Annotated in this window: 41 protein-coding genes and 3 pseudogenes; 23 read left to right on the top strand and 21 right to left on the bottom strand. The window is 68.3% G+C overall.

Annotated elements, in window-relative coordinates:
• Together WS91_RS16630 and queF are read left to right on the top strand one after the other, a co-directional pair.
• Positions 1-444: pseudogene (locus tag WS91_RS16630) on the top strand (threonine ammonia-lyase, biosynthetic); the annotation flags it as partial.
• Between the two features lie 19 nt (positions 445-463).
• Positions 464-1288 carry an NADPH-dependent 7-cyano-7-deazaguanine reductase QueF gene (gene queF, locus WS91_RS16625; RefSeq protein WP_038744705.1) on the top strand — a complete coding sequence of 275 codons (825 nt, stop codon included), beginning with the start codon at positions 464-466 and terminating at the stop codon, positions 1286-1288.
• A gap of 245 nt (positions 1289-1533) precedes the next feature.
• On the opposite strand, the gene WS91_RS16620 is transcribed toward queF, so the two are convergent.
• The 3 genes from WS91_RS16620 to WS91_RS16610 form a co-directional block, all read right to left on the bottom strand.
• Positions 1534-1920 (bottom strand): RidA family protein, encoded by a 387-nt coding sequence (locus WS91_RS16620; RefSeq protein WP_004189219.1) that lies wholly within the window; start codon positions 1918-1920, stop codon positions 1534-1536.
• Positions 1921-2118: 198 nt separating this feature from the next.
• Positions 2119-3600, bottom strand: a complete 1482-nt coding sequence (locus WS91_RS16615) for an N-acyl-D-amino-acid deacylase family protein (protein WP_038744362.1) — start codon at positions 3598-3600, stop codon at positions 2119-2121.
• Between the two features lies 1 nt (position 3601).
• Positions 3602-4495: a MurR/RpiR family transcriptional regulator gene (locus WS91_RS16610; RefSeq protein ID WP_038744364.1), complete on the bottom strand. Its 894-nt coding sequence runs from the start codon at positions 4493-4495 to the stop codon at positions 3602-3604.
• Positions 4496-4632: 137 nt separating this feature from the next.
• Between WS91_RS16610 and WS91_RS16605 the strand changes: the two genes are divergently transcribed.
• On the top strand, positions 4633-5913 hold the full coding sequence (locus tag WS91_RS16605) for an amino acid deaminase (protein WP_059644042.1): 1281 nt from the start codon (positions 4633-4635) through the stop codon (positions 5911-5913).
• Between the two features lie 711 nt (positions 5914-6624).
• A complete protein-coding gene (locus WS91_RS16600) occupies positions 6625-7206 on the top strand; it encodes a DJ-1/PfpI family protein (protein WP_059670626.1) in 582 nt (193 codons plus the stop codon).
• Positions 7207-7248: 42 nt separating this feature from the next.
• Here the strand turns inward: WS91_RS16600 and WS91_RS16595 are convergent, their stop codons facing one another.
• Together WS91_RS16595 and WS91_RS16590 are read right to left on the bottom strand one after the other, a co-directional pair.
• Positions 7249-7707, bottom strand: a complete 459-nt coding sequence (locus tag WS91_RS16595; RefSeq protein ID WP_059644044.1) for a MarR family winged helix-turn-helix transcriptional regulator — start codon at positions 7705-7707, stop codon at positions 7249-7251.
• Positions 7708-7764: 57 nt separating this feature from the next.
• A complete protein-coding gene (locus tag WS91_RS16590) occupies positions 7765-9360 on the bottom strand; it encodes an MDR family MFS transporter (RefSeq protein WP_059670625.1) in 1596 nt (531 codons plus the stop codon).
• A gap of 105 nt (positions 9361-9465) precedes the next feature.
• Between WS91_RS16590 and WS91_RS16585 the strand changes: the two genes are divergently transcribed.
• Positions 9466-10371 carry an EcsC family protein gene (locus WS91_RS16585; RefSeq protein WP_059575879.1) on the top strand — a complete coding sequence of 302 codons (906 nt, stop codon included), beginning with the start codon at positions 9466-9468 and terminating at the stop codon, positions 10369-10371.
• Here WS91_RS16585 and WS91_RS16580 read toward each other — a convergent pair.
• On the bottom strand, positions 10341-11306 hold the full coding sequence (locus WS91_RS16580) for an alpha/beta hydrolase (protein WP_038744377.1): 966 nt from the start codon (positions 11304-11306) through the stop codon (positions 10341-10343). The two genes, WS91_RS16585 and WS91_RS16580, sit on opposite strands and share 31 nt — an antisense overlap.
• Positions 11307-11397: 91 nt before the next feature.
• Positions 11398-11832 (bottom strand): CHRD domain-containing protein, encoded by a 435-nt coding sequence (locus WS91_RS16575; protein ID WP_038744379.1) that lies wholly within the window; start codon positions 11830-11832, stop codon positions 11398-11400.
• A gap of 591 nt (positions 11833-12423) precedes the next feature.
• On the opposite strand from WS91_RS16575, the pseudogene WS91_RS33440 reads away from it, so the two are divergent.
• Positions 12424-13110 (top strand): annotated as a pseudogene (locus WS91_RS33440) (hypothetical protein); the annotation flags it as partial.
• A 30-nt stretch (positions 13111-13140) separates the two neighbouring features.
• On the opposite strand, the gene WS91_RS16570 reads toward WS91_RS33440, so the two are convergent.
• From WS91_RS16570 to WS91_RS16555, 4 genes are all read right to left on the bottom strand, one after another.
• The gene (locus tag WS91_RS16570; protein WP_038744381.1) at positions 13141-14385 is read right to left on the bottom strand and encodes a glycosyltransferase family 4 protein; all 1245 of its coding nucleotides are present in this window, start codon (positions 14383-14385) and stop codon (positions 13141-13143) included.
• Between the two features lie 194 nt (positions 14386-14579).
• The gene (locus tag WS91_RS16565; protein ID WP_038744383.1) at positions 14580-15869 is read right to left on the bottom strand and encodes a polysaccharide biosynthesis/export family protein; all 1290 of its coding nucleotides are present in this window, start codon (positions 15867-15869) and stop codon (positions 14580-14582) included.
• A 79-nt stretch (positions 15870-15948) separates the two neighbouring features.
• The gene (locus WS91_RS16560) at positions 15949-17331 is read right to left on the bottom strand and encodes an undecaprenyl-phosphate glucose phosphotransferase (RefSeq protein ID WP_038744385.1); all 1383 of its coding nucleotides are present in this window, start codon (positions 17329-17331) and stop codon (positions 15949-15951) included.
• A 32-nt stretch (positions 17332-17363) separates the two neighbouring features.
• The gene (locus WS91_RS16555; RefSeq protein ID WP_059670624.1) at positions 17364-18173 is read right to left on the bottom strand and encodes a Crp/Fnr family transcriptional regulator; all 810 of its coding nucleotides are present in this window, start codon (positions 18171-18173) and stop codon (positions 17364-17366) included.
• Positions 18174-19097: 924 nt separating this feature from the next.
• Here WS91_RS16555 and WS91_RS16550 point away from each other — a divergent pair.
• The 7 genes from WS91_RS16550 to WS91_RS16520 all read left to right on the top strand — a co-directional run bounded on the left by WS91_RS16550 (position 19098) and on the right by WS91_RS16520 (position 28121).
• Complete coding sequence (locus tag WS91_RS16550; protein ID WP_038744389.1) at positions 19098-19892, top strand: Crp/Fnr family transcriptional regulator; 795 nt, start codon at positions 19098-19100, stop codon at positions 19890-19892.
• 236 nt (positions 19893-20128) lie between these two features.
• Entirely contained in the window at positions 20129-20380 is a 252-nt protein-coding gene (locus WS91_RS16545) for an acyl carrier protein (protein ID WP_038744391.1), read from the top strand.
• A complete protein-coding gene (locus WS91_RS16540; RefSeq protein WP_059644052.1) occupies positions 20377-21600 on the top strand; it encodes an acyl-CoA dehydrogenase family protein in 1224 nt (407 codons plus the stop codon). Before WS91_RS16545 ends, WS91_RS16540 begins: the two co-directional genes overlap by 4 nt.
• Complete coding sequence (locus WS91_RS16535; protein WP_082745053.1) at positions 21597-22571, top strand: amino acid--[acyl-carrier-protein] ligase; 975 nt, start codon at positions 21597-21599, stop codon at positions 22569-22571. The genes WS91_RS16540 and WS91_RS16535 overlap by 4 nt, the downstream gene beginning before the upstream one ends.
• Positions 22568-23656 carry a DUF1839 family protein gene (locus tag WS91_RS16530; RefSeq protein WP_059670623.1) on the top strand — a complete coding sequence of 363 codons (1089 nt, stop codon included), beginning with the start codon at positions 22568-22570 and terminating at the stop codon, positions 23654-23656. The genes WS91_RS16535 and WS91_RS16530 overlap by 4 nt, the downstream gene beginning before the upstream one ends.
• Positions 23653-26172: a glycoside hydrolase family 2 protein gene (locus WS91_RS16525; protein WP_059670622.1), complete on the top strand. Its 2520-nt coding sequence runs from the start codon at positions 23653-23655 to the stop codon at positions 26170-26172. Before WS91_RS16530 ends, WS91_RS16525 begins: the two co-directional genes overlap by 4 nt.
• Positions 26169-28121 carry an alpha/beta hydrolase gene (locus WS91_RS16520; RefSeq protein ID WP_059670621.1) on the top strand — a complete coding sequence of 651 codons (1953 nt, stop codon included), beginning with the start codon at positions 26169-26171 and terminating at the stop codon, positions 28119-28121. The genes WS91_RS16525 and WS91_RS16520 overlap by 4 nt, the downstream gene beginning before the upstream one ends.
• 49 nt (positions 28122-28170) lie before the next feature.
• Here WS91_RS16520 and WS91_RS16515 read toward each other — a convergent pair whose 3' ends face one another.
• From WS91_RS16515 to WS91_RS16505, 3 genes are all read right to left on the bottom strand, one after another.
• Positions 28171-29559, bottom strand: a complete 1389-nt coding sequence (locus WS91_RS16515; RefSeq protein WP_038744401.1) for a sigma-54 dependent transcriptional regulator — start codon at positions 29557-29559, stop codon at positions 28171-28173.
• Positions 29560-30306: 747 nt separating this feature from the next.
• Positions 30307-30996 carry a phosphatase PAP2 family protein gene (locus tag WS91_RS16510; RefSeq protein WP_038744404.1) on the bottom strand — a complete coding sequence of 230 codons (690 nt, stop codon included), beginning with the start codon at positions 30994-30996 and terminating at the stop codon, positions 30307-30309.
• 27 nt (positions 30997-31023) lie between these two features.
• Positions 31024-32313, bottom strand: coding sequence for a glycosyltransferase family 4 protein (locus tag WS91_RS16505; protein WP_038744406.1), 1290 nt, complete (start codon positions 32311-32313; stop codon positions 31024-31026).
• An 18-nt stretch (positions 32314-32331) separates the two neighbouring features.
• Here WS91_RS16505 and WS91_RS37380 point away from each other — a divergent pair.
• The 5 genes and pseudogenes from WS91_RS37380 (at position 32332) to WS91_RS16485 (ending at position 37478) form a co-directional block, all read left to right on the top strand.
• Positions 32332-32671 (top strand): annotated as a pseudogene (locus WS91_RS37380) (hypothetical protein).
• Between the two features lie 17 nt (positions 32672-32688).
• Positions 32689-33315, top strand: a complete 627-nt coding sequence (locus WS91_RS16500; RefSeq protein ID WP_038744408.1) for a GNAT family N-acetyltransferase — start codon at positions 32689-32691, stop codon at positions 33313-33315.
• Positions 33312-34904 carry a mannose-1-phosphate guanylyltransferase/mannose-6-phosphate isomerase gene (locus WS91_RS16495; RefSeq protein ID WP_059670620.1) on the top strand — a complete coding sequence of 531 codons (1593 nt, stop codon included), beginning with the start codon at positions 33312-33314 and terminating at the stop codon, positions 34902-34904. Before WS91_RS16500 ends, WS91_RS16495 begins: the two co-directional genes overlap by 4 nt.
• A gap of 32 nt (positions 34905-34936) precedes the next feature.
• Positions 34937-36133 carry a glycosyltransferase family 4 protein gene (locus tag WS91_RS16490; RefSeq protein ID WP_059670619.1) on the top strand — a complete coding sequence of 399 codons (1197 nt, stop codon included), beginning with the start codon at positions 34937-34939 and terminating at the stop codon, positions 36131-36133.
• Positions 36134-36209: 76 nt separating this feature from the next.
• Positions 36210-37478, top strand: coding sequence for an oligosaccharide flippase family protein (locus WS91_RS16485; RefSeq protein WP_038744412.1), 1269 nt, complete (start codon positions 36210-36212; stop codon positions 37476-37478).
• A 184-nt stretch (positions 37479-37662) separates the two neighbouring features.
• Here WS91_RS16485 and WS91_RS16480 read toward each other — a convergent pair whose 3' ends face one another.
• Positions 37663-40002: a putative bifunctional diguanylate cyclase/phosphodiesterase gene (locus WS91_RS16480; protein ID WP_059670628.1), complete on the bottom strand. Its 2340-nt coding sequence runs from the start codon at positions 40000-40002 to the stop codon at positions 37663-37665.
• Between WS91_RS16480 and WS91_RS37375 the strand changes: the two genes are divergently transcribed.
• On the top strand, positions 39923-40150 hold the full coding sequence (locus WS91_RS37375) for a hypothetical protein (protein ID WP_231752035.1): 228 nt from the start codon (positions 39923-39925) through the stop codon (positions 40148-40150). The two genes, WS91_RS16480 and WS91_RS37375, sit on opposite strands and share 80 nt — an antisense overlap.
• Before the next feature lie 371 nt (positions 40151-40521).
• Here the strand turns inward: WS91_RS37375 and WS91_RS16475 are convergent, their stop codons facing one another.
• The 6 genes from WS91_RS16475 to WS91_RS16450 all read right to left on the bottom strand — a co-directional run bounded on the left by WS91_RS16475 (position 40522) and on the right by WS91_RS16450 (position 49620).
• A complete protein-coding gene (locus WS91_RS16475; RefSeq protein ID WP_059670618.1) occupies positions 40522-41295 on the bottom strand; it encodes a class II aldolase/adducin family protein in 774 nt (257 codons plus the stop codon).
• 101 nt (positions 41296-41396) lie between these two features.
• Entirely contained in the window at positions 41397-43697 is a 2301-nt protein-coding gene (locus tag WS91_RS16470; RefSeq protein WP_059670617.1) for a TOMM precursor leader peptide-binding protein, read from the bottom strand.
• 93 nt (positions 43698-43790) lie between these two features.
• The gene (locus tag WS91_RS16465; protein ID WP_038744415.1) at positions 43791-44150 is read right to left on the bottom strand and encodes a BMA_0021/BMA_0022 family TOMM bacteriocin; all 360 of its coding nucleotides are present in this window, start codon (positions 44148-44150) and stop codon (positions 43791-43793) included.
• Position 44151: 1 nt separating this feature from the next.
• On the bottom strand, positions 44152-44514 hold the full coding sequence (locus WS91_RS16460) for a BMA_0021/BMA_0022 family TOMM bacteriocin (protein ID WP_038744416.1): 363 nt from the start codon (positions 44512-44514) through the stop codon (positions 44152-44154).
• Entirely contained in the window at positions 44511-48611 is a 4101-nt protein-coding gene (locus tag WS91_RS16455) for a TOMM system kinase/cyclase fusion protein (RefSeq protein ID WP_059670616.1), read from the bottom strand. Before WS91_RS16455 ends, WS91_RS16460 begins: the two co-directional genes overlap by 4 nt.
• 10 nt (positions 48612-48621) lie before the next feature.
• Positions 48622-49620, bottom strand: coding sequence for an FHA domain-containing protein (locus WS91_RS16450; protein WP_059670615.1), 999 nt, complete (start codon positions 49618-49620; stop codon positions 48622-48624).
• 268 nt (positions 49621-49888) lie between these two features.
• On the opposite strand from WS91_RS16450, the gene WS91_RS16445 reads away from it, so the two are divergent.
• The 4 genes from WS91_RS16445 (at position 49889) to WS91_RS16435 (ending at position 51819) form a co-directional block, all read left to right on the top strand.
• Entirely contained in the window at positions 49889-50242 is a 354-nt protein-coding gene (locus WS91_RS16445) for a hypothetical protein (RefSeq protein ID WP_059670614.1), read from the top strand.
• The gene (locus WS91_RS37960; protein WP_082717533.1) at positions 50239-50418 is read left to right on the top strand and encodes a hypothetical protein; all 180 of its coding nucleotides are present in this window, start codon (positions 50239-50241) and stop codon (positions 50416-50418) included. Before WS91_RS16445 ends, WS91_RS37960 begins: the two co-directional genes overlap by 4 nt.
• A 623-nt stretch (positions 50419-51041) precedes the next feature.
• Positions 51042-51419, top strand: coding sequence for a hypothetical protein (locus WS91_RS16440; RefSeq protein ID WP_038744477.1), 378 nt, complete (start codon positions 51042-51044; stop codon positions 51417-51419).
• Between the two features lie 58 nt (positions 51420-51477).
• Positions 51478-51819, top strand: coding sequence for a hypothetical protein (locus WS91_RS16435; RefSeq protein WP_059670613.1), 342 nt, complete (start codon positions 51478-51480; stop codon positions 51817-51819).
• The last annotated feature ends 331 nt before the right edge of the window (positions 51820-52150 follow it).

The raw sequence follows: 52150 nt of genomic DNA, 5'->3' as shown, positions 1-52150 counted from the left end.
TTCAACTACCGGATCGCCGACGCGCAATCGGCGCACATCTTCGTCGGCGTGCAGATCAAGCGGCGCGACGAATCGGATGAGATCGCGCGCAACTTCGCCGTGCACGGCTTCGACACTGTCGATCTGTCGGGCGACGAGCTGTCGAAGCAGCACGTCCGCTACATGGTCGGCGGCCGCTCGCCGCTCGCGCACGACGAGCGGCTGTTCCGCTTCGAATTCCCCGAGCGGCCGGGCGCGCTGATGAAGTTCCTGTCGTCGATGGCGCCCGACTGGAACATCAGCCTGTTCCACTACCGGAACCAGGGCGCCGACTACAGCTCGATCCTCGTCGGCCTGCAAGTGCCGCAGGCCGACCACGCGGAGTTCGAGCGCTTCCTCGCGGCGCTCGGCTATCCGTTCTGGGAAGAGAGCGGCAATCCCGCGTATCGCCTCTTCCTGTCCTGATCCGCAATCCCCATACGATATGAACCCCGAACACTCCCCGCTCGGCAAGACGACCGTCTACTCGGGCGCCTACGATGCGTCGCTGCTGTTTCCGATCCCGCGCGCGGGCGCGCGCGAGCAGATCGGCATCGGCGCGCAGCTGCCGTTCTTCGGCACCGACATCTGGAACGCGTACGAGCTGTCGTGGCTCAACGCGCGCGGCAAGCCGCAAGTCGCGATCGCGACGTTCTACGTGCCGGCCGAATCGCCGAACATCGTCGAATCGAAGTCGTTCAAGCTGTATCTCGGCTCGTTCGCGCAGACCGCGTTCGAATCGATCGACGCGGTGCGCGACACGCTCAAGCGCGACGTGTCGGCCGCATGCGGCGCGAACGTGACGGTGCGCCTTGCGCCGCCCGCCGAATTCCGCAAGCTGCAGATGGACGAGCTCGACGGGCTGTCGCTCGACCGCCTCGATCTCGAAGCCGACGTCTACGAGCCCGATCCGTCGTTCCTCACCGCATCGCACGACGAGGCGCCCGTCGAGGAGACGCTCGTCACCGATCTGCTGAAATCGAACTGCCCGGTGACGGGCCAGCCAGACTGGGGCAGCGTGCAGATCCACTACATCGGCGCGCCGATCGATCATGCCGGCCTGCTGCGCTACATCATTTCGTTTCGCAATCACACGGGCTTTCACGAGCAGTGCGTCGAGCGGATCTTCGTCGACATCCTGCGCGCGTGCAAGCCGGTGAAGCTCGCCGTCTACGCGCGTTACACGCGCCGCGGCGGGCTCGACATCAATCCGTTCCGCACCAATTACAACCAGCCGATGCCGGACAACGCGCGCACCGCGCGGCAGTGACGCGCGGGCGGTGACGCTCGCGGCGCGAGCGTCGCGCGCCGCCATCGGCCGTCACCGAGCGCCGCCTGCGTGCGAATGCTCGGCTTGCCGCGAGATGGCGAGAGATGGCGCGGGATGGTGCGAGGCGATCGATCAGCCGCGCCCCGCCCGCGAGCGCCGATCCGGTTCGCCCATGAAAAAACGGGGCCCGCTCGGGGCCCCGTTTTTCGTTTACCGCCGACGTGCCGCGCGCGGCGCGCGCCGCGTCACTTCGCCGGCGCCTTGTACGCGATACAGTCGACTTCGACCTTGCAGTCGATCACCATGCTCGACTGCACGCACGCGCGCGCGGGCGGATGCTCGCCGAAATACGAGATGAAGACCTTGTTGAACGACGCGAAATCGCGCGCGTCGTCGAGCCACACGCCGCAGCGCACGACGTGCTCGAGGCCGTAGCCCGCTTCCTTCAGGATCGCGATCACGTTCTCGATCGCCTGCTTCGACTGCGTGACGATCCCGCCCTCGACGACCTCGCCGTTCACCATCGGCGTCTGGCCGGACACGTAGAGCCACCCGTCCGCCTCGACCGCACGCGCGAACGGCATCACCTGACCGCCCGTGCCCTTCGCTTCGCCCACGCCATATCGCTTCATCGTTTCACTCCTTCGTTTCGTTTGCCAACGCGCGCCGCCCGCGCAAGGCGCGCGGCGCGCGACGTTCCATTGCCGACGTTCCATTGCCGACGTTCCATTGCCGACGTTCCATTGCCGACGTTCCATTGCCGACGTTCGATTACCGCCACGCGCCTCGACCGGATCGGGAGCCGCTTCCATCACGGCAATCAGGCACGTTCAGAACGCGTCGTCCGCCGTCGCCGCGGCGCGCGCGCCGCGCGCGACGAAGCGGCCGGCGCGCTCGCCCGTCGGCGCGCCGCCGCAATACGACAGCACGCCGTTCACCCACACCGCCTCGATCCCGTGCGCCGGCTGCTGCGGCTGCTCGAACGTCGCCGCGTCGCGCACGCGATCCGCGTCGAACAGCACGAGGTCCGCGTGATGGCCGACCCGCACTTCGCCGCGCTGCGCGAGCCCGAAGCGCCGCGCCGACAGCGACGTCATCTTGCGCACCGCCTCCTCGAGCGGGATCAGCCGTTCGTCGCGCGCGTAGTGGCCGAGCACGCGCGGAAACGCGCCCCAGAGGCGCGGATGCGGCAGCGGATCGTTCGGCAGGCCGTCGGAGCCGACCATCGTCGCCGGATGCGACAGAATCCGGCGCACGTCGTCCTCCGACATGTTGTGATACACGGCGCCCGCGGGCTGCAATCGGCGCGCCGCGTCCTGCTCGGGCACGCCCCATTCGCGTGCGATCGCCTTCAGCAGCTTGCCCGCCATCTCCGGATGCGGCCGCGACCACGTGATCGTGATGTCGATGTCGCCCGTCGCCTGCTTGATGTCGAGCGTCGACGAGCTGCGGCTGTACGGATAGCAGTCGCAGCCGACGGGCTGGATGCGCCGCGCGCCCTCGAGCGACGCGAGCACTTCGCCGCTGCGCCCCCAGTTCGACGGCCCCGCGCACTTCAGATGCGAGATCACGACGGGCACGCGCGCATGCCGGCCGACGCGGTACGCCTCGTCCATCGCGTCGAGGATCGCGTCGAATTCGGTGCGCATGTGCGTCGTGTAGACGGCGCCCGCGTTCGCGAGCGGCTCGGCGAGCGCCATCACCTCTTCGGTCGGCGCGGCGAACGCGGAGCCGTACGCGAGCCCCGAGCTCAGGCCGAGCGCGCCGTGCGCGAGCGCCTCCTCGAGCTGCGCGCGCATCGCGGCGATTTCGGATTCGGTTGCCGCGCGGTCGAGCCGGTCCATCTGGTTGTTGCGCAGCGCGGTATGGCCGACGAGCGCCGCGACGTTCACGGCCGGCCGCGCCGCGCCCACCGCGTCGACGTACGCGGCGAAGGTCGGATAGCGAAACGCCTCGCGCGCGCCGAGCAGGTTCATCGGATCGGGCGGATCGCCGCTCAGCGCGACGGGCGACGCGCTGATCCCGCAATTGCCGACGATCACCGTCGTCACGCCCTGCGAAATCTTCGGCAGCATCTGCGGCGCGTCGATCACGTGCGTATCGTCGTGCGTGTGCACGTCGACGAAGCCGGGCGCGAGCGCGCGGCCGTTCGCCTCGACCACCTGCTCGGCGAGCCAGTTCGACAGGTTGCCGATCGCGGCGATCCGGTCGCCGCGAATCGCGACGTCGCGCTCGACGGGAGGCGCGCCCGTGCCGTCGTACAACTGCGCGCCGACGATCAGCGTATCGGCCGCTTCGGGATGCGAGTGCATGTCAGTCTCCTAACGGTTGGCGGTCGCCGCCGCCTCGGTGCAGGTCGAGCGCGTGCTTCATCCGGCGCAACAGCTCGCGGCAGTCGTCGCCGAGCCGCAGCGCGACTTCGGTGACGAGCACGTCGAGCGCCATCAGCATCGCATAGCGCGATGTCGACGGCTTGAAGATGAAATCGGTTTCGAACGCGACGACGGGAATCAGGTGATCGGCGAGCTGCGCGAGCGGCGACGCGGGCGCGGTGATCGCGACGAGCGTCGCGCCGTAGCGCTTCGCGAGCGCGCAGCTCTCGATCTGCTCGGGAACGCGCCCCGACACCGACAACGCGACGACGACGCAGCCGGGCGCCGCCGTGCTCGCGACCATCCGCTGCAACAGCGCGTCCTGGTAGCTCGCGACCGGCCGGCCGAAGCGCACGAGGCGAAAGCGCAGCTCGTCGGCGAGCGCGGTCGAGCCGCCGCCCTGGCCGTACACGTAGATCATGTTCGCGGCGGCGAGGGCCGTGGCCGGCCCGTCGAACGGCGTCTGGCGCAGCAGCCGGTGGTTGTGCTCGAGCGCGATCTGCACGTCCTCGTACACGCGCGCGACGGGCGTTGCGTCGCGCTCCGAGTCGGCCTCGGCCGGGGTCAGAAAGCGCTGGCCGACCGCCGCCGCCTGCGCGAGCCGCAGCTTCAGCTCGCGCACGTCGCGGCAGCCGACCGCCTTCGCGAAACGCGTGACGGTCGCGACACTCACGTCCGCCTGCGCGGCGAGCGCGCCGATGCTCGCGTGCGCGGCCTGGGCCAAATCGCCGAGGATCAGCGCCGCGACCTTGCGCTCGGCGTCGCGCAGCTCGGGCGCGCACTCGGTGATCCGGGCGACGATGTCGAAGGCGGGCTGCTCGATGGACGAGATCATGGGGACGCGGCGTACTTGCAGGGGCAGCCGGTGCGAACCGGCTTGTTAATAAATAACATCACCGCAGCGATGCTACTTTCTGTACTATCGCGAAGTCAACTTCGCATCGATATATATGGACGATGGAGCGAGATGAGATGAAAGTTACAAACTATCAGGAAGCGACGATCGATCCGTTCGGCAAGGGCCTCGGCAACGTGCCGAGCGCGAGCGTGCCGCTCGCCGACGCGGGCCGCCTCGAATGGAATCTGCTCGCCGAGGACGTGAGCCTGCCCGCCGCCGTGCTGTATGCGCAGCGGATCGAGCACAACCTGAAGTGGATGCAGGCGTTCGTCGCCGAATACGGCGTGAAGCTCGCGCCGCACGGCAAGACGACGATGGCGCCGCAGTTGTTCCGCCGCCAGCTCGAAACGGGCGCATGGGGCATCACGCTCGCGACCGCGCATCAGGTGCGCGCCGCGTACCACGGCGGCGTGCGGCGCGTGCTGCTCGCGAACCAGCTCGTCGGCAAGCACAACATGGCGATGATCGCCGAGCTGCTGACCGACCCCGATTTCGAATTCTTCTGCCTCGTCGACTCGGTCGACGGCGTCGAGCAACTCGGCCGCTTCTTCGGCGCGGCGGGCAAGCCGCTCAACGTGCTGCTCGAGCTCGGCGTGCCGGGCGGGCGCACCGGCGTGCGCGACGACGCGCAACGCGACGCGGTGCTCGCCGCGATCGCGCGCCACGCGGGCGTGCTGAAGCTCGCGGGCATCGAGCTGTACGAAGGCGTGTTGAAGGAGGAAGGCGAGATCCGCGCGTTCCTCAGGCGCGCGGTCGGGCTCGTGCACGAGCTCGCGTCGGCGGGCCGCTTCGCGCGCGCGCCGGCGCTGCTGTCGGGCGCGGGCTCCGCATGGTACGACGTGGTCGCCGAGGAGTTCGCGCAGGCGTCCGACGCCGGCGTGATCGACGTCGTGCTGCGCCCCGGCTGCTATCTGACGCACGACGTCGGCATCTACAAGAAGGCGCAGACCGACATCTTCGCGCGCAACCCGATCGCGCGGAAGATGGGCGAAGGCCTGCTGCCGGCGCTGCAACTGTGGGCGTACGTGCAATCGATTCCGGAGCCGGAGCGCGCGATCGTCGCGCTCGGCAAGCGCGACTCGGCGTTCGACGCGGGCCTGCCGGAGCCGGCGCGCCACTTCCGCCCGAGCGCGGGCGGGCTGCCGCGCGAGATCGCGCCGGGCGAAGGCTGGGAGGTGACCGGGCTGATGGATCAGCACGCGTACTTGAAGATTCCGGCAGGCGCGGACCTGAAGGTCGGCGACATGGTGGCGTTCGACATCTCGCACCCGTGCCTCACGTTCGACAAATGGCGGCAGTTGCTCGTCGTCGATCCGCAGTACCGCGTGACCGAAGTGATCGAGACGTACTTCTGACGTCGACTCGCGTTTCGCGCAAGCGGCCGGCGGCGCGAGCGGCGGCCGCTCGCGAGGGGCGACCGAGTGCGGCAACGCACGGCGCGGCATGACGACGCGCGTGCCGCGTCGCACCCGAGCGGCGGCCGCCGCTCTTCGTCGCTTCGTCGCTTCGTCGCTTCGTCGCTACTTCGCTACTTCGTCATCGATTCGCGCCGTCACGTGACCGAGGCGATCCACGCGCACTTGCGGCGTCGACGCACGTTTGGCGGGCCGCGGTAGCGATCTGGCGCACGGGCAGCCGGCGTTCGCGCGAAGCAGTCGCGCACGAGCGCGCGCTAGCGCCACGCGCGTCGTGCATGCCGCGCGTGCCGTGCATGCCGAGTCGCCGCTCGATTCGCCGTTCCCGCGCCCGTTCGTTTCGCGATCGGCGGCGCACGCTCGCGCAACGCCCGCACGCCGCACGCTTCGCCCATCCGCGCCGCGCTCCGCGCATCATTTCATTCCGTCCGGCGCCACCTTCTCCGCGCCGCCGAGAGGGCAGCCGCCTCGCCAAGCATCCTGACGCCGACGGCCCCATCATCCGTGCGCGCCGCGCCGGTGCGGCGGCCGCGCACCCGATCGCCCCTTGCGTCACGCGCGCTTCACGCGCGCGTCATCTGCATCGCGGCGGGCCGGAGTACACTGCCCGTTCGTCCTGGATCATCCGACGTCGTTCAACAGGAGAAGGCCATGGCAGCAAAGAAGATTCTGTTTCTGACGGGCGATTTCGCCGAAGACTACGAGACGATGGTGCCGTTCCAGGCGCTGCTCGCGATCGGCCATCACGTCGACGCCGTCTGCCCCGGCAAGCGCGCGGGCGACAAGGTGAAGACGGCGATTCACGATTTCGAAGGCGATCAGACGTACACGGAAAAGCCCGGCCACCAGTTCACGCTCAACGCGACGTTAGACGACGTCGACGCGACGGGCTACGACGCGCTCGCGATCGCCGGCGGCCGCGCGCCGGAGTATCTGCGTCTCGACCCGAAAGTGATCGCGCTCGTGCGCGCGTTCGCCGAAGCGAAGAAGCCGATTGCGGCGATTTGTCACGCGGCGCAATTGCTCGCGGCGGCCGACGTGATCCGCGGCAAGCGGATTTCGGCCTACCCGGCGTGCGCGCCGGAAGTGCGGCTCGCGGGCGGCGAATATGCGGATATCCCGGTCGACGCCGCCGTCACCGACGCGCCGTTCGTCACCGCGCCCGCGTGGCCCGCGCATCCCGCGTGGCTGTCGCAATTCCTCGCGCTGCTCGGCACGCGCATCGAACTCTGAGCCGGCGCGCGCGGCGGCGCGCACCGCATGCACGCCGCGCGCTCAGCGCGTCGCGGCCTTCGCCTGCGGCGCGCCGCCCACTTCGGCGACGCGCGCCTCCAGCATCGCCAATGCGCCGGACAGCGCATTGAGCGCATCGTCCGGCAGCGACGCCATCGTGTCGTGCAGGAACGCATTGCGGCGCGGCAGGCACGCCTCGAACGCCGCGCGCCCGGCGCTCGTCAGCTTCACGTTCGTCACGCGGTTGTCGCGCGGATCGGCTTCGCGGTCGATCCAGCCGAGCGTCTCGAGCGTCTTCAACTGGCGCGTGAGCGCGCCCGGATCGACGCGCAACAGCTCGACGAGCCGCTTCTGCGACGACGCCCCGCCTTGCTGCTCGAGCGCGACCATGATGCGCCAGCGCGGCAGCGGCTGCCCGACGTGCGTCTCGAACGCGGCCATGAACGCGCGGTACGTGCGTCCGAACTGCTGCAAGATCGCGATGCGGTCCTGTTCTTCCATGCGCTGACTTCGGCTCCGATAAGCAAACTGATAGGGATGGCGCGAGCAAGCGCCCGCTCACTCGGCGACGACGGTCGGCTCGAGCTTGCGGCGCAGCGCGACGGGCGGCACGCGGCGGCTTTGCCACACCGCGACGAGCGCGACGAGCGCGCCGAGCGCGATGCCGATATGAATCGCGCCGACGAGCGACTCGCGCGCCGCTTCGAGCAAACGCGCGCCATGATGCCCGGCGCGCGCGAGTTCGTCCACCAGGCGCGCCTGCGCGGCGCGGTCGATCAGCACCTGCGGATCGGCGAGGCTCGCCTGCCACCGCAGCGCGCCGTCGGCGGCGAGCGCGTCGCGCACGCCGCTCGCGTAGAGCTGGTTGACGAGCGTGCCCGTGAGCGCCGTGCCGACCATCCCGCCCACCATCCGCAGCGATTGCAGCAGCGCGGTCGCGATCCCGAGATGCTCGCGGCCCGCCGTCTGCTGCGCGAACACGGTCAGGTTCGGCAGCACGAAGCCGAGGCCCACGCCGCCCGCGACCATCAGCGCCATCAGCGCCCAGCCGGGCGTCGCGTGCGTCGACGCGACGACGCCCCCGCACGCGATCGCGAACAGCAGGAAACCGACGTACAGCATCGCATTCGGGTGGCGGATGCGCGTGATCACGCGGCCGTTCATGATGCTGCCGATCGTGATGAACACGACGAGCGGCGTGATGACGACGCCCGCCTGCTGCGGCGACATCCCGAAACCGCCCTGGAACAGCAGCGGCGCGTAGAAAAGGAGCGAGAACATCGCGAAGCCGGCGAGGATCGCGAGAATGAAGAGCGCCGACAGCGCACGGTTCGAGAACATGTCGAACGGCAGAATCGGCTGCGCGCAGCGCTTCTCCCAGCGCCACAGCGCGACGCCGCCCGCAAGCGCGGCGACGAGCAGCAGCGTCGGCCAGCCGCCGATCCCGTACTTCGGCAGCCATTCGACGAAAAGCTGCATCGCGCCGAGCGTCGCCGCGATGAGGAGCGCGCCCGGCCAGTCGAGCCGCATCTTGGCGCTGTGCTCGACGTGCCGCATGTGCGGCAGATAGCGCCACACGAAGAAAAGCGACAGCAGGCCCACCGGCAGATTCACGTAGAACACCGAGCGCCAGCCGTAGTTCTGCGTGAGCACGCCGCCGAGCGACGGCCCGATCGCGTTCGCGATGCCGAACGCCGAGCTCATCAGCACCTGCCAGCGCAGCCGCACGACCGAATCGGGAAAGAGGTCCGGAATACACGCGAACGCGGTGCCGACGAGCATCCCGCCGCCGATTCCCTGCAACCCGCGCGCGAGCACGAGCGACAGCATGTCCTGCGCCATCCCGCACAGCACCGACGCCCCCGTGAACACGACGAGCGACGCGATCACGAACGGCTTGCGCCCGTAATAGTCGCCGAGCCGCCCGAAGATCGGCACCGTGATCACCGACGCGAGCAGGTACGACGTCGCGACCCACGCGTACAGGTCGAAGCCGCGCAGCTCGGCGACGATCGTCGGCAGCGCGGTGCCGACCACCGTCTGGTCGAGCGCGACGAGCATCGTCACGAAGGAAATGCCGAGCATCGCGAGCAGCGATTCTCGAAACGGAAGGACTTGCCCGCTCGAATGGTGGGCGGCGGTATGGACAGCCATTTTTTGTTCGCGCAACTTTTGATGCGTCAACGAATTAAAAATTTTATCATGCATCGGGTAATCTAGCCGGCGCCCCCCATGCGATGCGCGCCGCGAAGGAGTCAGATGGAACCGCTCACAATCGTTACCGGGCCGACGCTGTCGGCCGAGGATCTCGACACGCTGCGCCGGGCGAAGCAGGCGCTCGAAAGCCCGTCGCTGACGATCAAGCTGACGAGCGTCGTCGGCGCGCCCGTCGAGAAGATGATCGGCAAGCTGCCCGGCTTCGCGACCGACAAGATCAACGACGCGACGCAGCTCGCGCTGCGCAAGTGCCTGCACATCGCGCTGCGCACGCTCGGCAAGTCGGGCGGCGTCGCGAGCGAGGGCGAGACGCCGAGCAAGCCGAGCAACCTGCTGCACAAGCTCGCCGTCGCGACGACGGGCGCGGCGGGCGGCGCGTTCGGCCTGTTCGCGCTGCCTGTCGAGCTGCCCGTCACGACGACGCTGATGTTCCGCTCGATCTGCGACATCGCGCGCAGCGAGGGCGAGGATCTGTCGGCCGCCGAGGCGCAGCTGCAATGCCTCGCGGTGCTCGGGATGGGCGGCGGCTTCGGCCCGCTGCCGGGCGCGGACAAAACCGGCGGCAATGCGCGGCGGGACAGGCGCGAGAAGGAAGAGGAGGACGCCGACATCGGCTATTTCGTGCTGCGCGGCGCACTCGCGCAGGCGGTGTCGAAAGCCTCGTCGGAGATGGCGTCGAAGGGTTTCGCGACGCACGGCTCGACCGCCCTGCTGCGCCTCGTGCAGTCGATCGCGTCGCGCTTTTCGGTGCAGGTGACCGAGCAGATCGCCGCGAAGTCGATTCCGGCGATCGGCGCCGTGCTCGGCGCAACCGTCAATACGCTCTTCATCGACCACTTCCAGCAGGCCGCGCACGGCCACTTCGCGGTGCGCCGGCTCGAGCGCAAGTACGGGCAGGCGGCCGTGAAGGCCGCGTATCAGGCGATCGACGCGTCGGCCGTACGCTGAGTCGCGCGCTCGACGGCGACGCGCCGCACGAACGCGGCCGCGCGCTCGAGCGCCCGCGACGATTCGGGCACGAACGGCACGTAGATCTGCCACACGTGCGGCATCTCCGGCCACACCTCGAGCTCGACGTGCACGCCCGCCGCGCGCGCCTTGTGCGCGACGCGCCGCGAATCGTCGAGCAGCACCTCGGTGCTGCCCGCCTGGATGAAGAGCGGCGGCAATCCCGTGTAATCCGCGTATAGCGGCGATGCGTACGGATGCGTGCCCGGCGTGTCGCCGAGATAGAGGCGCGCCGCGCGGCCGAGCGCCGCGCCCGCGAACATCGGATCGAGGCCGTCGTGCGAGCGCAGCGTGTCGCCCGTCGCGGCGAGATCGGTCCACGGCGAGAACAGCACGGCGCCCGCGGGCAGCGGATCGCCCGCGTCGCGCAGCGCGACGAGCGTCGCGAGCGCAAGGCCGCCGCCCGCCGAATCGCCGCCGAACACGATCGATTCGGGCGGCGTGCCCGCCGCGACGAGATGCCGGTACGCCGCGAGCGCGTCGTCGAGCGCGGCCGGAAACGGATGCTCGGGCGCGAGCCGGTAGTCGAGCGAGAACGAGCGCACGCCCGCGTGCTTCGTCAGCGCGAACACGAGCGGCCGATGCGTCTGCGGGCAGCAGAAGTAATAGCCGCCGCCGTGGAAATACAGCAGCATCCGGCTGTGCCGCGCGTGGCCGCGCAGCGCGTCCGCGCGCTCGAGCCATTCTCCGCGCAACGGCGCGTCGCCGTCGGCGTAGCGCTCGCGCAGCCGCCAGCCCGCGGGCGGGCGGCGCGGCACGCGCATGCGCAGCTTCGTCAGACGCCGCGCGCGCGCCGGATCGATCACGGGCCGCAGCGTCTCGGGCCGAAATTGCCGGCGCAGCAGCCAGCACGCGACTTTGCTCTGCCAACTCATCGAACGCACTCCGAACCAGAAGAACGTGACGATACTACGTGCGATTCGGCGCGCGTCCGTCGATTGGCCCCTCTAAATCCGCCTGCGCGGCTCAGTTCGCCGGCCGGATCTGGCCGCGAATCTCGCCGCCCGGATGGGCTTTCGTATGCACGTTGAAATACCACTTGCCCGCCATCAGGTCGCCGACCTGCTCGTCGGTCAGCGCCTTCTCGCCCGCGATCGGGCTCGCGAGCGCGTCCTTCGGGATCGGCACCTGAACGCCCGCGTTCTGGCCGACGGGCGCGGGGCCGTGAAAATGCGCGGCCGTCGCCGGGCCCGTCAGGTCGCGGTACGCGACGTTCCAGCGCAGCGTGTGGGTGGCCGTGTCGTAGGTCGCGTCGAGCGCGCCCGAGCCCTTGCTCGTCGTCGGCGGCACCTCGCTCGACGGCTGCAGGTTCGCGGCGAGCTTCACCGTCTCCGCACGCGCGATGCCCGCCGCGAACGCGCACGCGAGCACGCCGATTCCAATCTTGCGCAATGTCAACATGGCTCCTCCTTGCGATCGTCGAGCACATTGCACGGGCGCGCACGCCGCCCGCTTGAATTCCGATGGTAGACGATCTTGCACGCGCGGCGCTCGGCGCGATGCGATCGCCCCGCCGCGTCCGCCCGCGCGCGACATCGCGTCCGGCGGCCGATGCACGGATGCCGGCAGGCGGAAAGCTGCCGCCGAGAACACAGATTTGCACGAAACGGGCTGAATCCGCACGCGAGGTTTCGCTACACTCGTTGCACACAGTTGCTTGTTTCCTTCCGTCCGAAGGAAAATCTGCGAGTTTGGACGCGGCCTTCGGGCCGCTTTTTTTGCCCGGCTCGTCCGCCCGCGCACGATTGCGCGGCGACGTCGCTCGCACGGCGATGCGAGCTCGTACGAAGCGCCGCCGCCGGACTTTCACCGCACGCGCAATACGCCGCATCGTTGCATCGTCGCATCGCGCGCGAACGGCTCCCGCTCGTCTCTTCCGCCATTTGCGAAATCAGCGTCGCGCGCCGGCGCGTCACGTCACGTTCCTGCCATTTACGCGACAATCGGTTCGACCCGAATCAAACCATGTGAAAGGTTGCGCCAGTTCTCCGCCTGTCGTCGTCGCCTCTTCGCACCGCCCTGTCCCGCCGGTTTCCGCTGCGAAGCGCGGTCCGCGCATCCGCGCTCGCCGCGACATCCGCGCACGCGCAGGAATTCGCGCCGTTCGGCGGTCTGCTCTCGGGCAGAGGCGCTCACAGCTACACGCGGGCGTTCGATTATCAGGAAGGGCTCGGCCGCTATGCGGCCGCCGGGGCTTCGCCTAGTACAACGAGGGACACATTACGAATCACCACCGCGACGGCCAGGCGGTCCGGCTCTGGAGCCGGCCGCCGCTGCGCGACAACCGCTTCGTGATCTCGGCGGGCGCGGGCCCGTACCGGTATCTCGACACGACCGCCGCGTCCGAAGGGCGCGGCTGTTCGAACTCGCACGGCTGGGGCGTGTTGATGAGCGTGCGCGCCGCGTACTACATGTCGCATCGGTGGCTCGCGCACGCGCTCCTCGATGACAAGGTCAGGCTTTCCGCCGGCGCGGGCGCGTACCTCACGCTCAACGCGCGCAGCCTCCGCGGCCGCACCGGCGAAGGCGACGGCCGCGTGTCCGGCATCGCGTCGATGCCGGCGAGCTACCGGTTCGACGATCGCTCGCGCGCGTCACGTGGAATCGCGTCGTCACGCGTTACGATCGCCAAACGACCGCAATACGGACGCGATTCAGGCCGGGCTCGGCCACCGCTTCCGACGCCCTCTCGACTTCTTTTGGCTTGCGTCAATCGAGCGCGCGCAGCACGCCGATCAGCTGCTTCGCGGCGACGTCCCATTGATACCGCGACGCGTGCCTGCGCCCTTTCTCGCGCATCTCGCGGCGCAGCTCGGCATTACCCATCAGCTGCGCGATCGTCGCCGCGATGTCGATCGCGTCGTGCGCGTCGCAATACAGCGCGGCGTCGCCGCACGCCTCGGGCAGCGACGCCGCCCGCGACACGATCACGGGACACCCGCAATACATCGCCTCGAGCGGCGGTAGGCCGAATCCTTCGTATAACGAAGGAAATACGAAGCAACCGGCATGCTCGTAAAGCGCCTTCAGCTCGCCGTCGCTCACGTAGCCCGCCCACGTGACGTTCCGGGCGCTCGCGTTCTCGCCGAGCTGCGACGCGCCGAAAATCTTGACGTTGCTGCCGCCCGCGATCACGAACTTGAGCTCGGGGTGCGTGCGCTCGAGCCGCGCGATCGCGTCGAGCGTGCGCGCGAGATTCTTGCCGGGCGCGATCGAGCCGACGATCAGCACGTAGCCGTCGTAGGCGAGGCCGAGCCGCTCTAGCACCGACGGATCGCTTTCGACGCGTCCGAAGTGGTCGACGCCCGACACGATCGTCGACACGTCCGTCGGCGCGACGCCGAGACGCGCGACGATCCGCTCCTTCGAGAAACGCGACACCGTCAGGATGTGCCGCGCGCGGCGCTTGAGCATCCAGAACGCGAAGCGATACCAAAGGCGGAACGTGAGCGAATAGCCCTGCGGAAAGTCGAACACGGCGACGTCGTGAATCATCACCACCTGGTTGCGCTTGAAGAGCGGCCCGACGTTGCAGAGGCTGACGAGCGTCTGCCCGCGCGTCGCGAACGGCAGCGCCAGTTGCTCCCACAGCGCGCCGCGCAGCCGCGGCACGACGCGACGCGCGACCGCAGGCGGCAGCGCATCGCTCGCGTGATCGCGCGGCACGACGAGCGTCGGATTACGCTCGCCCGGCAACAGACGCGCAAGCGCCGACGTGAACTCGTGCGCGACGCGCTGCACGCCCGTGAGGCGCTGCGACGTGAACTTGCCGTTGATCGCGACGGGCGCCGGCAACGCCGCGACGCCCGAACGCTCGGCGGCGAGCGCGGCGCGAGGCGGCGCGTCGTGCACCGCGCTCGCCGCCTGCGACGCGCTCACCGTCATTACATCGAAGTCCTGACGATCTCGCAGCACATGCGGCGACGGTTTGGATAAGGGGGAAGACAGATTCATGGCGGCAGCGGCGGCGTGACGACACCTGGTTGACGGTCGCATCCGCGACAGTCGCGGATGTACGCTATACACGTTCAAGTGTCGTCGTTCCGTGGCGCGCGGTCTGTGCGTTCCGTCGCACAACGCGGCGCACAACGCAGCGCACAAGGCGGCGCACGGCGCGCGAACGTCGCCGTGCGCCGCATCCGCATGCGTCAGCGGCCGTGGCTTACCGACCAGATCAGATAGAACGACTCGGCGGTCGGCAGGATCTGCGCGAGCATCCGGTTGAAGCGCGCGGCGGGCGCGGTGCCCACGTACACGACGTCGAGCGGCTTCATGTCGAACTCGGTCGCGAGCATCAGCGCGTCCACCTGCGTCATATCGAGGCGGAACACTTCGGGCTTGTTGTGCTCGGGCGCGTAGTTGACCTTCTTCAGGCCTTCCTGCAATCCGCTTTGCACTCCGGGTGCCTGAGCAAGCGGCGGATTCGGATGGCGGACCACGATCACCTGGCGCGGATTCGCCCCCGTCGGATCGATGCTGCCCGCCGCGCTCAATGCATCCGCGAGCGACAACTGCCCCTGGTTCATGTAGACCGTCTGCGGCTTCGGCACCTCGCCCATCACGAACACGCGGTTCTGCATGCGATCGGGCACGTGAACGATGTCGTTCGCCTGCAGCACGATGTTCTGGCGCAAGTCGCCGCGATTCAGGATGCGGTTCACGTCGATCGTCATCACCTGGTCGCCGCGCGTGACGAGCACGCGTTGCAGATCGGCGTCGGGATTGCCGCCGCCCGCGCGGTTGAGCGCATCGACGACGCGCAGATGCGAACCCGTCAGCGACAGTTGGCCCGGGTTCTTCACGTCGCCCGTCACCTGCACGCGCTGACTGCGGTACTGCGTCACGCGCACGTCGATCTGAGGATTCCTGATCTGTTTATTGAGCCGATGCGACAGCAGCGCGGCGATCTGCACGGGGCTCATCCCTTCGACACGCACGCGCCCGATCGTCGGAAAGAAGATCGTGCCGTCGGCGGCGACGCGCTGGCCCGGCGAATCGACCTCGCCCTGCCCGTTCGTGCCGAACGCGCTGACCTGCTGCGGCAGCACGCCGCCCAGGCCGCCCGACGCCTGCAGCGTGCCGATGTCGGCGAGCGGCGACGTGTCGGTGCCCGTGCCGTTACTGCCGCCGCGCGTGAGTTCGGGGTGATCCCATACGACGATGCCGAGTACGTCGTCCGGGCCGACGCGATAGTCGGCGGGCGCGGCGGGCAGGCTCTGCGCGATCCCCGCTTCCTTCGCGCGCGTGTCGGCCTCGTCGGCCTGCTTGAGCGTGTAGACGAGCTGCGGCGTGATCAGCTTGACGTCGTACACCGCCGAATCCGTCGGTGCGCTCAGATTGTCGTTCATGCGGCTCGAATCGAGCGCCGGCCCGGGGGCCAGCGCACAGCCCGACAAGGCGGCCGCCGCGGCGGCCGCCCATGCTAGGGGCTTGAACATCTTGTGGTTTCTCCTTGGTAGCGTGGTCGTCGACGCGGAGTTCTCCGCGGGCGCGTTCCGATGCGCGAGCGCTCGGCGTTCAGAACGCGTTGCGTCCGACGAATCCCTTGACGAGCGTGATCAGGATGATCTTGATGTCGAACCAGAAGGTCCAGTTCTGCATGTAGAAGAGATCGAACTTCACGCGCGCGGCCATCTTCTCGACCTTGCGCGTCTCGCCTCGATAGCCGTTCACCTGCGCCCAGCCGGTGATGCCGGGGCGCACGCGATAACGGTACATGTAGCCGTCGACGAGCTCCTTGTAGATATCGTCGTGCTCGATCGCGTGCGGACGCGGACCGACGACCGACATCTGGCCGAACAGCACGTTGAAGAACTGCGGCAGTTCGTCGAGCGACGTGCGGCGCAGGAACGCGCCGACTTTCGTGATCCGCGAATCGTTGCGCGACGCCTGGCGCACAACGCCCGCCGCCTCGGCATGCACGCGCATCGTGCGGAACTTCAGGATCTCGAACTCTCGGCCGTCCACGCCCTTGCGCTTCTGCCGGAACAGCACGGGCCCCGGCGACGACAGCTTCACCGCGAGCGCAAGCGCGGCAAGAATCGGCGACAGCGGAATCAGCACCGCGAGCGCGAACATGCGATCGAAGATGAACTTCGGCCAGAGCTGCGGAATCGACAGCGGGCTCGTCGCGAGATTGATCGCCGGCATGCCGACCACCTGCGTGACCGAGCGGTTGAAGAACGTGATGCCGCGCACGTCGGGCAGGAAGCGCAGGTTCACGAAATCATGGCGAAACTCGCGCACGATCCGCTGGATCTGCCGCTCGTGCGACAGCGGCAGCGCGAGCCAGATCTCGTCGATCGCACCCGCGCGCACGTGGCGCTTCAGCTCGCGCAGATCGGAAACGACGGGCACGCCGCCGACCTGACGCTTCGCATCGACGGCTTGCACGCCTTCGTCGAACACGCACACGACCTCGTAGCCGTGCGACGACGCCGCGCGCAATTGCTCGAGCACCGCGCGCCCGTAGACCTCGGAACCCACGATCGCGACCGCGCGCGGCTTCGCGCCCGGCCTGCGCCAGCCGGTCAGCACGCCGTGAATCGACACCTTGCCGAGCAGCAGCACCGTGCCGGACATCAGCATCGTTCGGCCAAGCCACGCGAGCGACGCGTCGGCGTCGCCGTGCAGCAGCAACGTGAAGGTCGCGGCAACCGCCGCGACGCCGAGCCAGCCGAGCAGCACACGCGACAGCGTGCGATACGACATCTGTTCGCGCGCGCCGTCATAGACGCCGATCGCCGGAAACACGATCAGCGTCAGCGTGCACAGCAGCGCGATGGCCGTACGCTGCTCGTCGGACACGTCGAGCATGCCGCCGTCGTACAGCAATTGCGCGACCAGCGCCCCCGCCGCGACCAGCAACACATCGAGCAACTTGTTCAAGAGTCCCAACATCAGTGAATCTCCGCGTTTCTTGTTATTTCGTCTCAAGCAGCCGAACGCACTGCACCGTGATACGCGGCGACGCGCAGCGGCCGCCCTTCCGCCGGAACCGGCTGCGGCGCATGCGCTTCGCGCCTCGCCTCGAGAATGAGGCGGTTGAATTCGCCGCGGATCACGCCGTAGCACTCGCACGCGTGCGCCTCGAGACCCTGCCGGTCGAGCACCGTGATGTGGCCGCGGCGCTGGCGAATGAGTCCCGCCTCCTGCAGCTTGCCCGCCGCTTCCGTGATGCCTTCGCGCCGCACGCCCAGCATGTTCGCGATCGTCTGCTGCGTGACGGCGAGCTCGTCGCCTTCGACGCGATCGTGCGCGAGCAGCAGCCAGCGGCTCAGTTGCTCGCTCACGGAGTGATGCCGGTTGCAGAGCGCGCCGCGCGCGATCTGCGTCATCGCGGCCTGCCAGTAGCGCAGCATCATCTGGAAGGTGTCGAGCGAGCGATCGAATTCGCGCCGGAATACCTGAGTCGGCACGCGATACGCGTAGCCGCCGCTGCGCACCTCGATGCGGCCCGATGCGCCGCCGCTGCCGTAGTCGGCGAGCGTCGACACGCCGACCACGCCTTCGCTGCCGACCGCGGCGACTTCGACCATCGCGCCGTCTTCCATCAGATACAGCACGGACATCATCGCGGTGGTCGGGAAATACAGGTGGCGCATCGGCTCGTCGGTTTCGCAGAGCAGCTGGGCGCTCTTGATCTTCACGAGCTCGAGGTGCGGCGCGAGCGCGCGAAGGCTGTCGTCGTCGAGCGAGCCCAGCAGGGCGTTGGCATGAAACCCATTGTTCTGATGAAGCATGTTCGTGTCCCGGTTTGTCGGCGCCGCTCGTTTGCGGCGCAGGATTCCGTTTCGCAAGACACGGTCACAGCAAGAATCGTATGTTCCTCGGAATCGTGTCGGCGGCCCTTCTGGTCGTCCTCTTACACACTGACGCACCACCCTCTTCGCGGGGGTGAAAACCCTTAAGCGATTAACGTGCCAATTGGTGCAATTCCTTAATATATAAAGGCATTGGCCGGAGAATTCCTATCTGAATATTTAGCCGCCAACCGAAAGCGTCTCATCCGTGGACACTTTGATACAGTTCGAGCGACAGCAGGTGTCTCATCTAACAATTTCGTAATCTTTACAACGCCCCCGGCGCTTAGCGCTTAACCCTTCCCGCACAACGGCCGGCGCACTTTTACAGGCGCCAATGGAATGATATGACCATTTCATCTCAATAAAACGGAAGTTCGCAGCGGTTCTTTGAAAACTGTCGCAAAGGTGAGTCAACGAACAGTTGACACACTCTGTCATCCAGCCCACACAATGCCTGTAATTCATTGATTACAAACGATTTAACAAAAACACAAAAAGCTCACCGACCACCTCTCTCGGGAAATGGTAAAAATTGCCAAACGAATTTCTTGAATCGGAAATAGATACCGAAATGTCGGCGTGCAATGCATTAAAAATGGTAAAACCGATTATTCCTTACGAAGCAATTAAGTACTTTCTCAAAAAATCTAGGAATATTCCTAAATGTCAAAATTTGTGAAATGCGCATCGCACGCAAACCTCAAAAAATCCGCCGTGATAATCTGAAATTGGATTTTCAACGTCAAGTCGAATTAACAAATAAAAACCACACCTGTCTAGCCAGGCAGGTTTGATCGTGCGCGGCGCCTTCAGGGGGCCCTGCGCCGTTGCTCCGGATCTCCGATCCGGGAAGGACAAGCCGTGACCTACCGCGAATACAAAGAGCCGTCGACGAGGACAGGCGGCATCATCGAGCTGCCGCACCGCACCGACGCCAACCGTTTTCTCGCATCGCTCGGCGTCGCCGAGCGCGCGACGCTCGCAAGCCATCTGCAGCTCGTGCACGTGAAGTCGGGGCAGGTGCTGTGCGAGCCAGGCACGCCGCTCGAGCACGTCTACCTGCCGGTCACGACCGTCATCTCGATTCAGTACGCGTCGTCGGACGGCATGACGCTCGAGATCGCGGAGATCGGCAACGAAGGGATCGTGAGCCCGCAGCTCGTCGGCAGCGACGGTGCGACGCCATGCCGCGTGATAACTTGCCGCGACGGCTTTTCGTATCGGCTCAGCGCGCGCGTGCTGTCGAACCTGCTCGAGGAATCGGCGCAGATCCGCCAGGCGATCTTTCGCTGCACGCATCTGCTGATGGCGCAGGCAAAGCAGATCTCGTTCTGCAGCCGGCATCACGTATTGAAGAACCAGCTTTGCCGGTGGTTCCTGCTCGCGTACGACCGCTCGCGCAGCGTCGAAATCCAGGTCACGCACAGCATGCTCGCGCAGATGCTCGGCGTGCGTCGCGAAACCGTCACCGACGCGGCGGGCGACATCCAGAAGATGGGGCTGATCCGCCAGTACCGCAGCTCGATCATCCTCGTCGACCTGCCCGGGCTCGATGCACAGTCGTGCGGATGCCACACGATCATCCGCGACGAGATGAAGAAGATCCTGTCCGCGCCGACGAGCGCGTCCGGCGCGCTCACCGAATTGCGCAGCTGACCCCGCTTCGCGCCGCACGCTCGCGGCGGCGCGCGCTTCATGCGACATTTTCGTACGGCACCGTCGACGCACGCGCGGCGCACGGTGCACGCCCTCCGCGCGGTGCGCGACTACGTCGGTTAGGTGCCGAACAGAACCACCGCATGCCCGATGGTCTACTAGCCACGATACGCCACGCGGGCGTCATGAGTCTTGCCCGCAGGTACGGGGAACCTCATTCAAGCCGGAGCCGCCAGATGAAAAACGAATTGAGAACAATCATCAAGGACGTCGCGCATCTCGAAGCGTCGATCGACCACATCGCGGACAGCGACGATCTGTACGAGGCAGGTCTGTCTTCGCTGAACACGATTCAACTGATGCTTGCCATCGAGAAGCACTTCAACATCGAGATTCCGGACGAAATGCTGAATCGCCAGCTGTTCCAAAGCATCGATTCGCTCGCCGGGGCCGTCACGCAACTGCAGCGCGCCGAGCAATCCGCATGAAGCGCTTCGACGCCGAAACCGGCAGCGCACGCGTCGCTGCCGTCGAATCCCCGCTTGCGGAAGATCATACGTTGAACGAAGCAGCGCGCCGCGTCGCGCAGGTCGCAGCGCGCTTCGCCGATGCCGTCGATCGCGACGCGCGCTTTCCGACCGAAGCGATCGACGCGATGCGCGAAGAACGTCTGCTCGGCGCGCTCGTGCCGACCGAGCTGGGCGGCCGGGGCGCGTCGCTCGCGGCCGTTTCCGCCGCGTGCGGGATCATCGGCCAGGCGTGCTCGTCGGCCGCGATGATCTACGCGATGCATCAGACGCAGGTCGCCAGCATCGTCGATCATGCGCTGTCGAGCGACTGGCATCGCCGCTTCATCGAGCAGCTCGCCGAGCGCGAATGGCTGCTCGCCTCCGCGACCTCCGAAGAGGAAGTCGGCGGCAATCTGCGCAACAGCCGCTGCGCGATCGAAGCGGACGGCGACATGTTCACGCTCGCGAAACTCGCGCCGACCATCTCGTACGGCGCGCAGGCCGACGCGATCCTCGTCACCGCGCGGCGCGATCGCGACGCGCCCGCCGCCGAGCAGGTGCTCGTCACGCTGCTGAAGGAAAACGCAACCCTCACGCGCCGCAGCGGCTGGGATACGTTCGGCATGCGCGGCACCTGCAGCGAAGGCTTCGCGCTCGACGCGCGCGGCTATTGCGAGCAGATCTTCCCGGTGCCGTTCGCGCAGATCGCCGAGCGGACCATGGTGCCGACGTCGCACATCCTGTGGGCGGCCGTGTGGACCGGCATCGCGAACGACGCGTTCCTGCGCGCGCATCAGTTCTTCCGCGCGCAGATGCAAAAGCAAGGCGGCACGCTGCCGCCGTCCGGCCGCCGGATCGCCGACGCGCTCGCGCTGCTGCAGGCGATGCAGGCGCGCATCGACGGCGCGCTGCGCCTGCACGAGCAGAGCGCCGCGCGCTCGTGGTCCGCGTCGATGGCGCAGGCGGCCGAGATCAACACGCTGAAGACTTACGTGTCGACGACCGCGCTCGACGTGGTCAAGCACGCGACGATGATCTGCGGGATGGCGTCGTACAAGAACGGCACGCCATACACGCTCGGCCGCCACATCCGCGACCTGCATTCGGCGCCGCTCATGATCAGCAACGATCGCATCGAAGCCAACACGGCGAACCTGCTGCTCGCGTTGCGTCCCGCAACGCTGGAGAGAGAGATTTGAACGACATGACCAACCCTTCCGCGCGCGCGGCCGAAGCGGCTCGGGCGCCCATCGATCGCGGCGGCGTGAACCAGTTACGCGACGAACTCGTCGAAGCGGGGCTGCTGATCTCGACGGGCATTCAGGGCCTGTTCGGCCGCAGCGAGAAGTTCGAACGCGTCGTCGACGCGCTCGACGGCTACATCACGCGCCTTGGCGCCGACCAGCACGCGGAAGTGCTGCGCTTCCCGCCCGCGATGAGCCGCCCCGAGTTCGAGCGCAGCGAATATCTGAAGAGCTTCCCGCAACTCGCGGGCACCGTGCACAGTTTTTGCGGCAACGAGCACGATCACCAGCGCGTGCTGCAATGCCTCGATCGCGGCGACGACTGGACCGAGAATCAGAAGCCGACCTATGTCGTGATGACGCCCGCCGCATGCTACCCGGTCTATCCGGTCGTCGCGCAGCGCGGCGCGCTGCCCGCCGACGGCCGGATCGTCGATGCGTTCTCGTACTGCTTCCGCCACGAGCCGTCGCTCGATCCGACGCGCATGCAATTGTTCCGGATGCGCGAATACATCCGGATCGGCACGCCCGAGCAGATCCTCGCGTTCCGCCAGGACTGGATCGAGCGCGGCACGCGAATGATCGACGCGCTGCAGTTGCCGAACAGCATCGATCTCGCGAACGATCCGTTTTTCGGCCGCGGCGGCAAGATCGTCGCGAGCAGCCAGCGCGATCAGAACCTGAAGTTCGAACTCCTGATTCCGATCGAATACGACGGCCGCCTGACCGCGTGCCTGAGCTTCAACTACCACATGGACCACTTCGGCCTGCTGTGGGGCATCAAGACGGCCGAGGCCGCGGTCGCGCACACGGGCTGCGTGGGCTTCGGCCTCGAGCGCCTGACGCTCGGCCTCTTCAGGCATCACGGCTTCGATCCGGACGCATGGCCGCAAGCGGTACGCGACGTACTGTGGGGACATCGATGAGCAGCATCCTGCTCGACGCGCCGGCGAACGGCGCGTCGCTCGAAGAAATCTTCACCGACATCCGGCATCGCGTGCGGCACTACCGCCCGCACGCGCTGCACGGGCCGCAGATGGTCTGGAAGCAAACCAACTGCTACGTCGATCTGTGGATCGAGGTGCTCGGCTGGTGGGGGTTCAATCCGTACGCGGCGCTGCCGTTTACGATCACGCTCGACTTCGAGGGCGACCAGTTCTCGTTCTTCAAGTTTCCGTTCGACGATCTCGAGACGCTGTACGGAATCGTCGTGCAGGAGCACGCGATCTTCGAACCCGTCGACGCGCACGTCGAGAACCAGGTCGCGCGCGGCAACCTGATGCTCGTCGAAGTCGACGCATGGTATCTGCCCGACACGCGCGGCAACAGCTATCAGACCGAGCACACGAAAACGACGATCGGCATCGACGCGATCGATCGCGAACGCCGCCGCGTCGGCTACTTCCACAACAGCGGCTATTACCTCGCGGAAGGCATCGATTACGACGGCCTGTTCGGCAAGCACGGGCCGACGCAGCTCGTGCCGTACGTCGAATGCGCGAAGCGGCGATTCAAGCCGCTCGAGGAACGCGAGCTGTGCGCAGCGTCGCTCGGCCTCCTCGCGCGCCACCTGAAGCGCCGGCCCGCATCGAACCCGATCGCCGCGTTCCGCGAGCAGCTCGCGCGCGACGCGAAGACGATCGCGTCGCGGCCGATCTCGTACTTCCACGTGTATTCGTTCAATACGCTGCGCCAGCTCGGCGCGAACTTCGAGCTGTTCGGCCGCTATCTGCGCTGGCTCGAGGCGAGCGGCTGCAACGGCGCGTTCGACACGCTCGTCGCCGCGTGCGACACGATCGCGTCCGAATCGATGGTGCTCGAATTCCGCCTCGCGCGTGCGAGCGCACGCGGCAAGGAGGAACGCGGCGAGAGCAGTCTCGACATTCTCGAGCGCGCGTACGCGTCGCTCGTCGACGGCGTCGCGCGAATCGCGCCGCCCGGCAAGGCCGAGCCGAATCCGCCGTTCGGCACGCTGTACGTGCCGCCGAGGCCCGTCTCCACGGTCAGATGAAATCCGCGCCGGATCGCGTGGCGCGCAGCGCCGCTCAATGGACGTTGATCGCGACGCCCGCCGGCGCGATCGCGCGGCCGAGCGAGCTCTCCGAAGCCGGCTGGTGCGCCGCGCCCGTGCCCGGCACGGTCGCGCAGGCGCTTGCCGGCGCGCGGCGCTTCGATCCGGCGCATCCGTATCCGCTCGGCGATAGCGACTACTGGTATCGAACGACGCTGCACGGCGCGGGGCCGCGCATCGTCCGGCTGAACGGGCTCGCGACGATCGCCGAGGTCTGGCTCGACGACGCGCTGCTGCTCTGCTCGGACAACATGTACGTCGCGCACGACATCGCCGTGACGCTCGGCGGTGCGAATCGTCTTGCCCTCTGCTTCCGCTCGCTCGATCGCCACCTCGCCGCGCATGCGCCGCGGGGCCGCGCGCGCTGGCGCACGCGCCTCGTCGACACGCCCGCGCTGCGCGGCGTGCGCGCGACGTTTCTCGGCCGGATGCCGGGCTGGTTCCCGGCGATCGAACCGATCGGGCCGTGGCGCTCGATCGAGATCGTGAATCCGGCCGGCGCGCCGACGATCGTGCGCGACACGCTGCGCGCGACGCTAGACGGCCGCGACGGCGTGCTCGACGCCACGCTCGAATTCGCCGCGCCGCTCGCGCAAACGATGCGTGCGCGGCTCGTGTGCGGCGCGCACGCGGCGACGCTCGAGACAACCGGCCCGCGCACCGCGCGCGCAACGCTCAGGATTCCGAACGTCACGCCGTGGTGGCCGCACACGCATGGCGAACCGAAGTTGTACGACGTCGGCGTCGAAATCGGCGACGCGACGATTCCGCTCGCGCGAACCGGCTTTCGCACGATCGCCGTCGAACGCGGCGGCGACGGCCGAGGCTTCGCGCTGTCGGTCAACGGCACGCCTGTCTTCGCGCGCGGCGCATGCTGGACGAGCGCCGACCCGCTCGGCCTGCAGGCCGATCCGGCCGCCTACCGCCGCGCGCTCGCGCTCGCGCGCGACGCCGGCTGCAACATGATCCGCGTCGGCGGCACGATGACCTACGAAGCCGACGCGTTCTACGCGCTGTGCGACGAGCTGGGGCTCCTCGTCTGGCAGGACTTCATGCTCGCGAACTTCGACTATCCGAGCGCCGATCCGCGTTTTGCCGAATCGCTGAAGCGCGAGGCCGAGCAGTTTCTCGGCCGGCATGCGGCGCGGCCGTCGATCGCGGTGCTGTGCGGCGGCAGTGAGATCGCGCAACAGGCGGCGATGGTCGGGCTTGCGCCCGACGAGCGCCGCGTGCCCGCGACCGAGCAACTGCTTGCCGAATTGTGCGCCACGCATCGGCCCGATGCGATCTACGTCGCCGATTCGCCGCACGGCGGCGTGCTGCCGTTCGCGCCGCGCGAAGGCGTCGCGCACTACTACGGCGTCGGCGCGTACCTGCGGCCGCCTGAAGACGCGCGCCGCGCCGGCGTGCGCTTCGCGAGCGAGTGCCTCGCGTTCGCGAACGTGCCGTGCGACGCAACCCTCGCGTCGATCGGCTCGCCCGCCGCGCACGAGCCCAGCTGGAAACGCGCAGTGCCGCGCGATCCGGGCGCGCCGTGGGATTTCGACGACGTGCGCGATCACTATCTGCGCACGCTGTACGGCGTCGAGCCCGCGCGTCTGCGCAGCTGCGACCCGGCGCGCTATCTCACGCTGTCGCGCGCGATCGTCGCCGACCTCATCGCGCAGACGCTGTCGGAGTGGCGGCGCGTCGGCTCGTCGTGCGCGGGCGCGCTCGTCTGGCAGTTCCAGGATGTGATGCCAGGCGCTGGCTGGGGCCTAGTCGACGCGCACGGACGGCCGAAATCCGCGTGGCATGCGCTGAAGCGCGTGTCGCAGCCGCGGCAGATCCTGCTCACCGACGAGGGACTCAACGGCCTCGACGTGCATGTGCTCAACGACGCGCCGACGCCGCTCGACGCGCGCATCGAGCTCGTCGCGCTGCGCGACGGGAAGACGCCGATCGCGCGCGCCGGCCGCACGTTGCGCATCGACGCGCACGCGGGCGAATGCGTGAACTCCGCCGACCTGCTGGGTCGTTTCTTCGACTTCACGTACGCATACCGCTTCGGCCCGCGCGAGCACGACGTCGTGATCGCATCGCTGCACGCGGCCGACGGCGCGCTGCTTTCGCAAGCGTTCCACTTCCCGGAACGCACCGCGCCGACCGTGTTCGAGCGCGCCGACATCGGCCTCGAGGCGAGCGCCGCCTATCGCGACGGCCGCTGGTGCGTCGACGTGCAGACGCGTACGTTCGCGCGCTACGTGCACGTGTCCGCACCCGGGCTGCTGCCCGACATCGACTGGTTTCATCTCGCGCCGGGTGCCGCCGCGCGGATCGAGCTCGCCGCCGACCCTCACTCTCCCCATTCCCATGACAATCCGCCCGACGCGTCCGCCGCCCTCGCTGCGCCGCCCGCGATCGAGGTGCGAGCACTGAATTCCAACAAGACCATTCGCCCGAGGATAGAAAATTGAGACCAGTCAGATTCGACGATTGCTTAGGATGGCTGCATGAGGGACGCACGCGGCGCGGCGTCCTCATCTGCGAGGCGCTCGGGCACGAAGCGCTGTGGACGCACAAAGTGGTCCGCGCGCTCGCCGAGCGCCTCGCCGAAGACGGCATGTGGGTGTTGCGCTTTCATTACCCGTGCGCGGGCGATTCGGCGGGCGACGATCTCGCGCCGGGCCGGCTGCCCGCGAGCGTCGCGAGCGTGCGCCGCGCGCTCGCCGTGCTGCGCGATCAAGCGAGCGTCGATGGCGTCACGCTCGTCGGCCTGCGCGCGGGCGCCGCGTTCGCGATGCTCGCGCTCGCGGGCGACGACGCGCCCGCCGTCGATGCGTTCGTCGGGCTCGCGCCCGTGGTGCGCGGCCGCGCGTATCTGCGTGAGTTGTCGATCGTCCAAAAGCGCTGGCTGGATACAACGCCGCCCGCGATCCGCGAGCAGCATCACGTGGAACCGTGGCTCAACATTCTCGGCCATCGCTACCCGGCCGATTTCGTCGCCGATCTGAAGCAAGTCGATTTGAGCAACGCGGTCGCGACGACGATCGCGCTGCCGCGCGCCGCGTTGCTCGTCGACACCGACTATGGGGACAGTCCCGCGCTGCGCGCCGCGCTCGTCGCGCGCGGCGTGTCGACGCACATCGAATCGTTCCCGGGGTGGCCGAACGCGCTGCAGGAAGGCGCGCGCTCGCGCGTGCCGCACGCGGCGCTCGAATCCGTCGCGCGCTGGATCGGCCTCGGCGAACAGGCGGCGGCAGCGGAACCGATCGCGGCCGGCCACGCCGATCGCGCGGCCGCCGCGCATGCGCACGACGACGCGATCACCATTGCATCGCGCGCCGCGCGCAAGCCCGACATCGCGCACGCTCGCGACGCGCGTCATCATGCGCCCGCGCCGAATGCCGCGTCACCCATCACGTTCGCGTTCGACGGCATCGCCGAAACGCTCGTCCACATCGGACCGAAGCGGCTCGTCGGCACGCTGTGCGAGCCCGTCGCGCCCGCGCGCGCCGGCACGCCTTGCCTGCTGATCGCGAACACCGCGGCGAACCCGCGAAGCGCGGACGGCCGCATCGGCGTGCGTCTCGCGCGCACGCTTGCGCAGCGCGGCATCGCGTCGCTGCGGATCGACATCGAAGGCATCGGCGACAGCGGCGCGCACGCGCCGGACGATCAGGCCGAAGTGCTGTATTCCGATCCGGCCATCGCGGACGTCGCCACGGCCGTCGACTGGCTCGGCGCGCGCTGCCGGCGGCAGGTCGTCGCGTTCGGCGTGTGCTCGGGCGCGTTCGCCGCGCTGCATGCGGCCGCGCACGCGCGCGCGGCGGCCGGCGTGATCGCGGTCAATCTGCCGCGCTTCATCTGGCCGCGCGGGCTCACGATCGCCGAGGCGCGCAAACAGCAGACGAATTCCGCGCGCGGCTATCTCGCATCGATGCGGGACTGGAGCAAATGGCGCCGTCTGCTGCGCGAGGGCCGCGATCTGCGCCCGGTGCTGAGCGCGCTGCGCCGCCACGTCACCGCGCGCCTGAGCGCGCCGGCGGGACGCCTCGCGGAGCGGCTCGGCCGCCGGCCGAAACCCGACACGCCGCGCGGCCTGATCAGGGCGCTCACCGACCGGAGCATCCACACGATGCTCGTCTACGGCGATTTCGATCCGGGCGTCGACGAGTTCACCCGCTACTTCGGCTCGCCGCGCCGCGCATTCAAGCGCTCGCCGCTCGTGAGCGTCGAGATGATCCGCTTGCTCGATCATTCGGTGTACGGCACGTCGGCCGCCGAGATGGTCATCGAGCTCTGCATCGACACGCTGACGGGCTGGGGAGACAGGACGCGCGGGCCGCAATTGCGACCCCGGCCGACGGGCGCACGGCACGGCGCGCCGCACGCGGCTTCCGCCGATGTCGCCGCGTCGCCCTGACGACGACGCTCGCGCAAGCGCGCCGCATTCGCCTCGGCTCGCCGGCACGTCAGTTGGCGGTCGATGTGGTGCTGCGCGGACGCTCGATGCCGTACGCTTCCATCCATCGATACAGCGTCGCGCGCGAGATGCCGAGCTCGCGCGCCGTGCCGGCGAGACGCCCGCGATTGCGCAGCAGCGCGAGCTCGATCACTTCCCGCTCGATCGATTTGCGAATCGCCGCGACCGACAGCGGCGCGACTTCGGTGCAATGGTCGAGCTCGAGATCGTGCGCGGTGACGAGCCGCCCTTCCGCCATCACGAGCGCGCGGCGCACGCGATTGATGAGCTCGCGCACGTTGCCCGGCCAGTCGTGCTTGTAGAGCGCCGAGATCGCGTCGGTCGAGAAGCCGCGCACGCGATGCCGCGCATCGGCGCGAAAACGCTCGAGCATGTGCCGCGCGAGCAGCTCGATGTCCTTGCCGCGCGCGCGCAGCGGCGGCTGATCGACGCGCAGCACACACAGGCGGTGATACAGGTCCGCGCGGAACCGCCCTTCGTTCATCGCGCCGCGCAGGTCGACGTGCGTCGCCGACACGATGCGCACGTCGACGGGCACGGGATCGCTGCCGCCCAGCCGATGAATCGTGCGCTCCTGCAGAAAGCGCAGCAGGCTCGCCTGGCTCTCGAGCGGCAGATCGCCGATCTCGTCGAGCAGCAGCGTGCCGCCGTTCGCCGATTCGACGTGGCCGATCTTGCGCGTGCTCGCGCCCGTGAACGCGCCGCGCTCGTAGCCGAACAGTTCGGACTGCAGCAGATGCGGCGGAATCGCGCCGCAGTTGACCGCGACGAACGGCCCCGTGCGGCGCGCGGAATGCTGATGGATCGCGGCCGCGGTGAGCTCTTTGCCGGTGCCCGTTTCGCCCGACACGAGCACGGGCGCGTCGGTGCGCGCGATGCGGCGCACCGTGTCGAACAATTGCAGCATCGCATCGCAGGTGCCGATCATCCCCTGATCGGCGGACGCGATGGGCGCCGTGCTCGGCGCGAACAGGCACTCCATCCCGTATGCGTGGCCGACCGCGTCCGCGATCCGCTGGTGCGACGCGGGCAGCGTGATGTAGTCGAAGCAGTAATCGCGCAGCAGCGCGCGCACTTCCGGCACGTTCGCCTGATGCGCTTCGACGAGCGCGACCCACGCGACGTTGCGCAGCGACGCGCACACGGCCGCGACCGCGTTCATCTCGCCGCTCGACACCGCGCTCAGATCGAGGATGCCGCCCGTCACTTCGCCCGCCGTCGTGCGCACCTGGTTCGCGCTCGTGACCATGGAGATCTTCCAGTCGCGGCGCGCGAGCTCCTTGCGCAGCAGCGTCGATGGCTGATGCGTCCAGTAAATCAACGGTCGCTGTCGGATAGATCCCCGGGAGAGACCCCCGATGATCGCGCTAGTCGTCATTGGTGCCTCCGATCATGAACTGACTGTGTGACTCGACGAATTCGTGTGTGGGCGAAAGCCGACGATCGTCCGCCTACCGGCAATACAGTGCGAGATGGGAGGGTGTCGCGCCCCGCCCGTACACGATGCCGGGACGCACCCGTTCGTATCGTTCGGGAGCGCACGTCAGATGCCTCGTTGGTCTCTGATTGATGGTTAGATTTCGCAAAGAAAGCGGCGACGTATCGTTTCGGCCGCGTTTTCATTCATGCGGCGCGCCGCGCAATCGGCAAGCGGCCCTGAACGAGCGACGCATGGCCGGCTCCGAAAGCCGAGGCACACGTCGAATCGCCCGTTGGCCGGGCTCGTTGAACTCGTCCGGTCGGATCGCGCGGCATGCCGCGTGATCTTTTTCACCTCGCTCTCAGGATGGCTTTACAGCGTCGTGCTCGTGAAGCCGACTGTCGAAGTTACTCTACCATTCGCGCTCTTTTGCGATCGATTTCCAACCGTGATTTGACCATCGTTGACCATTTATTGGGCAATTGACACGGCCCGAATAGGACACTTTCACCCCTGCCCGCTCATTGTCGCGCAGTCGCGCCGTAATGTTTGTGTATGAATGAAACAAATTCCTCCAGATCCGCCGTTTTGCGCCCGATATTATTGAGATAAGACATGTGTGCAATTCCGTTCGATCGTTTCATTGAAAGTCTCTTCGAGTTGTCCGTGTACCTCGTTTATGCCGCTTGAATGTGCCTCGCGCGTTCAGCGCGCATCGTCGTCGAGCCAGACGCGGCTCCATTCCGCGATTTTCGGCGCCGCGTGCGAGATCCACGCGCTCACGGGCGCGCTGCGCCCATAGCACGACACCGCGATCGTGCAGGCAGCCGCGACGAACAGGATCGTCGATCGCGAAACGCTTGCCGGACGCCGTACCGCGATGGCGCCGGCGCGCACGCGCTCAATGCGGCGTGCGCGTAGCGGTGCCGAACCCGCCGGATCGGCTTGTGCGGCGCTTGCGCGACGCAAACGGCTTGCCGTCAGCAGCGCGACGCCCGCGCCGACCAGCCAGCCCGATGCGATTTCGGACCACGAATGAAATCCGAGCAGCACGCGCGAAACGCCGATCGCGAGCGCGAATGCGAGGCCCGCCGCGATCGCGCGCCGCACGTGCGCGTCGCGCACGCAGATCGCCGCGACGAGCGGATACACCGCCGCGCCGAGCATCGTGTGACCGCTTACACCGGTGAAACGCCACGCGGCAATGCCGATTCCCCAGCCCGCATAGACAAATTTCGTCAACGCGACGAGACCCGCCGCGCAAGCGAAGCCGAACGCCCAATAAAGCGCGGCGCGACGGCGCCCGGTCGCCGCGAGCCAGCTCAGCACCGCGACGGCGAGCGGCGCCGTGAGAAACGGATCGCCAAAATTGGTCAGCAGGAAAAGAAGTCGCATTGCGTCGGATCGAGGAAACGCTCGCGCTCAGATGCGCGCGAGCGTGTCGCTTCGGGAGGCGTCGAGCGGCGAGGTCGGCGCGGCGCGCTCGACGGACGCGCCGTCGTCCGTCGCGACGCCCGATGCGAGCGGCTCGGCCTGCGCCGAGGCGACGATCGAGGCGTTGTGCGCCGGCGCGGCGCCGGAAGTCTCGCCCAATTCCGCTTGCAGCGCGGCGTAGCCTTCGAGCACGAAACGCGAGAATGCCGAGCGGAATCGCGCGGCGCTGAAGCGCTGCGCGTTCGCGCGGCACGCGTGCGGATCGAACGTACCCGCGGGCATTGCCTCGAACCGGTCGATTGCATCGATCAGCGCGTCGCACGTCTGCTTCGCATAGAAAAGCCCTGTCGGCACCGGGCCCGCCGCGCGCACCGATTCGCACACGCCGCCCTTGCCGTACGCGATCACGGGCGTGCCGCATGCCTGCGCCTCGACGGGCGAAATGCCGAAATCCTCTTCCGCCGCGAACACGAACGCCTTCGCGCGCTGCAGATGATCGTGCAGCACGTCGAACGACTGATAGCCGAGCAGCGTGACGTTCGGCCCCGCGAGCGCGCGGATCTTCTCTGCCTCGGGGCCGTCGCCGATCACGACGAGCCGGCGCGACGGCATGTGCGAGAACGCCTCGACGATCAGGTCGATGCGCTTGTAGGGCACGAGGCGCGACGCGGTCAGATAGAAATCTTCCTTCGTGTCGCGCAGCGCGAGATGATCGACGTCGACGGGCGGATAGATGACCGTCGCGTCGCGGCGATACGTCTTACGAATGCGGCGCGCGACGAAGTGCGAGTTCGCCGCGAGCAGATCGACGCCGTTCGCGGAGCGCGCATCCCAATTGCGGATGTAATGCAGCAGCGTGCGCGCGAGCGCGGATTTCACGCCGCGCGCGAGCCCCGCCTCGTTCAGATACTGATGCTGCAGATCCCACGCATAGCGAACGGGCGAATGCACGTAGCTCGCGTGCAGTTGGTCCGGGCCGTTCAGCACGCCCTTCGCGACCGCATACGAACTCGACAGGATCAGGTCGTAGCCGGACAGATCGAACTGCTCGATCGCGAGCGGAAAGAGCGGCAGGTAGCTGCGGTACTTGCTGCGCGCGAACGGCAATTTCTGGATGAACGAAGTGTGTACCGGCCGGCCACGCAGGCACGAGCGGTCGTCGAGAAAATCGACGAGGCTGTAGATGTCGGCCTGCGGAAAACAGTCGATCATCTGCGCAAGCACGCGCTCCGCGCCGCCATACACCACCAGCCAGTCGTGAACGATTGCTACCTTCAAACAGGAAGTCCTTTTGATGTGCGCAAAGGCGCGTCGAATCGAACGCAGGTCGCGTCGTCAGCGAGCGGCGCGGGTGGCACGGTGGCGCGTCGTCATCGCATCGCGGCCATTATCCGAACAAGCTCGCACGCCCTATGTGCGGAAGCGCACAGTACGCAGGGATCGGCGCCGCGCCTCGTGTGCACCGCACACATCGGCGGCGCGCCGCACACCGCGTCCCGCTCGCAACGCGCACGGTACGCTTTCGAACAGAACGGCCGGAGGTCCGCTCGTATCGTTGCGTCCATAGGCCGCATCGGAAACTTCTCATGTCGCGGCGCACCAAACCCGCGCCGCACGACGCGGCACGCGGCCCTGAACCGAGGAATCTCCATCATGGACTGGACATGCTGCGAATTCAGGTATCTGAATTCGAACGAGCTTTACATGATCCTTCGCGCACGCAATGCAGTCCTCGTCGTCGAGGATGCGCACACGTATCTCGACATCGACGGCAAGGACGAATTCGCTATCCACGTGTTCGCAACGGACAAGCGCGGCGAACGGCCGTCGATCGCCGCCTACGCGCGTCTCTTGCCGGGTGACGACATCGATCCCGAAACGACGATCGACAAGATCCTGACGAGCGCCGCGCATCGTGACGACCGCACGATCGACGCGTTGATCGAACACGTGCTGGCCGCCGCGCACGCGCGCTGGCCCGATGCGCCGGTGCGCGTGCAGGTGAGCGCGCACCGCGAAGACTTTTACAGCCGCTTCGGCTTCCGCAAGGTCGACGGGCCGTATCTCGAGCACGGCGCGCCGTACATCGGCATGCTGCGCCCGGCGAGCAGCCCGTCGAAGGCCGTGCGCGATCTGCTCGATCGCGTCGGCACCGCGACGAGCGCGGGCGCCGTTGCAACGGCTGCACCGCGCACGACGCGCCAAGCCGACGCCGACTCCACCAACGAGCGCTACGCGCTCGCCGGCCGCCTTCCGGCCGATTCCGGAATGAACCGATGACCGATCTCGCTACGAACCCGACTTCCGCCGCGCCGCAACCGGCGCCGCCGCGCATCCTGCCCGTGATTCTCGCGGGCGGCTCCGGCACGCGCCTCTGGCCGCTGTCGCGCGAACACCATCCGAAACAGCTGATCGACCTGATCGCCGACGAATCGCCGCTGTCCTCGACCGCGCGCCGCCTGACGGGCATTGCAAATGCCGAGCTCGCCGACACGCTGCTGCTCGTCTGCGGCGAACAGCATCGCTTCACGAGCGCCGCGCAAGTGAGCGCCCGCGGGCTGCGCGCGCGCATCCTGCTCGAGCCGGCCGCGCGCAACACGGCGCCCGCGCTCACGCTCGCCGCGCTCGAAGCGCTCGCGCATCACGGCGATCCGGTGCTCGCGGCGATGCCCGCCGATCATGCGGTGTCCGACACGCGCGCGTTCCAAGATGCGGTCGCGCAAGCGGCGCGCTACGCGCAAGACGGCGCGATCGTCACGCTCGGCGTGCTGCCGCGCCGCGCCGAGACGGGCTACGGCTACATCAAGGTGGGCGCGCCGCTCGCGGATTCGCACGGTGCCTCAGGCGGCCACGCGATCGACAGCTTCGTCGAAAAGCCGCATCAGGAGCTCGCGCACCAATACCTGCAATCCGGCGATTATTGGTGGAACAGCGGCATCTTCGTCGTGCGCGCGTCGACATGGCTCGCCGCGATCCGCGCGCTGCAGCCGGACATGCATGCGGCTTGCGAAGCCGCGTGGCGCAACGGCACGAACGACGGCCAGTTCTTCAAGGCGGACGCGGCCGAATTCGCCGCATGCCCGTCCGACTCGATCGATTACGCGGTGATGGAGCGCCTGACGGGCGCGCGCGCGCTCGGCATCCCGGGCGTGATCGTGCCGCTCGCGGCGGGCTGGTCCGACGTCGGCTCGTGGGACGCGATCTGGGAACTGCTGCCGAAGGACGAAGCAGGCAACGTCGCGCGCGGCGAGGTGCTGTTCGAAGGCACCGAAGACAGCTTCGCGCGCTCCGAAGGCCGGCTCATCGCGTGCGTCGGGCTGAAGGACGTGGTCGTCGTCGAAACGCCGGATGCGGTGCTCGTCGCGAACAAGCATCGCGTGCAGGACGTGAAGACCGTCGTCGCGCGCCTGAAGTCCGGCCAGCACGAGCAGGTGCGGGACCACCGCAAGGTGCAGCGCCCGTGGGGCTACTACGATTCGATCGATCGCGGCGAGCGCTTCCAGGTGAAGCGCATCGTCGTCGATCCGGGCAAGCAGCTGTCGCTGCAGATGCACTATCATCGCGCCGAGCACTGGATCGTCGTGCGCGGCACCGCGAAGGTCACGCGCGGCGACGAGACGTTCCTCCTGAGCGAGAACGAATCGACGTACATCGAGGTCGGCGCGGTTCACCGCTTGGAGAATCCGGGCAAGATCGCGCTCGAGATCATCGAAGTCCAATCGGGCGACTATCTCGGCGAAGACGACATCGTTCGCTTCGACGACCGTTACGGCCGCGCGAGCGCGCAACCCGCGCCCGAAGCGGCGAAGCCGGCCGCAGCCGAGCTCGCGCCCACCGCCGAGCCCGTCCGCGCGCTCGGCGAGCACTGACAAACGCGGGCGAACCGCCCGCGTCGTTTCGCATGAAAGTACTGGTCATCAACGATTTCGCCCGCAAGGGCGGCGCCGAAGAGGTCTACCGGACATCGGTCGACGTCTTGCGCGCGCAGCCGGGCGTCGAAGTCGCGACGTTCGACGAGAGCGCGTTCGAAGGCGCGTCGAACGGCGCGGCGCGCGCATGGAACGCGCCCGCCGCGCGCGCGCTCGCGGCCGCCCTCGAACGAGAAGCGCCGCAGCGCGTGCTCGTGCACAACTACCACAACCTGCTGTCGCCTTCCGTCGTGCCGGTGATCGCACGCTACAAGCGGCGCGCCGGCTGTCGCGTGTACCTCACGTGCCACGACTACCATCTCGTCTTCTACAACCCGAACCTGCTCACGTATCCGGGCGGCCGCGCGACGCCGCTGCCGCTCGACGCGCTCACGCGCCGCACGCGGCTCTTCGAGCGCTCGAGCCCGCGCGGCGTGCTGCACGACGCGATCAAGAAGCTGCATTGGCACGCGATCGACGCGCTCGTGCAGCCGGCCGACGTGTTCGATCTGCTGCTCTGCCCGAGCCCGTACATGCGCGATGCGCTCGCGCAGCGCGGCATCACGCGCACCGCGCTGCTGCACAATCCGGTCAGCACCGCGCTCACGGCGCGCGAGCCGAAATGCGCGGATCGCGAGCGGCTCGATCTCGCGTTCGTCGGCCGCATCGATCCCGAAAAGGGGCTCGACGAATTCCTCGAGCTCGCGCGCGCATCGCGCTTCGAACGCATCGCGAGCGTGACCGTCTACGGCGACGGCGGCCAGCGCGCGACGCTCGAAAGCAAGTACGCCGAGCTGCTCGCGTCGGGCCAGCTGCGTTTCGCCGGCCGCCTCGATCACGCGCAGCTCTTCGTCGCGCTGCGCGAGCACGATGCGCTCGTGCTGCCGTCGGTGTGGGCGGAGAATGCGCCGCTCGTGATCGTCGAGGCGGCGATGATCGGGCTGCCCGTGCTCGTCCACGACGTCGGCAGCCTGTCGAGCTTCGGCGACGAGATCGGCAACAAGATCCGTTACGCGCGCAACGACGCGAGCCTCGCGCAAGCGCTCGACGCGCTGCGCGCGCACCTGCGCGACCCGCAGCGCCGCTACGACTGGTCGCTCTACACGCGACAGCATTACGCCGAACGCCTGAGCGCGCTGCTGCAGCTGAGCGCCGACGAAGCCCGGGAACTCGCGCCGCAATGCGATTGATCGACCCGATTTACCCCATCGCGCGCGCCACGAGCGCGCGCGACACGATGTCGCCCGTGCGACGCGAAGGCCACGCATGACGACCGTCCGCAAGAACTTTCTGCTGCTGATGACGCTGCAGATCTCGACCTACGTCGTGCCGCTCGTCACATTGCCGCTCCTCACGCGCGTACTCGGGCCGGAAGCCTACGGACAGCTGTCGCTCGTGCTCGCCGTCATCACGTACTTCATCAACTTCACGAACTACAGCTTCGATCTGACCGCGACGCCGCGCGTCGCGCTCGCGCACGACGATCTCGCGGCGCGCTCGAAGATCTTCTGGGCGACGTTCGCGGCGCAGGCCGCGATCACGGCGGCGGGCTTCGCGATCCTGCTCGCGCTCACGTTCGTGATCGACCGCTTCGCGATCGATCGCACACTGCTCGTGATCGGCTTCGGGATGACGGTAGGCGCGGCGCTCACGCCCGGCTGGTATTTCCAGGGCATCCAGAAGCTGCGCATCTACAGCATGACGCTGTTCGCGTGCCGCGCGCTCAGCGTGCCGGCGATGTATCTGCTCGTGCGCTCGCCCGCCGACCTGATCGACGCGGTCGCGATCAACGCGGCGGTGCCGCTCGTCTGCGGCGTGCTCGTGTTCGGCTATCTGATCGTGCAACGCGAAGTCGAGTTCGTGCGCATCGGCGCAGCCGACGTCGCAGCGGCGCTCAAGGGCGGCTGGCAGGTGTTTCTCGCGTCGACGTCGGTGGCGTTCTACGCATCGACGAACACGGTGCTGCTCGGCTTCGTGTCGGGCAACGTCGCGGCGGGCTACTTCGCCGCCGGCGACAAGCTGATCCGCTCAGCGATCAGCCTGCTGCAGCCGCTGAAAGCGGCTGCATATCCGCACGTCAGCTATCTGATGCACCATGCGCGCGAGGACGCGATGTCGTTTCTGCGCAAGCTGCTCGTCGTGCAGGGCGCGATGGTGCTCACGATCTCGCTCGCGATCTTCGCGCTCGCGCCGCTCGCCGTGCACATCCTGTACGGCTCGACCTACGAGCCCACCGTCGGCGTGCTGCGCTGCATGGCTTTCATTCCGTTCATGGCCGGCATGACCGATCTGTTCGGCGTGCAGACGATGCTTCCGCTCGGCATGAAGACCGCGTTCAGCCGCGTGCTGATTTCGTCCGGCGTGCTGAACGTCGCGCTGCTGCCGCTGCTCGCGAAGTTCTTCGCCGAACAGGGAGCGGCCGCCGCGGTGCTGATCGCCGAGACGGCGGTCGCCGCGACGCTCGCGTACGTGCTGTACCGGCGCCGCGTGTCGATCTTCGCGCGGCCTGCGCCGCGGCCCGCGGCGGATGCCTGAGCCTGAGCCTGAGCCTGAGCCTGAGCCTGAGCCTGAGCCTGATGGCTGATGGCTGATGGCTGATGGCTGATGGCCGATGTCTGACGTCGGGCGACTGGCGACTGGCGAGCGAAGCACGACGAACGGTACGCGGCGCACGGCTGACGATCGCCGCCCGTGATCGCCGCCTGCGCCGCACGCGCCGCTACGAATACGCCGCCTCGCACCACGGCACGGGCCGCCCGATGTAATACCCTTGCGCATAGTCGACGCCGAGCGCGGTGAGCTTCTGCAGCGTCGCCGCGCTGTCGACGTATTCGGCAACCGTCTTGCAGTTCATCGCATGCCCGATGTCGTTGATCGAAGCAACGATGTCGAGGCTCGCCGCATCGTTCGCGATGTCCGTCACGAAGCTGCCGTCGATCTTCAGATACTCGACCGGCAGTTGCTTCAGATAGCTGAGCGACGCCATCCCCGCGCCGAAATCGTCGAGCGCGAACCGGCAGCCGAGCGCCTTCAGCTCGTGCATGAAGCGCAGCGCGCCGGTGAGGTTCGCGATCGCGGCCGTCTCGGTGATCTCGAAGCAGATCAGCGCCGGCGCGACGCCCGTGCGCGCGAACTGCTCGAGCACGTAGCCGAGGAAGCGTTCGTCGCCGATCGATATCCCGGACAGATTGATCGCATATTCGGTAAAGCGCCGGTAACGCGTGCGCGCGAGCGCGTCGAGCACCGTGCGCACGACCCAGCGGTCGATGTCGGTCACGAGCCCGTAGCGCTCGGCCGCGCGTATGAAAAGACCGGGCGGCGCGACGCTGTCGCGCTCGCCGAGCGCGCCCATCCGCAGCAGCAGCTCGCCTCGGCTCGCACGCGGCGGCAAGCCCGTCTCGCCGTGCGTCGCGGTATCGACGATCGGCTGCACGTACAGGCAGAAATCGTCGAATTCGAGCGCCTGCCTCACGCGCGCGCACCACGAGACATCGCTGATGTGATGCGCGAGCTCGCGATCGTGCGGATCGGCGAGCTGCACGCGATTGCGCCCGCGCGCCTTTGCGACGTCGCACGCGATGCCCGCGAGGCGCACCGCATCCTCGACGCGCCGCGTGCGTTCCGGCGCGCCGAGCAGCGCGACGCCGACGCTCGCCGTCACCGAGAACGGCTGGCTGTCCCACGCAAACACGAAGCCGTCGACGCTCGCGCGCAAGCGCTCGGCCGCGCATACGGCCGCCGCTTCGTCGTGCGCGTCGAGCAGCACGCAGAATTCGTCGCCGCCGAGCCGCGCGACGATGCCGGCCGACGCCGCGCACGCGACGAGGCGCGCGGCGAGCGCGGCGAGCATCGCGTCGCCCGCCGCGTAGCCGCACGTGTCGTTGACGATCCGAAAGCGATCGAGATCGACGAACAGCAGCGCGACCGGGCCGCACGCATCGGCCGCGAGCGCGAAGTGAACGTGACGTTCGAACTCCGCGCGGTTCGGCAGCCCGGTGAGCGGATCGTGCGTCGTCTGCCATGCAAGGCGGCGCACGAGGTCGTGCTCCGTCGCGAGACTCTTCAGCACGAGCACGCGGCCGCTGCCGGATGCGCGCGGCACGTGCCCGGACGGCGGCGCGATCGACGACGCCGTCGCGCGCACGGCGATCGCGCCGCCGTCGGTGCGATGCAGCATCACATCGCGGCTGCCGCCTTCCTCGAGATCGCCGAGCGATGCGTCGGGCGAGACGGGCGAGCCTGACGAATCGGCCGCTTCGCCGTCCGCGCGCGACAAGCGCAGCGCCGAGACGAGCGGGCGGCCCCGGCAATCGTCGGCAAGCATGCCGATCAATCGCTCGGCCGCGGGATTCAGGCATTCGACGCGCCCGGCCCGGCCGGTGAAGATCACGCCGTCGCCGACGGCGACGAGCGCCGCGCGGGCGCGCGCCTCGCTCATGGCGAGTGCCCCTTCCGCTTCGCCGAGGCGAAGCGCGAGCCGCCTGATCCGGAACACGGGCAGCAGTGCGAGCGCGATCATGCCGAGCACGCCGAGGGCAAGCATGATGGCGAGCGGTTCGCGAAACGTCGAGTGAATCATGTTCGAGTGCGAGCGAAATTGTGGGACTGCCGCGGCGCCCGCCTGGGACCGCCGCGGCATCGTGTTCGAAGCGGTGCGCGGCACGGCGTCGGCGCTGCGGTCGGGCGCATCGCCCCACGCCGGCTGCGCGAGCGTGCATGCGCGCGCGGGCCCGAGCCTCCACCCGAGCAATTCGTCCGAGGCCATCGCGTTCGCCGCATCCGCCGTGCACGTCGTGCCGCGTGCGCGCCGCTCGTGCACGCCGATGCGGCCGAGCACGCGCTCGATCGCGTCGAGATCCGGCGCCGCATCGTCACGCGGCGCGTGGACGAACGCCGCCGCGCCGCTCTGCGCCGCGTGCCATGACGGCGCCGCGACGATGCCGCCCACGCCGAACGCGCGCCGGGAAAGGTGCGCGCAAATGCTCACCGGCATCGCGAAATACGCGCGGCCGCGCGCAATTTCGCGAAGCTCGGCCGACAGCAGCGCCGTGCCGAGCAAAGCCGCCGTCAGCGCGATCGCGATGGCCGCGCGCGAGAGCCGAACGCGCCGTGCGCTCGGATCGCAAAACAATCGACTGGGGACGGAAGCCATCGATGCATCACCGGAAGCGGCAGGCCGCGATCATTTCGAGGACGCATTCCGTTAATCGATCCGAAATTCGGATACCAAATCGATTTTGATTTGCGTCCATTCGACTTGATGCGATCATCCACGACATCGTGACGCGAGTGTGTGGGCTGGGTGACGCAATTCATTTCAAATTAAGGCGCTCCGTACGCGACATCCGCTTTTCCTGCTTTGGCTCTTCTGGCATGCCGTTCGGCCAAACATCGGACGAAAATACATTCGTATGCATGCCGCATCGACAGCATGCGAAAATAATCTATTGAAATCTAAATTCAAACAATAAACCATCAAATTTTGCTTCCGAATGACGACGTTCCGGATCAATTGATTCTTAATATTTGAAGTCGGTCCGGTGAACGATTTCGAGCGCAATCATCGCGCCCCGCGCATTCAGCTCCGATAGCTCGGATCGAGCCGATCGACGATTCGCTGCAGTGCATCGAACGCATCCTGCCCCGCGCCGTAGCGCGGATCGAGATTCAGCGAATCGCGCGCGCACGCGTCGAGAATCGGCGCGTCGATCTCGAGCGGCATGCCCACCGCCTGCGTCGCGACCTGCACTTCGCATGCGCGATTGAGCAGCCACATCAGCGAGAACGCATGCGCAAGCGTGCGGCCGATCGTGACCGGCCCATGATTGCGCAGCAGCAGCACCGGGCGCCCCGCCGCGCTGTCGACGATCCGCTGGCCTTCGTCGGGCCGCATCGTGATGCCTTCGAAATCGTGATAGGCGACGCGGCCGTGCAGTTGCGCCGCATAGAAATTGGAGAACGACAGCCCGCGCCGAGATGCGCATATGGCCATCGTCGGCGTGGTGTGCACGTGCATCACGCAGTGCGCATCCGGCAGCGCCGCGTGAATCGCCGCATGAAACGTCACGCCCGCGGGGTTGACCGGCCAGTCCGCATGGCCGGCCGGATGGCCGTCGACGCCGACCTTCACCAGATTCGACGCGCGGACCTCGCGGTAATGCAGCCCGAACGGATTGATGAGGAAATGGGTGGCCTCGCCGGGCACGCGCAGCGAGATGTGGTTGTAGATCAGCTCGCTCCAGCCGAGATGGTCGAAGATCCGATAGGCGGCCGCCAGTTGAACGCGCGCTTGCCACTCCGCTTCGGCAATGCGCGACGGGCGGGCGAACGGCTGATTCTGTGCTTGAGTCATGACGTGCGTTCCTCGTCGAATGGCATCGATGCGAACGCGCCGCGCGCGCGCAACGGGCGCGGCGCCCGAAAGCCCGGCAGCCGCGGCCGCCGGCCACGCCGCTACAGAAACAGCAGCGCGCGATTGAGCGCGTCTTCGTCGCGCGGCCGCTCGCGCCAACGTTCGAGAACGGGCACCGAATACAGCCGCTGCGCGCCGAAGCGCGGCCAGAAGTGGCACAGGCCGGGCGCGATCACCTGCACGACCGGCAGCCCGATGTCGGGCCGCGTCTTGTCGACGACGAGCGTATCGATGCCCGCGGCCGACAGCCGCGCGACGCAGCGTTCGACGTCGCTCTTCAGATCGGCGGCCGTCCCCGTCGCACGCAACGGCACGCGCATCGGCGGCAGCGCGGAATCGGGATGCAGGAAGGCCTCGCCGGACAGTTTGTCGGCGTCCCACGGCGGCGGCGCCGACGCGCCGACGTCGAGCAACTGGTTCACCTCGGTGAGCGCGCGCTGCAGCGCGATCCGGCTGTCGAGATGACAGCCGAAACCGATCGAGAAGCGTCCCGTCGCCGTTTCGCGCGCGAGCGCGACGAACACGGGAATGCGCAGGTCGTGCGTGATGTCGAGCGCCCACAAGCGCCAGCCGAGCGACGCGTATTCGGCGACGAGCGCGTCGAAATACGGATCGCCGAAGCTCGCGATGTCGATGCCCGGCCGGCAAAGTTCGTTGTACCACCAAATCGCCACCGCATCGCGCTCGACGAGCTCAAGCAAGCCCTGCAGGATCGCTTCCTCGATGCACGCGCCCGCCGCGCAGCCGTTCGGGTTGTGCACGCAATACGCGGTGCCGCTCGACGCGGGCGCTTCCGCGTAGCAATAGGCAAGCGGCACGAGCCGCCGCGCGCCCGTCGCGATCGACCACGCGGGCGTCCAGTCGATCACGCTTTGCGGCGTGAAGCGCTGCGGCACCTGCTTGCGCGGATCGTCGGTGGTCGCGTTGTGGCGCTCGCGCCGCTCGAACTGGCGATCGCTGTATTGCTGCAGCGCGTTGACGTCGATCGGCGCGCCATGCGGCGGCGCGTGCGCGGACAGCTCCGCGAGGCTGCCGCGCAACGCCGCTTCGTCTCCCTGATAAACGCCGCTGAAGCGTTCGAGCGCTTCGGCGAGCGCGCTCGCGCGCGCCTGCGCATCGCTTGCGCCTTTGCCCGAGCACAGCTTGTCGAAGCGGTTCTCGCGCGGCGCGCGCTGCGGACACACCAGATAGCCCGCGACGTACACGTGCCGCATGCCGGCGTTGCGCCCCGGCATCGGATGCAGATAGGCGATCGGGCCGCTCACCGGAGAAATCAGATGTCCGTAGCGTTTGAAGAGATCGCCGGCGGCGAGCGTCCGATGGCCGCCTTCGCGGTGCGCCCCGGCTTGCGCCGACGCGAGCGTCACCGGACGCTCCGCCTGCTCGCGCATCCACGCCGCATTGCCGCAGCGCGGACACTGCGTGCGCCTGACCACGCGGTGCACGGCGGTCGCGAGCGTATCGATGCGAAGCGACACGATGTGCGAGCCCGCATGACGGCGGCGTTGCGCGTTCACCGCGATCTGCTCGACGAACGACGCGACGACGGCCGCGACGGTCGCGGCGCTCGCGCGGCTGTGCACGCTCGGCAGGCGCGCCGCGCCGCTGCCGTGCATGCGCGCAAGCAGTGTCTCGACCGGATGGTTCAGCGCCGTCCAGTAGCGCACGCATTCGATGCACGGCGGCGCGTCGGTCTCGCCGGACGCCGCCGACGATGCCGCTGCAGCCGCAGGCTGGCCGATCGACGCGCCGAACAGCGGCCCGAACAGCGGCCCAAGCAGCGGCCCGATCAGCGGCTCCACACGATCGGGCGCGACGACGAGCAGCGCGCCGCCGCGCGCCGTCACGCGTTCGGCGGCATCGGTCAGCTCGGCGCGATCGTAGCCGTCGGTCAACGCGACCGTCAGCGCCGCATCCGGCGCCACGCCGATGCCGCACGCGGCGAACGCGTCGAGCTGCGCGCGCGGATCGACGCCGAACGCCTCGACGGCGACCGCGAGCCGCGATGCGATGCAGGCCGCCGCATCCCCGTCCACACCCGTTCGTTCGAAGAAGCCGATCGCGGCGTCGCGCTCGCCCGGCGCGTCCGCGCGCACGTAGCCGCGCCGCGCCAGATGATCGAGCGCGCCGAGCAGCTCCCATTGCGAAAAGCGCGCGGCGAGCGCCGCGAAGGTCTGCGCGATCGTCAGGCCGTCGCGCATGCACGCGGCCAGCGCGGGAAACACGTCGCCCGGCAGCACCGAGCGTCTGAATTCGTCCACCACATACAACGCGCCGGGACCGGCGTCACGCACCAGCAGATGCGGCTTGAAACGCAGCACGCGCGAGAAGTCATCGAGCATCGTCCCCCCGTATCGGACACCGCGATCGAAGTGGGCGGCGCGGCCCGCGAACCAAGCGCCTCGGGCCGCGCCGCGCGTCGCCGTGTGGACGGCTCAGCAGCAGGTGAACAGATACGCCGGCCCGGCGTCGTTGTATTCGGCGAGCGCGATGCCTTCCTCGGCGATGTTGGCGGGCCGCGTCGGAATGCCGACGCTCATCGTGTTGACAGGCAGATGCCAGCGCTGCGTTTCGCGATGCCAGCCGTACCCGTCCTTCGCGGCGACTTCGACGATCTTGAGATCCAGAATCCACGGGCAGCGATAGTCGAGATAGCGTTCGAGCGCATCGTACGGATTGGCGAGCAGCATCTGCCTGAACGCTTCGTTCTCCCAAGAGAGCGCGATTGCGCGCAGATAGACTTCCTGAAACTCGAGCAGTGATTCCTGAGTGGGGACTGCGTTGTTGTCGGCCATGTCAGATCTCCTTGCGGTCCGGTCCGAACAGACTAATGTGCTTCGCGTTGTACGCGGCGAGCGCGGCCGCGCGCTGCTCCGGCGGCGGCGCCGGCGGCAGCATGAGCGCGAGCCGGTTGACCTCGTTCGTCGTCCAGCCGCCGTTCGTGAGCGGCGTCCACGCCGAGCTGTTCTCGTGCACCTCCAAATGCATCTTCATCGGAAACCGATAGTCGAAGTACTCATGCAACGTTCCGACCGGATCGGCGACCAGCCGCTCGCGAAACTTCGAGTCATGCCACGCCACGGCGATCGCCTGCACGATCACGGCGCGGTATTCGAGAAACTGGTCGTACGACGGCATACTGGGGCTTCGGTCCATCATCGCTTTTCTCCCGTGGTTGAACGGAGTTCTCGTTGCAACTCGCGCAGCTCCGTCTGCGCTTTCTTCTCGATTCGCGCCATGCCGCTCTGCCGCGCGACGGCGGCCGCCTGCGCGCATAGCGCGACGGCCGCTTCGGCCAATTCGGCCGCGCCGGCCGCTTCGCTCACGTCGGCCGCGCTTCGACCTTGCGCGTCACACAAGCAGCGCGCCTTCTTGAGCAGCAGTTCCGCAACGTAATAGCGCTCGTCCGTCGATTCGGCGAGCGCGAGACATTCGTCGAGCGTCGCGATCGCGGCGCGTGCGTCGCCGCGCGCCGCGTCGATGTCGGCGACGACCGACGCGTAATACGTGAGTCCGAGCATGCAGCCCGATTGGCGCAACGCGTCGACGTTCGCGCGCGCCGCGTCACGATCGCCGTCACACCACGCGCGCACGACGGCCGCGTAGCGCTCGACCGCGTTGAGCCCGTAGCAGCGCGACAGCCGCAGCACCGCGTCCGACGTCGCGCGCGCGCCGTCGCGATCGCCCGCGCATTGCTGCATCCGCGCGAGGTACATCATCGTCACGCCGATCGTCGGCAGATGATCGCTGCAGGTCGCGACATGAACCGCGTCGTGCGCGAGCGCGAGCGTGCGCGCGACGTCGTCGTCGATGCCCCACAGCACGCTCGCGCGCGCGGACAGCGCCCACGCGCGCGTGTCGAGGCCGAACGTGCGCCGATGATCGCCGTCGCGGCGCGGATCGTAGGCGGCGAGCGCCGCGTCGAACGCGCCGAGCGCGAGCGCGTAGTGGCCGTCGATCCAGCGGCTCATTCCGTGCAGCGTATCGGCGGCGACGCCGAGATCCGCACGCGCCGACGCGCGAGCGAGCTCGGACAGCTGCGCGCCGATGCGGCGCACCGCCGCGCGATCGCCGGCGACGTGGTGATACACGGCGATCGTCCACAGCGCGCTCGCCGCGGCCTTCGCGTCGCCCAGCGCACCGACGCGCGACAGCACGCGGTCGGTGTGCTCGCGCACGCGCGGATCGCCCCAGCCGTCACGCGCCATTTGCGCGTGCGCGAGCGTCAAATCGATCGCGACCGTGTCTTCGTCCCGCCCCGGATAGTCGCAATGCAGCAGCCAGCCGCGCACCGCGCCCGCATAGCGGATCGCGTCGTCGTGCAGCGCGCGCTCGAGCGCGCGGCGCGCCGCTTCGATGCCGTGCGGCGCCGCATCGGCGAACGCATGCGCACGCGCGAAATGATCGGCGATGCTCGCCGAGCGCGCCGCCGGATCACCGCCCGCGGGACGCGCGAGCAGCGCCTGCGCGACGCGCCGATGATTCTCGCGGCGCGTCGCGGCCGGCATCGATTCGTACGCGGCCTCGCGCAGCAGCGCGTGACGGAACACGTACGTCGCGCCGCCGATGCGGTGCTGCGCGTACAGCACGCGGCCTTCGAGCAAACGCCGCAGGCAGTCGTCGAGCTCCGCGCCCGCGCGCGGCGACGCGTCGGCGAGCAGCCGCGCGTCGACTTCGAGGCCGATCGTCGCGGCGAGCTGGACGGTGTCGAGCGCGTCGTCCGCGCGTTCGAGCGCGAGCTCGAGCGTCTCGCGCAGGCTGCCCGGCAGCGGGCAGCGCCCCGCTTCCGCGAGATCCGGCAGGCGCGCGCCCGCAGTCGGCACGATGCCGCCTTCGACGAGCGCGCGAATCGTTTCCTCGACGTACAGCGGCACGCCGCCCGTGCGCTTGACCAGGAAGTCGAGCGCCGCGCGGTCCGCGCCCGCGTCGGGCATCAGCGACACGATCAGGTTGCGCGTCGCGGCGGCCGACAGGCGGCGCAGCATCAGCCGCTCGGCGCCGCGCCGCCACCGCTCGAGCTGCTCCGGCCGCGACGTCAGCACGACGCACACCGCCGCGCATGCCGGGTGGCGCGCGAGCGTGTCAAGAAAATCGCCCGTCGCGCTGTCGACCCATTGCACGTCGTCGACGATCAGCAGCACCGGGCCGCCGCCGCCGAGCGAGCCGAGCAGTTGGCACAGCACGTCGAAGAGCGCCTGCTGCTGCCGCGCGCCCGACCAGCGCAGCTTGTCCGCGCCGCCCGGCAGGCCGAGCCATGCGGCGAGCGTCGCGCGCGCGGACGCGCGATCGCCGTCGAACGCTTCGAGCATCCGGTCGAGCGCATGCGGATCGCCCGCGTCGAGCTGCCAGTGCGCGCGCACGAAGCGCAGGATCGGAAAGAGCGCGTGGTTCGTCTGCTCGGGCAGGCACACGCATGCGGCGCACGCGCCGTGCTGTGCGCGCACCGTCTCGCGCAGCGCGTGAACGAGCCGCGACTTGCCGATTCCAGGCTCGCCGACGACGAGCGTCGCGCGCCGCGCGGCCGCGCGCGGGCCGCCCGCCGCCGCGCGCACCGCATCGCGCCACGCGCGCGCGAGCGCCGCCTGCTCGCGGTCGCGCCCGACGATCGGCGCCGCGTCGCCGAGCTCGAGCGATTCGAACGGCCCGCGCTCGTAGCGCTCGCCGAGCAGTTCGCGCACGGGCTGCGGCGCCGCGCCGGGCGCGGCGAATGCGAGCGACGTCGCCGCGGCGTCGACGTGGCGCTCGAGCGCGCGCGCCGCTTCGTCGCTCAACAGGATGCGCCCCGGCTGCGCGATGCGCTGCAGGCCGACGGCCGCGCTCGCGATCGCGCCGCCCGACGCGCCGCGTGCGTTCGCAAGCGCGGTGCCGACGTGGATCGCGCCCGCGATCTCGATGCGCCATGCCGGCGCGCTCGCGCCGTCGGCGGACGGTTGCGGCGCGAGCGCCGTCTGCCCCGCGTGCCGCGTCATTTCGAGCGCCGCGCGGCACGCGCGCTGAGCGGGCCGATCGATGCCTTCCGGATAGCCGAAGTAGAACAGCAGCGTATCGCCGAGCGCGCCCGCGACGTGGCCGCCATAGCGCACCGCGATGTCCGAGCAGCGCGTGAGCCACTGCGCGTGGAATACGTCGAGCGCTTCCTCGGCCGCCGCGGCGTCGTCCGGCTGCGCGCCGTTCGCGGCGACCGCGACACGGCAGCACAGTGCGGTGATCTGCCGCCGCCCGACGGGCGCGTCAACCGCGATCGTCCCGCCGGGGTCGCGATACGCGACGCCCGGCTCCGCCTGCGCGCGCCGTCCGTAGCGCAAGCCGCCGACGAGCGCCGGAAAATGAATCGCGCGAAACCGGTTCGCAAGCGTCTGCGCGGATTCCGCGCGCTGGCGCGGGTCCTTGCCGAGCGCATCGCGCAGCACGTCGCCGAGCGGATGCGCGGCGATCGCGGGCGGCAGCGCGACGTCGACGGGGCTCAGGTGCTGATACAGCACGTCCGCGACGCTCGCGCCCTGCATCACCGGTTGCCCCGTCAGGCATTCGATCACCATCAGGCCCCACGCGTAGAAGTCGCTCTTCGCGGTCGGCGGTTCGCCGCGCAATTGCTCGGGCGCGCAATACTGCGGCGAGCCGAGCACCTCGGTCGTCGCGGTGAGCGTCAGTTCGTCGCCCGCATGCGCGTCCGGCAGCAGCGCGCCGATGCCGAAATCGAGAATCTTCGCGCACGGCTCGCCGTCGCGCGTCGTCACCATCACGTTCTGCGGCTTCAGGTCGCGATGCACGACGCCGTTCGCATGCGCGTGCGCGAGGCCGTCGAGCACCTGCGCCATCAGCGCGCCCGTCGCCTCGGCGGGCAGCGCGCCGTCGGCCGCGAGCAGCGCGCGCAGCGTGCGGCCCGCAACGTGCTCGAACACCGCGAACAGCACGCCGTCCGCCGTCTCGCCGCTGTCGAGCAGCGCGACGATGTTCGGATGCGACAGCCGCGCGCACAGCGCCATCTCGCGGCGAAAGCGCGCGCGCAGGCGGGTGCGCTCGCGCGCGCCGCGCGGCGCGTCCTCGCGCAACAGCTTGACGGCGACACGCTGCGACGTGTCGAGCCTCACCGCTTCGTGCACGCGGCCCGCGCCGCCTTCGCCGAGCACGGCGCCGAGCCGGTAACGGTGCTCGCCCTGCAGCTCGTCGCCGTCGCCGGGCAGCGGCGGCGCGATCGCGCGCAGCGCGCCGCGATCGCAGGCGCGCGCGCGATCGGCCCGTGCGGAAGCAGACATGAAGCGCCGCTCAGCCCAGCGCGGCGGGCGAGACGAGCGTCGACGCGCCGCGCGCGACCGGATCGGGCGGTATCGTGAAAGCGTCGGACTCGGCCGACTGGCATTCGAGCCGGTCGCCGCGCACGACGCGGAAAGCGAGCGCGCCGAAGCGCACGCCGCCTCGGCGGCGCTCGACGAGCTCGGGAGAACCGGGGGACAGGAGCGGCAGGAACTGCGTGCGCGCGCGATGGATCTGCACGTTGACGTGCGATTCGTCGAGGCCGAGCATGCGCGCGAGCACGTCGAGCTCGATCCAGCCCTGCGACGCGGCGTCGTAACCGGCCTGCGCATCGGCAAAGCGCGCGCGGGCGAGCGTCACGAGGCAGTAATGATGGGCGCGCGCGCCAAGGTCGACGGCGCCGCCGCGCGTATGCAGCGTCGCCGTCACGTGCTCTTCGTCGCGGCTCACAGTGAAGTCGACGCGCTGCGGCAAGGTCGCGGCCTGCACGACGCGCGGCAGCGCGGCGGTGACGTTGCGATGCGCGAGCACGAGCTGCCACGCGAAATCGCCGCAGATCACCGCGTCGCCGTCGCGCAGCACGCGCGCGGGCGCCGTGTCGTTGCAAAGCCAGTCGCCCTGCGCCGAGCGGCTCACGGTGATCGCCGCGCCCGGCAGCGCCTGCGCGCGATCGAGCGCGATCGGCTGCGCGGGCGCGCGCAGCGGCCACAGCATGTCGACGGGCTCGCTCAGCTGGCGCGCGCGCCAGCGCACCGAGCCGCTGCTGCCGAACTGGATCAGGTCGCCGTCGCGCAACGCCACGCACTCGCCTTCGCCGACGAACCTCGCGGATACGAACGTGCCGTTGCGGCCGTGATCGTGCAGTTCCCACTGCCCCGCCGCCCAGCAGATGCTGGCATGGATGCGCGACACGTAGGGATCGGCGATGACCGTGTCGCAACGCTGCGGATCGCGACCCAATACGTGGTGCGCGCGCAGCAGACTGGCTTCCCCGGAAAGACCGTTTTCCAATAGCGCCATTTCGTCGACCTGCGGAAAAATGCACGGCGTCCGGCGGCACCCGATTAGGACGTCGTGCGCGTCTTATGTGAATGATTGACGGTCGAATATCAGATTCTGTTGAATCATAGGCAAGCGCCGCATCGCCGACAAGCCGTAATTGGGTGTAATGGATTTCGCCGATCGCGTTGCCTATTTTTTGTTTCACCGGCGCGGCCGTAAGCCGGTCACGATTCAATATTCCGAAAATGTTACGGATATCTAGCGTTTGGAGACCGCCATGGGATTTTATGGACCCGAACCATTCGAAAAAGCGAGCGCCACTTACGTGTGGCTCGGTCTGCGCGTGCCCGGCGCCCTCATCGTCGAGGTGGAAGGCAACGCGCCGCGCTTCACGACTGGCATTCAACTGGTACGCGATCCGCACTTCGTCGGCGGACTGAAGATCGACGTGATGGGCTGGACGGGACCGCTCACGAACGGCACGCGGCCGTATCGCGTGCGACATACGTTCCAGGGCGTGTTCCACCCGACGATCGTCGTGCACGGCAGCAACAAGACCGAAGTCGTCGAGGTCAAGCAGATCCCGCACGAAGAAGCCGACACATTCCTGCAGTCGCTCGACGCCGCGTGAGCGCGGCGCGCCGGCCGGATCGAAACCGGCCGGCGGCGAACCGCACCGCATTCCGAATCGTTTGCATGACAACAGACGACGAATTCCGTCAAAGCCAGAAAATCGTCGAACAACAACAAGCGAACGAAAGAGCCCGGCGTCCGGCGACGGATCGCCGGGCCTTTTTTATCGAATGACCGACGGCCGCTCGAAACGCGCGCGATGCGTCGCGATTATCGATATGCGGATGCGAAAACGCGGCGCGTCGAATGCGCTTCATCGCGACGCCGCGCAATAGGCACGCGGCCGTCGAATCGAATGCATCGTCGACTGTTACAGTCGATATAAGCGCCGGTCGGAAACAGGATGTTTTCACGCGTGCATGCGCACACGCGCACGCCGGCCTGCATGGCAACGGGCGGCGGCGACGAAATCGATTGCGCGTCGAACCCCGGCGTCGGCGACGGCCGCGCGCATCGATGCAAGCCGCGCGCGCCGCGGATCGATCGCGCATGGCGCCGCGCCGTGACAGCGCCGAACGTCGTGACGTCGTGACGTCGCGCGTGCGTCGCCTGGCTCGAATGCAATCGAACGCAAAACGGAAACGCGGGCCGCCGCCTCGACGGCCCGTCATGTCGCCTGCGGCACGCGAGCGCAGGAAGGACGAACGATCCGTCGCATGACTCGCCGCGCGTAATCGCATGTAATGGATTTCGCTCCGCCGCCGCCGTATCGTTCGTTTCACCGGCACCGCCGCATGCCGGCAACGATGCTTCTCTCGATACATGACGCTGCGGACAAGCAGCGCGCGGAGACCAACATGAGTTCGTCGGACATCATCGAGCCACGCCGGGTCCTCGTCTCGGTGACGAGCGCAACGGCCACGTTCACGGCCCTGAGCCCGCATACGCCGGGGTTCCTGCACATCGTCGCGGAAGGCGCGGCGCCGCTCAACGTCGGCAACATCCATCTCGTGCACGATCCCGGCTTCATCGGCGGGGTGCTGCTCGAGGTCGCGGGCATCGCGGGGCGCCCGTCGCCGACCGTCAAGAAGTACCGCACGCCGACTTGCTCGTTCGAGAGCCAGTATCACAAGGAGATCTTCATTCGCGGTGCGAACGGGATCATCCCCGTGAGAGTCGGGCTGTTTCGTCACGAGGCCGTGTCGGCCGCCGCGGCGACGCTCGACGCCGAGTAAGCGGACGATCGCCGCTCGTCCGCTTCGATCTCCTGACGACAACAACAAGAGAACGGGCATGAACCAGGACCTGCTCGCACACATTCGGGCCGACCAGCTCGACGAGAGTATCTTCAACGCGTCCGGCCATTCGGTGACGATCGGCCCGGTCACGCTGGAGTTTCGCGTCAGCGGGGAACCGGCTTCCGCGACGGCCGAGCTGTACATCGCCCGGCAGTGGATCGGCGGCTGCACGCTGAACCCCGCGCATCCGAGCGGCAGGTTCGGCGGCGCGGTCGACAAGCTGAAGTCCGAAGTCGATCTGACGCTCGACGTGCCCGGCATGAAGCTGGATTACCGGCTGACCGTCTGCGCGCCGATCATCGGAGGGACGAGCAAGAGCGGCACGCTCGGCCTGTGACCGTCGAACGAGGGCCGGCTGACGGCGAACCGGCCGCCGCGGCGAACCGCGGCGGCGGCGAGCGGAGCACGCGCGACGGACATCGGCTGCGGCAAATCGTGCGTCGTCGATTCGAAACGGCGCCCGGCGGGCAACGCATCGCCCGTCCGGAATAAAAACGCGTTCGGTGGCACCTTGGAGTCGTTGCGCGATAACACAAGCGTTCTCGCCCAAATTCGGCGGGATCGATAGAACAATCAACGCGCAAACGAAAAACCCGGCGGTCCGGTGGGGCCCGCCGGGTTTTGTTTTTCGCGCGGCGGGCGAAGCGACACGCGCATAAGCGACGCGG

The organism is Burkholderia sp. MSMB1498 (assembly GCF_001526245.1).
GTDB lineage: Bacteria > Pseudomonadota > Gammaproteobacteria > Burkholderiales > Burkholderiaceae > Burkholderia > Burkholderia savannae.
This window is presented reverse-complemented; position numbering and strand designations above follow the sequence as displayed.

Bases quoted from the DNA above. Each gene is read 5' to 3' on its own strand.
- queF (WP_038744705.1), top strand. From the start codon at position 464: ATGAACCCCGAACACTCCCCGCTCGGCAAGACGACCGTCTACTCGGGC.
- WS91_RS16620 (WP_004189219.1), bottom strand. From the start codon at position 1,920: ATGAAGCGATATGGCGTGGGCGAAGCGAAGGGCACGGGCGGTCAGGTG.
- WS91_RS16615 (WP_038744362.1), bottom strand. From the start codon at position 3,600: ATGCACTCGCATCCCGAAGCGGCCGATACGCTGATCGTCGGCGCGCAG.
- WS91_RS16610 (WP_038744364.1), bottom strand. From the start codon at position 4,495: ATGATCTCGTCCATCGAGCAGCCCGCCTTCGACATCGTCGCCCGGATC.
- WS91_RS16605 (WP_059644042.1), top strand. From the start codon at position 4,633: ATGAAAGTTACAAACTATCAGGAAGCGACGATCGATCCGTTCGGCAAG.
- WS91_RS16600 (WP_059670626.1), top strand. From the start codon at position 6,625: ATGGCAGCAAAGAAGATTCTGTTTCTGACGGGCGATTTCGCCGAAGAC.
- WS91_RS16595 (WP_059644044.1), bottom strand. From the start codon at position 7,707: ATGGAAGAACAGGACCGCATCGCGATCTTGCAGCAGTTCGGACGCACG.
- WS91_RS16590 (WP_059670625.1), bottom strand. From the start codon at position 9,360: ATGGCTGTCCATACCGCCGCCCACCATTCGAGCGGGCAAGTCCTTCCG.
- WS91_RS16585 (WP_059575879.1), top strand. From the start codon at position 9,466: ATGGAACCGCTCACAATCGTTACCGGGCCGACGCTGTCGGCCGAGGAT.
- WS91_RS16580 (WP_038744377.1), bottom strand. From the start codon at position 11,306: ATGAGTTGGCAGAGCAAAGTCGCGTGCTGGCTGCTGCGCCGGCAATTT.
- WS91_RS16575 (WP_038744379.1), bottom strand. From the start codon at position 11,832: ATGTTGACATTGCGCAAGATTGGAATCGGCGTGCTCGCGTGCGCGTTC.
- WS91_RS16570 (WP_038744381.1), bottom strand. From the start codon at position 14,385: ATGAATCTGTCTTCCCCCTTATCCAAACCGTCGCCGCATGTGCTGCGA.
- WS91_RS16565 (WP_038744383.1), bottom strand. From the start codon at position 15,869: ATGTTCAAGCCCCTAGCATGGGCGGCCGCCGCGGCGGCCGCCTTGTCG.
- WS91_RS16560 (WP_038744385.1), bottom strand. From the start codon at position 17,331: ATGTTGGGACTCTTGAACAAGTTGCTCGATGTGTTGCTGGTCGCGGCG.
- WS91_RS16555 (WP_059670624.1), bottom strand. From the start codon at position 18,173: ATGCTTCATCAGAACAATGGGTTTCATGCCAACGCCCTGCTGGGCTCG.
- WS91_RS16545 (WP_038744391.1), top strand. From the start codon at position 20,129: ATGAAAAACGAATTGAGAACAATCATCAAGGACGTCGCGCATCTCGAA.
- WS91_RS16540 (WP_059644052.1), top strand. From the start codon at position 20,377: ATGAAGCGCTTCGACGCCGAAACCGGCAGCGCACGCGTCGCTGCCGTC.
- WS91_RS16530 (WP_059670623.1), top strand. From the start codon at position 22,568: ATGAGCAGCATCCTGCTCGACGCGCCGGCGAACGGCGCGTCGCTCGAA.
- WS91_RS16525 (WP_059670622.1), top strand. From the start codon at position 23,653: ATGAAATCCGCGCCGGATCGCGTGGCGCGCAGCGCCGCTCAATGGACG.
- WS91_RS16515 (WP_038744401.1), bottom strand. From the start codon at position 29,559: ATGACGACTAGCGCGATCATCGGGGGTCTCTCCCGGGGATCTATCCGA.
- WS91_RS16510 (WP_038744404.1), bottom strand. From the start codon at position 30,996: ATGCGACTTCTTTTCCTGCTGACCAATTTTGGCGATCCGTTTCTCACG.
- WS91_RS16500 (WP_038744408.1), top strand. From the start codon at position 32,689: ATGGACTGGACATGCTGCGAATTCAGGTATCTGAATTCGAACGAGCTT.
- WS91_RS16495 (WP_059670620.1), top strand. From the start codon at position 33,312: ATGACCGATCTCGCTACGAACCCGACTTCCGCCGCGCCGCAACCGGCG.
- WS91_RS16490 (WP_059670619.1), top strand. From the start codon at position 34,937: ATGAAAGTACTGGTCATCAACGATTTCGCCCGCAAGGGCGGCGCCGAA.
- WS91_RS16485 (WP_038744412.1), top strand. From the start codon at position 36,210: ATGACGACCGTCCGCAAGAACTTTCTGCTGCTGATGACGCTGCAGATC.
- WS91_RS37375 (WP_231752035.1), top strand. From the start codon at position 39,923: ATGCTCACCGGCATCGCGAAATACGCGCGGCCGCGCGCAATTTCGCGA.
- WS91_RS16475 (WP_059670618.1), bottom strand. From the start codon at position 41,295: ATGACTCAAGCACAGAATCAGCCGTTCGCCCGCCCGTCGCGCATTGCC.
- WS91_RS16470 (WP_059670617.1), bottom strand. From the start codon at position 43,697: ATGCTCGATGACTTCTCGCGCGTGCTGCGTTTCAAGCCGCATCTGCTG.
- WS91_RS16465 (WP_038744415.1), bottom strand. From the start codon at position 44,150: ATGGCCGACAACAACGCAGTCCCCACTCAGGAATCACTGCTCGAGTTT.
- WS91_RS16460 (WP_038744416.1), bottom strand. From the start codon at position 44,514: ATGATGGACCGAAGCCCCAGTATGCCGTCGTACGACCAGTTTCTCGAA.
- WS91_RS16455 (WP_059670616.1), bottom strand. From the start codon at position 48,611: ATGTCTGCTTCCGCACGGGCCGATCGCGCGCGCGCCTGCGATCGCGGC.
- WS91_RS16445 (WP_059670614.1), top strand. From the start codon at position 49,889: ATGGGATTTTATGGACCCGAACCATTCGAAAAAGCGAGCGCCACTTAC.
- WS91_RS16440 (WP_038744477.1), top strand. From the start codon at position 51,042: ATGAGTTCGTCGGACATCATCGAGCCACGCCGGGTCCTCGTCTCGGTG.
- WS91_RS16435 (WP_059670613.1), top strand. From the start codon at position 51,478: ATGAACCAGGACCTGCTCGCACACATTCGGGCCGACCAGCTCGACGAG.